54 protein-coding genes and 1 other RNA gene (1 of these 55 cut by a window edge) are annotated in these 56,359 nt (G+C 58.4%); 16 read left to right on the top strand and 39 right to left on the bottom strand.

Going from position 1 to position 56,359, the window contains the following annotated elements; translation table 11 throughout:
• The 7 genes from hppD to BN1117_RS11330 form a co-directional block, all read right to left on the bottom strand.
• Positions 1-945, bottom strand: the 5' portion of a protein-coding gene (hppD, locus tag BN1117_RS11360) for a 4-hydroxyphenylpyruvate dioxygenase (RefSeq protein ID WP_040097662.1). 207 nt of this gene lie to the left of the window's left edge; the window shows 945 of its 1,152 coding nt (coding positions 1-945); its start codon is at positions 943-945; its stop codon lies off the left edge, out of view.
• 224 nt (positions 946-1,169) lie between these two features.
• Entirely contained in the window at positions 1,170-1,880 is a 711-nt protein-coding gene (locus BN1117_RS11355; protein WP_052441502.1) for an HAD family hydrolase, read from the bottom strand.
• On the bottom strand, positions 1,880-2,539 hold the full coding sequence (locus tag BN1117_RS11350) for a TIGR01621 family pseudouridine synthase (RefSeq protein WP_040097464.1): 660 nt from the start codon (positions 2,537-2,539) through the stop codon (positions 1,880-1,882). Before BN1117_RS11350 ends, BN1117_RS11355 begins: the two co-directional genes overlap by 1 nt.
• A gap of 175 nt (positions 2,540-2,714) precedes the next feature.
• Positions 2,715-3,407 (bottom strand): ABC transporter permease, encoded by a 693-nt coding sequence (locus tag BN1117_RS11345; RefSeq protein WP_040097462.1) that lies wholly within the window; start codon positions 3,405-3,407, stop codon positions 2,715-2,717.
• A gap of 3 nt (positions 3,408-3,410) precedes the next feature.
• Positions 3,411-4,151: an ABC transporter permease gene (locus BN1117_RS11340; protein ID WP_040097460.1), complete on the bottom strand. Its 741-nt coding sequence runs from the start codon at positions 4,149-4,151 to the stop codon at positions 3,411-3,413.
• Between the two features lie 254 nt (positions 4,152-4,405).
• On the bottom strand, positions 4,406-5,179 hold the full coding sequence (locus tag BN1117_RS11335) for an ABC transporter substrate-binding protein (protein WP_040097459.1): 774 nt from the start codon (positions 5,177-5,179) through the stop codon (positions 4,406-4,408).
• Positions 5,180-5,228: 49 nt separating this feature from the next.
• The gene (locus BN1117_RS11330; RefSeq protein ID WP_040097457.1) at positions 5,229-5,999 is read right to left on the bottom strand and encodes an ABC transporter ATP-binding protein; all 771 of its coding nucleotides are present in this window, start codon (positions 5,997-5,999) and stop codon (positions 5,229-5,231) included.
• 533 nt (positions 6,000-6,532) lie between these two features.
• Between BN1117_RS11330 and BN1117_RS11325 the strand changes: the two genes are divergently transcribed.
• Both BN1117_RS11325 and BN1117_RS11320 read left to right on the top strand, forming a co-directional pair.
• The gene (locus BN1117_RS11325) at positions 6,533-7,435 is read left to right on the top strand and encodes a LysO family transporter (RefSeq protein ID WP_040097658.1); all 903 of its coding nucleotides are present in this window, start codon (positions 6,533-6,535) and stop codon (positions 7,433-7,435) included.
• Positions 7,436-7,455: 20 nt separating this feature from the next.
• Positions 7,456-8,064, top strand: a complete 609-nt coding sequence (locus BN1117_RS11320; RefSeq protein WP_040097455.1) for an acyl carrier protein phosphodiesterase — start codon at positions 7,456-7,458, stop codon at positions 8,062-8,064.
• Between the two features lie 54 nt (positions 8,065-8,118).
• On the opposite strand, the gene BN1117_RS11315 is transcribed toward BN1117_RS11320, so the two are convergent.
• Together BN1117_RS11315 and arsC (BN1117_RS11310) are read right to left on the bottom strand one after the other, a co-directional pair.
• The gene (locus BN1117_RS11315; RefSeq protein ID WP_040097453.1) at positions 8,119-8,502 is read right to left on the bottom strand and encodes a DUF2069 domain-containing protein; all 384 of its coding nucleotides are present in this window, start codon (positions 8,500-8,502) and stop codon (positions 8,119-8,121) included.
• The gene (arsC, locus tag BN1117_RS11310) at positions 8,499-8,849 is read right to left on the bottom strand and encodes an arsenate reductase (glutaredoxin) (RefSeq protein ID WP_040097449.1); all 351 of its coding nucleotides are present in this window, start codon (positions 8,847-8,849) and stop codon (positions 8,499-8,501) included. The genes BN1117_RS11315 and arsC (BN1117_RS11310) overlap by 4 nt, the downstream gene beginning before the upstream one ends.
• 60 nt (positions 8,850-8,909) lie before the next feature.
• Between arsC (BN1117_RS11310) and BN1117_RS11305 the strand changes: the two genes are divergently transcribed.
• Positions 8,910-9,437: a TlpA family protein disulfide reductase gene (locus BN1117_RS11305; protein WP_052441500.1), complete on the top strand. Its 528-nt coding sequence runs from the start codon at positions 8,910-8,912 to the stop codon at positions 9,435-9,437.
• A gap of 55 nt (positions 9,438-9,492) precedes the next feature.
• On the opposite strand, the gene bepA is transcribed toward BN1117_RS11305, so the two are convergent.
• Complete coding sequence (gene bepA, locus BN1117_RS11300; RefSeq protein WP_425283265.1) at positions 9,493-10,947, bottom strand: beta-barrel assembly-enhancing protease; 1,455 nt, start codon at positions 10,945-10,947, stop codon at positions 9,493-9,495.
• Between the two features lie 121 nt (positions 10,948-11,068).
• On the opposite strand from bepA, the gene BN1117_RS11295 reads away from it, so the two are divergent.
• On the top strand, positions 11,069-11,302 hold the full coding sequence (locus BN1117_RS11295; protein ID WP_040097447.1) for a sulfurtransferase TusA family protein: 234 nt from the start codon (positions 11,069-11,071) through the stop codon (positions 11,300-11,302).
• Between the two features lie 25 nt (positions 11,303-11,327).
• The gene (locus BN1117_RS11290; protein WP_040097445.1) at positions 11,328-12,398 is read left to right on the top strand and encodes an AI-2E family transporter; all 1,071 of its coding nucleotides are present in this window, start codon (positions 11,328-11,330) and stop codon (positions 12,396-12,398) included.
• Between the two features lie 91 nt (positions 12,399-12,489).
• Here BN1117_RS11290 and BN1117_RS11285 read toward each other — a convergent pair whose 3' ends face one another.
• The gene (locus tag BN1117_RS11285; RefSeq protein WP_040097442.1) at positions 12,490-13,290 is read right to left on the bottom strand and encodes an alpha/beta fold hydrolase; all 801 of its coding nucleotides are present in this window, start codon (positions 13,288-13,290) and stop codon (positions 12,490-12,492) included.
• A gap of 128 nt (positions 13,291-13,418) precedes the next feature.
• Between BN1117_RS11285 and ppk2 the strand changes: the two genes are divergently transcribed.
• The gene (gene ppk2, locus BN1117_RS11280; protein WP_040097440.1) at positions 13,419-14,234 is read left to right on the top strand and encodes a polyphosphate kinase 2; all 816 of its coding nucleotides are present in this window, start codon (positions 13,419-13,421) and stop codon (positions 14,232-14,234) included.
• 111 nt (positions 14,235-14,345) lie between these two features.
• On the opposite strand, the gene BN1117_RS11275 is transcribed toward ppk2, so the two are convergent.
• The 5 genes from BN1117_RS11275 to yejK all read right to left on the bottom strand — a co-directional run bounded on the left by BN1117_RS11275 (position 14,346) and on the right by yejK (position 20,926).
• On the bottom strand, positions 14,346-15,482 hold the full coding sequence (locus tag BN1117_RS11275) for an ABC transporter ATP-binding protein (RefSeq protein WP_040097439.1): 1,137 nt from the start codon (positions 15,480-15,482) through the stop codon (positions 14,346-14,348).
• Between the two features lie 161 nt (positions 15,483-15,643).
• On the bottom strand, positions 15,644-16,534 hold the full coding sequence (malG, locus tag BN1117_RS11270) for a maltose ABC transporter permease MalG (RefSeq protein ID WP_040097437.1): 891 nt from the start codon (positions 16,532-16,534) through the stop codon (positions 15,644-15,646).
• Positions 16,535-16,546: 12 nt separating this feature from the next.
• Positions 16,547-18,199, bottom strand: coding sequence for a maltose ABC transporter permease MalF (malF, locus tag BN1117_RS11265; protein WP_040097433.1), 1,653 nt, complete (start codon positions 18,197-18,199; stop codon positions 16,547-16,549).
• A gap of 75 nt (positions 18,200-18,274) precedes the next feature.
• Entirely contained in the window at positions 18,275-19,456 is a 1,182-nt protein-coding gene (gene malE, locus BN1117_RS11260; protein WP_040097431.1) for a maltose/maltodextrin ABC transporter substrate-binding protein MalE, read from the bottom strand.
• A 408-nt stretch (positions 19,457-19,864) separates the two neighbouring features.
• Positions 19,865-20,926, bottom strand: coding sequence for a nucleoid-associated protein YejK (yejK, locus tag BN1117_RS11255; protein ID WP_040097430.1), 1,062 nt, complete (start codon positions 20,924-20,926; stop codon positions 19,865-19,867).
• A 73-nt stretch (positions 20,927-20,999) separates the two neighbouring features.
• On the opposite strand from yejK, the gene BN1117_RS11250 reads away from it, so the two are divergent.
• The gene (locus BN1117_RS11250) at positions 21,000-21,227 is read left to right on the top strand and encodes a YejL family protein (RefSeq protein ID WP_005333874.1); all 228 of its coding nucleotides are present in this window, start codon (positions 21,000-21,002) and stop codon (positions 21,225-21,227) included.
• 47 nt (positions 21,228-21,274) lie between these two features.
• Positions 21,275-23,125, top strand: coding sequence for a DUF3413 domain-containing protein (locus tag BN1117_RS11245; RefSeq protein ID WP_040097429.1), 1,851 nt, complete (start codon positions 21,275-21,277; stop codon positions 23,123-23,125).
• Between the two features lie 91 nt (positions 23,126-23,216).
• On the opposite strand, the gene BN1117_RS11240 is transcribed toward BN1117_RS11245, so the two are convergent.
• Complete coding sequence (locus BN1117_RS11240) at positions 23,217-24,002, bottom strand: MetQ/NlpA family ABC transporter substrate-binding protein (RefSeq protein WP_052441505.1); 786 nt, start codon at positions 24,000-24,002, stop codon at positions 23,217-23,219.
• Between the two features lie 615 nt (positions 24,003-24,617).
• Between BN1117_RS11240 and asp the strand changes: the two genes are divergently transcribed.
• Positions 24,618-26,495: a serine protease Asp gene (gene asp, locus BN1117_RS11235; RefSeq protein WP_040097428.1), complete on the top strand. Its 1,878-nt coding sequence runs from the start codon at positions 24,618-24,620 to the stop codon at positions 26,493-26,495.
• Positions 26,496-26,513: 18 nt separating this feature from the next.
• Positions 26,514-26,972, top strand: coding sequence for a serine protease chaperone (locus BN1117_RS11230; RefSeq protein WP_040097427.1), 459 nt, complete (start codon positions 26,514-26,516; stop codon positions 26,970-26,972).
• Between the two features lie 67 nt (positions 26,973-27,039).
• On the opposite strand, the gene ppsA is transcribed toward BN1117_RS11230, so the two are convergent.
• Positions 27,040-29,424 carry a phosphoenolpyruvate synthase gene (gene ppsA / locus BN1117_RS11225; protein WP_040097424.1) on the bottom strand — a complete coding sequence of 795 codons (2,385 nt, stop codon included), beginning with the start codon at positions 29,422-29,424 and terminating at the stop codon, positions 27,040-27,042.
• A gap of 347 nt (positions 29,425-29,771) precedes the next feature.
• Between ppsA and ppsR the strand changes: the two genes are divergently transcribed.
• Positions 29,772-30,584: a posphoenolpyruvate synthetase regulatory kinase/phosphorylase PpsR gene (gene ppsR, locus BN1117_RS11220; RefSeq protein WP_040097423.1), complete on the top strand. Its 813-nt coding sequence runs from the start codon at positions 29,772-29,774 to the stop codon at positions 30,582-30,584.
• A 251-nt stretch (positions 30,585-30,835) separates the two neighbouring features.
• Here ppsR and BN1117_RS11215 read toward each other — a convergent pair whose 3' ends face one another.
• Positions 30,836-31,132, bottom strand: coding sequence for a hypothetical protein (locus BN1117_RS11215; RefSeq protein WP_244463541.1), 297 nt, complete (start codon positions 31,130-31,132; stop codon positions 30,836-30,838).
• 390 nt (positions 31,133-31,522) lie between these two features.
• On the opposite strand from BN1117_RS11215, the gene BN1117_RS11210 reads away from it, so the two are divergent.
• Complete coding sequence (locus tag BN1117_RS11210) at positions 31,523-32,905, top strand: amino acid permease (protein ID WP_040097421.1); 1,383 nt, start codon at positions 31,523-31,525, stop codon at positions 32,903-32,905.
• A gap of 110 nt (positions 32,906-33,015) precedes the next feature.
• Here BN1117_RS11210 and arsC (BN1117_RS11205) read toward each other — a convergent pair whose 3' ends face one another.
• The 10 genes from arsC (BN1117_RS11205) to BN1117_RS11160 all read right to left on the bottom strand — a co-directional run bounded on the left by arsC (BN1117_RS11205) (position 33,016) and on the right by BN1117_RS11160 (position 40,868).
• The gene (arsC, locus tag BN1117_RS11205; protein ID WP_040097419.1) at positions 33,016-33,447 is read right to left on the bottom strand and encodes a glutaredoxin-dependent arsenate reductase; all 432 of its coding nucleotides are present in this window, start codon (positions 33,445-33,447) and stop codon (positions 33,016-33,018) included.
• On the bottom strand, positions 33,444-34,520 hold the full coding sequence (arsB, locus tag BN1117_RS11200) for an ACR3 family arsenite efflux transporter (RefSeq protein WP_040097417.1): 1,077 nt from the start codon (positions 34,518-34,520) through the stop codon (positions 33,444-33,446). The genes arsC (BN1117_RS11205) and arsB overlap by 4 nt, the downstream gene beginning before the upstream one ends.
• Positions 34,520-35,761, bottom strand: a complete 1,242-nt coding sequence (gene arsJ / locus BN1117_RS11195) for an organoarsenical effux MFS transporter ArsJ (RefSeq protein WP_040097415.1) — start codon at positions 35,759-35,761, stop codon at positions 34,520-34,522. Before arsJ ends, arsB begins: the two co-directional genes overlap by 1 nt.
• A gap of 7 nt (positions 35,762-35,768) precedes the next feature.
• Positions 35,769-36,785, bottom strand: coding sequence for an ArsJ-associated glyceraldehyde-3-phosphate dehydrogenase (locus tag BN1117_RS11190; RefSeq protein WP_040097413.1), 1,017 nt, complete (start codon positions 36,783-36,785; stop codon positions 35,769-35,771).
• Between the two features lie 10 nt (positions 36,786-36,795).
• On the bottom strand, positions 36,796-37,293 hold the full coding sequence (locus BN1117_RS11185; RefSeq protein ID WP_244463540.1) for a phosphatase domain-containing protein: 498 nt from the start codon (positions 37,291-37,293) through the stop codon (positions 36,796-36,798).
• A gap of 33 nt (positions 37,294-37,326) precedes the next feature.
• Entirely contained in the window at positions 37,327-37,827 is a 501-nt protein-coding gene (locus BN1117_RS11180) for an arsenate reductase ArsC (protein ID WP_040097409.1), read from the bottom strand.
• 1 nt (position 37,828) lies between these two features.
• Positions 37,829-39,616: an arsenical pump-driving ATPase gene (gene arsA / locus BN1117_RS11175; protein ID WP_040097407.1), complete on the bottom strand. Its 1,788-nt coding sequence runs from the start codon at positions 39,614-39,616 to the stop codon at positions 37,829-37,831.
• Positions 39,617-39,684: 68 nt separating this feature from the next.
• Positions 39,685-40,113, bottom strand: a complete 429-nt coding sequence (arsD, locus tag BN1117_RS11170; RefSeq protein ID WP_040097406.1) for an arsenite efflux transporter metallochaperone ArsD — start codon at positions 40,111-40,113, stop codon at positions 39,685-39,687.
• Positions 40,114-40,116: 3 nt separating this feature from the next.
• Positions 40,117-40,485 carry an ArsR/SmtB family transcription factor gene (locus BN1117_RS11165; protein WP_040097404.1) on the bottom strand — a complete coding sequence of 123 codons (369 nt, stop codon included), beginning with the start codon at positions 40,483-40,485 and terminating at the stop codon, positions 40,117-40,119.
• Positions 40,486-40,571: 86 nt separating this feature from the next.
• Positions 40,572-40,868 (bottom strand): ArsR/SmtB family transcription factor, encoded by a 297-nt coding sequence (locus BN1117_RS11160; RefSeq protein ID WP_040097402.1) that lies wholly within the window; start codon positions 40,866-40,868, stop codon positions 40,572-40,574.
• Positions 40,869-40,974: 106 nt separating this feature from the next.
• On the opposite strand from BN1117_RS11160, the gene BN1117_RS11155 reads away from it, so the two are divergent.
• Positions 40,975-42,045 (top strand): permease, encoded by a 1,071-nt coding sequence (locus tag BN1117_RS11155; RefSeq protein WP_040097400.1) that lies wholly within the window; start codon positions 40,975-40,977, stop codon positions 42,043-42,045.
• 87 nt (positions 42,046-42,132) lie between these two features.
• On the opposite strand, the gene BN1117_RS11150 is transcribed toward BN1117_RS11155, so the two are convergent.
• The 7 genes from BN1117_RS11150 to BN1117_RS11120 all read right to left on the bottom strand — a co-directional run bounded on the left by BN1117_RS11150 (position 42,133) and on the right by BN1117_RS11120 (position 51,537).
• A complete protein-coding gene (locus BN1117_RS11150) occupies positions 42,133-42,801 on the bottom strand; it encodes a PIN domain-containing protein (RefSeq protein ID WP_040097399.1) in 669 nt (222 codons plus the stop codon).
• 195 nt (positions 42,802-42,996) lie between these two features.
• Positions 42,997-45,873 carry an aminomethyl-transferring glycine dehydrogenase gene (gene gcvP / locus BN1117_RS11145; RefSeq protein ID WP_040097398.1) on the bottom strand — a complete coding sequence of 959 codons (2,877 nt, stop codon included), beginning with the start codon at positions 45,871-45,873 and terminating at the stop codon, positions 42,997-42,999.
• A gap of 295 nt (positions 45,874-46,168) precedes the next feature.
• On the bottom strand, positions 46,169-46,558 hold the full coding sequence (gene gcvH / locus BN1117_RS11140; RefSeq protein WP_040097396.1) for a glycine cleavage system protein GcvH: 390 nt from the start codon (positions 46,556-46,558) through the stop codon (positions 46,169-46,171).
• A gap of 85 nt (positions 46,559-46,643) precedes the next feature.
• Positions 46,644-47,741 carry a glycine cleavage system aminomethyltransferase GcvT gene (gcvT, locus tag BN1117_RS11135; protein ID WP_040097394.1) on the bottom strand — a complete coding sequence of 366 codons (1,098 nt, stop codon included), beginning with the start codon at positions 47,739-47,741 and terminating at the stop codon, positions 46,644-46,646.
• A gap of 422 nt (positions 47,742-48,163) precedes the next feature.
• A complete protein-coding gene (locus BN1117_RS11130) occupies positions 48,164-49,432 on the bottom strand; it encodes an FAD-dependent 2-octaprenylphenol hydroxylase (protein ID WP_040097392.1) in 1,269 nt (422 codons plus the stop codon).
• 136 nt (positions 49,433-49,568) lie between these two features.
• A complete protein-coding gene (gene ubiH, locus BN1117_RS11125) occupies positions 49,569-50,792 on the bottom strand; it encodes a 2-octaprenyl-6-methoxyphenyl hydroxylase (RefSeq protein ID WP_040097391.1) in 1,224 nt (407 codons plus the stop codon).
• Between the two features lie 175 nt (positions 50,793-50,967).
• The gene (locus BN1117_RS11120) at positions 50,968-51,537 is read right to left on the bottom strand and encodes a UPF0149 family protein (RefSeq protein ID WP_040097389.1); all 570 of its coding nucleotides are present in this window, start codon (positions 51,535-51,537) and stop codon (positions 50,968-50,970) included.
• Positions 51,538-51,710: 173 nt separating this feature from the next.
• Here BN1117_RS11120 and zapA point away from each other — a divergent pair, with 173 nt between their 5' ends.
• Both zapA and ssrS read left to right on the top strand, forming a co-directional pair.
• Positions 51,711-52,043, top strand: a complete 333-nt coding sequence (gene zapA, locus BN1117_RS11115; protein ID WP_005333910.1) for a cell division protein ZapA — start codon at positions 51,711-51,713, stop codon at positions 52,041-52,043.
• Between the two features lie 16 nt (positions 52,044-52,059).
• Positions 52,060-52,241, top strand: a non-coding RNA gene (gene ssrS, locus BN1117_RS19070) — 6S RNA.
• Positions 52,242-52,417: 176 nt separating this feature from the next.
• Here ssrS and emrD read toward each other — a convergent pair.
• The 3 genes from emrD to BN1117_RS11100 all read right to left on the bottom strand — a co-directional run bounded on the left by emrD (position 52,418) and on the right by BN1117_RS11100 (position 55,164).
• Complete coding sequence (gene emrD / locus BN1117_RS11110) at positions 52,418-53,614, bottom strand: multidrug efflux MFS transporter EmrD (protein WP_040097387.1); 1,197 nt, start codon at positions 53,612-53,614, stop codon at positions 52,418-52,420.
• A gap of 263 nt (positions 53,615-53,877) precedes the next feature.
• Positions 53,878-54,540, bottom strand: a complete 663-nt coding sequence (locus tag BN1117_RS11105; RefSeq protein ID WP_040097385.1) for a glutathione S-transferase family protein — start codon at positions 54,538-54,540, stop codon at positions 53,878-53,880.
• A 168-nt stretch (positions 54,541-54,708) separates the two neighbouring features.
• A complete protein-coding gene (locus BN1117_RS11100; protein ID WP_040097383.1) occupies positions 54,709-55,164 on the bottom strand; it encodes a hypothetical protein in 456 nt (151 codons plus the stop codon).
• A 199-nt stretch (positions 55,165-55,363) separates the two neighbouring features.
• On the opposite strand from BN1117_RS11100, the gene suhB reads away from it, so the two are divergent.
• Positions 55,364-56,167 carry an inositol-1-monophosphatase gene (suhB, locus tag BN1117_RS11095; protein WP_040097382.1) on the top strand — a complete coding sequence of 268 codons (804 nt, stop codon included), beginning with the start codon at positions 55,364-55,366 and terminating at the stop codon, positions 56,165-56,167.
• Positions 56,168-56,359 lie beyond the last annotated feature (192 nt).

The following is a 56,359-nucleotide window of genomic DNA, read 5'->3' as shown; positions in this document are numbered from 1 at the left end:
CTTGGTGGGGGAGCCGTCGATGAGGATGCGCAGCTCTTTGAGGGCTGCCAGATCCTCCTGATGCCCCTCGACCCGACTGTTCACCTTCTCATAGTAGGTATCGGGCGTCGGCATAAAACCGGTGCCGCGGCTGCGCAGGGTGCGGATGGTGTGGTAGATATCGCTGGAGGCCATGGCGATGTGCTGGATCCCCTCCCCCTTGTACTGACGCAGGTACTCCTCGATCTGGGACTTGTCATCCGCCGACTCGTTGATGGGGATGCGGATCTTGCCGCAGGGAGCGGTCATGGCACGAGAGTGCAGCCCGGTCAGTTTGCCTTCGATATCGAAGTAGCGAATTTCGCGGAAGTTGCCGATCCGCTCGTAGAAGCTGGACCAGACATCCATATTGCCGCGATGGACGTTGTGGGTCAGGTGATCGATCTCGTAGAGCCCCGCATCCACCTCTGCCATCCGGGCCTGCCAGTCGGGGTAGAAGACAAAATCCACGTCATAGATGGAACCCTTGTCGCCATAGCGGTCGACAAAGGAGAGGGTGCTCTCGCCGATACCATAGATGGCCGGAATATTGAGCTCCATGGGGCCAATCTTGCCGATAAAGGGCTTGGCCCCCTTGGCGATGGCGAACTGCTGGGCCTTGCCCGCATCGCTCACTCGAAACGCCATGCCGCAGACGCTCGGCCCGTGCAGGCTGGCAAACTGCTCCGCCTGGGAGTGAGGCTCGGCATTGACCACGAAGTTGATATCCCCCTGCCGGTAGAGCCAGCACTGCTTGTGTTTGTGCTTGGCGACCTCGGCAAACCCGAGCGACACAAACAGGCTCTTGAGGGCGGCAATCCCCTTGGCATCGGGGGCCGTGTATTCGACAAACTCGAAACCGTCCGTCCCTAACGGATTAGAGCTCAGCGGATTGATGGTATGGGTGGCGGAAGAGGTGGCATTCATCGGGCGGTCCTTGCTCTTGATCAGGTTAAAACGGATTGCAGCACCCAGCGGCGCGGCAAGTGTTAACAACTTGTTTCATTAGAAGCAGGACGTAGCAGGAAGAGAAGAGGCGGGTTGCAGATAGTTTTTCGCAGCTGGCCGCAAAAGATGTAAATGAAATGTGACAACAAAGCCACAACCTTGCGGATCAAACGGTGACGACCCGCATGGCTGTCAGCTTTGCCTTACAGTTGCCAGTTTTTGACCATCAGATGGGGCAAGCGGGTCCGGGCTTTTTGCAGTCGCGTGGGCGTTGGATTGATCAACCACGCCTCTTTCCCCAACCCCAGCAGCGGCAGATCGTGCAGGCTGTCGCTAAGCGCCAGCTCGGCATCGAGGGCGCAGATCTCCGGCAACAGCTTGTGCTGGCCGTGGCAGTAAAAGCGCGGCATCAGGCCGCCAAAACGGTAGTGCATCTGCGAGCCAATGATCCGGTGGGGCAACTGGCCGGGCAGTTGCTGATAGAGCTGGGCCCGCACCAGCGCGCAGGGACTGGCGGAGATCACCCAGCAGCGCGCTCCCTCGCTTTGCAGCAGATCGCGAGCCTGACGATACAGCCCCGGCCTGGTGCGGCAATAGGCGCGCACCAGCTTGCGCCAGCCCAAAGGGGAAAGCCCCAACGAGATGGCCCACCAGATAAGGGAGATACCGCGGCGCCGCTGGCTGGCTAGCAGCTGACTTGGCAACAAATAGACCAAACCACCCAGCGCAATCACCGGCAACAGCAGCAGCGGCCAGATCCGGCGGCGCAGGATATAGCGCAGCAGACCGGCGTGACTGTCGCCGGGGGCCAGGGTGTCGTCAAAGTCGGCCAGGATCCAGCGCGATGCACGTCCGTCAGGATCACACTCTTTCGCTGAATGGATAATGGTGTCAGACGCTGGGCGCATCAGCATCAGGGCGCAAGGGCTGCGATGGCGGCCGTGAGCTCGGGGGTGACAAATTCACTTCCCACCTCGGGCGGACAGACAAAGTCGAACGGCTCGCCCGCCAGCGTAAAACTCAGTCGCCAGGCATGCAGATAGCCACGATCGGCTGACGTACCGCCATAGCGCGCATCCCCGAGAATGGGGGCGCCGATGCTTTTGAGGGCAACCCGGATCTGGTGGGTCTTGCCGGTCTGGGGCTTGATGCGATAGAGCCGCAGCCCCTCGCGCACCGACACCGAATCGAACCAGCTGATGGCAGGATTATCCAGCGTGCGCGCCAGCATCCAGCTGCCGCCGCGCCCCTTTTGCATATCCCCCTTCACCCAGCCCTGCTTCTTCTTCGGTTTGCGATCGGAGAGCGCCAGATACTGCTTGCTCACCTCGCGGGCTGCAAAGGCCATGCTCAGCTCGCGATTCGCCTCCGTGGTGCGGGCCAGCAACACCAGACCGGAGGTCATCTTGTCGAGCCGGTGCACCGGATAGAGGGTGAGACCGGTATCGGCCTTCACCCGATTGACCAGCCCCGGATTGACCGTCTCATCGTCCCCCTTCTCGTCATGCATGCCGATGCCGGGCTGCTTGTCGATAACCAGAAAAGCGGGATGCTCAAACAATATCCGGTACATAAAACCTCGGGAGCTGGGGGATAGGACGCGCAGCCAACGGCAGGCTGCGCTCGGAGTGCTGCATTCTCCCTGCTCCGCTGTCATTTGGCAAACCGGGTGGGCTGACGATGAAGATGAAAAATGGCCCCGCCTGCAACAGGCGGGGCCATTTTCAGTCAACTTGGCAGATCACCCCTTACACACTGCGCGGGCGCAGGTGGGCGTGCCAGCGCGCTTCCCACTTCTTGAACAGCCAGACGATGACGAAAGTGAGCAGCATATAGAGCAGCCCGGCGGTCAAAAACGCCTCGAACGGGCTGTAGTAACGAGAGTTGATGATCCGCGCCGCGCCGGTCAGATCAACGATGGTGATGATGCCCGCCACCGCCGAGCCCTGCAGCATAAAGATCACCTCGTTGCTGTAAGCGGGCAGTGCCCGACGAAACGAGTTGGGCAAAATGATCCGGGTCAGGGTCTGCCAGCGGGTCATGCCAAAGGCGTTGGCTGCCTCAATCTGGCCGCGCGGCATATTGTGCACCGCCCCGCGCACTATCTCGGCGGTATAGGCGGCGGTATTGAGGGTGAAGGCCAGCAGGGCGCAGAACCAGGCCTCGGAGAAGAGCGACCAGGCGGCACTGTTTTTCAGCCACTCCCACTGGGCGGCGCCGTAGTAGATGATAAAGAGCTGCACCAGCAAGGGGGTCCCGCGAAAGAAGTAGATATAGGCCCAGATCGGCCCCTTGATCAGCCAGTTGCGGCTATTGCGCAGGATGCCCATGGGCACCGCCAGCATCAACCCGAGGATCAGAGAGAGGGCCACCAGCCAGACGGTGGTATAGAGCCCCTCCCAGTAGGTGGGCCACTCTTTGAGAATGATTGAAAAATCCATGGCTTACCTCGTCTTTATCGCATAGTGGCGCTCGGCCCACTTGAGCGCCGAGGTGGAGACTGCGGTGAAGATCAGGAAGATCAACGCCACCGCCATGTAGAAGGTGAAGGGTTGCTGAGTCGAGCCCGCCGCCAGCGAGGCTTTGCGCACCATGTCATCCAGCCCGATGATGGAGACCAGCGCGGTGGTTTTCAGCAGCACCAGCCAGTTGTTGCCAACCCCCGGCAGGGCGTGGCGCATCATCTGGGGAAACAAGATGCGACGAAACACCTGGGTTGCCCGCATGCCAAAGGCGCGGGCGGCCTCCAGCTCGCCTTTGTCTACTGCCAAAATGGCGCCACGAAAGGTCTCGGTCATGTAGGCGCCGAAGATAAAGCCGATGGTCGCGACCCCAGCCACAAAGGGGCTGATGTCGATATAGTCCGGCAGCAGGGAGATCCACTCCTGATTGGGATTGCTCGCCAGCAGGTGGTTGTTATAAGCCTCATTGACCCAGGTGCAGATGCCGTTGATCAGCACCTGGCCGCCAAAGAAGAGCAGCATCATCAGCACCAAATCGGGGATGCCGCGAATGATGGTGGTGTAGCCGGTGGCGATGGCCCGGGCCCACTTGTAGGGAGAGAGTTTGGCCAGCGCCCCCAGCATGCCCAATAACAGCGCCAGCAACAGAGACGCCAGTGCCACTTCCAGGGTGACCCAGGCTCCCTCTAGCAGCGAGGCTTCGTATCCTTTCAAATCAAACATATGCAGCTCCATTGCAACTTATCGAGTGGGTTGATGCCGTTAGAACCCACAACCATTGCAGACAGCCAGATGCAGCGCTCTTGCAATTAATAGGGCCCATCACTCTAAAAGGAGAAACGGGCCCCATGACCAGTGGCGAGGTGAGTCGATCTGCCTATTACTTGTCGTTGAGCAAAACCTCACACATCCCCTCGCCCTACCCTCTCCCAAAGGGAGAGGGAACTGCCTTTACTCGCCGTACACGTCCTCTGGTTTTATTCGCCGTATACGTCGAACTCGAAGTACTTGTCGTTGATTTCCTTGTACTTGCCGTTGGCACGCAGCGCCAGAATAGCGGCGTTGAATTTCTCTTTCAGAGCTTTGTCAGCCTTGCGCACCGCGATACCGGCGCCCTCGCCAAACCACTTGGGATCGGTCAGTTTCGGGCCGACGAATTCAAAGGCATCCCCCCCCTCTTTCTTCAACAGACCGTCGGTGATGGCGGCAGAGTCGGCCAGCACATAGTCCACACGACCGGATTTCAGATCGAGATAGGCTTCATCGGCGGTGCCGTAACGCTTGATGGTGGCGTTGGGGAAGTTATCGGTGATGTAGGTATCCATGGAGGTGGCACGCTGTACCGCCACGGTTTTTCCTTTCATAAATGCTTTGTCGAGCTGGACATCAGTCCCTTTCTTGGCAGCAAAGCGGGCCGGAATGTGCTGGTACTTCTGGCTGAAGTCCACCTTCTTCTTGCGCTCTTCGGTGATGTCCATGGTGGCGATGATGGCGTCAAACTTGCGTGACAAGAGCGCCGGAATGATGCCGTCCCAATCTTGCTTGACCAGGGTGCACTTCACTTTCATCTCTTCACACAAGGCATTGGCCATGTCGATGTCAAAACCCTTCACCTCGCCACTGGGCTCGGTCCAGGAGAAAGGGGGGTAGGCGCCTTCAACCCCAATTCGTACCTCCTTCCACTCCTTGGCCATCAGGCTACCGGACCCGAGGACAGTCACTACGGCAGTCGCCAGCATCAGCTTGTTCATATATCTCTCCTTGATAAAACAGTTGATTGGGTAACCAGGCATTCCGCCATCAATAGATGGAGGAGATAAATTGCTTGAACCGCTCGGATTTGGGATGGGCGAAGATCTCCTTGGGGTTGCCCTCCTCCTCCACTCGCCCCTGATGCAGAAACATCACCTTGTTCGATACATCCCGGGCAAACGACATCTCGTGGGTCACCACCAGCATGGTGCGCCCCTCTTCGGCCAGCTCGCGCATCAGGCCGAGCACCTCCCCCACCAGCTCGGGATCGAGGGCCGAGGTAGGCTCGTCAAACAACATCACTTCAGGATCCACCGCCAGCGCCCGGGCAATAGCGGCCCGCTGCTGCTGACCACCGGAAAGGTGGCCGGGATAATAGTCGCGCCGCTCCCACAATCCCACCCGGTTGAGCAGATGCTCGGCCTTGGCGATGGCCTCGGCGCGAGGCACCTTAAGCACCTGGATCGGTACTTCAATGATGTTCTGCATGATGGTCATGTGGGACCAGAGATTGAAACTTTGAAACACCATCGCCAGTCGGCTGCGGATCCGCTCCACCTGACGCATATCTTGTGGCTGCCGCTCACCGGTCCGGCTGGTTTTCATCCGGATCAGCTCGCCATGGAGCGATACCGTACCGGATGAGGGGGTTTCCAGCAGATTGATACAGCGAAGAAAGGTCGACTTCCCCGAGCCGGAGGAGCCGATAAGGGAGATCACATCCCCTTTGTGGGCGGTCATGTCGATGCCCTTGAGCACTTCGTGGGTGCCAAAATATTTGTGCAGATCACGTACTTCCAGTGCGGCAACGTCGCTCATCCATTACAACCTTGTCTGTCCCTAGACGCCGCAGGGGCGTGACTGAACCATTGCTTATTTAACAAATAGTTAACCAATGGCAACCTTCAGCGAAAATATCACCCGGATAGTGAAAAAACAATACAGAACGAGGGCCTTCAGGCTGGCTGCTCTATTTTTATCCGCCACTTTCGTATTTTACAGCACTTTGTTTGCATAAACAGCCGTCTCAACAGCCGTATCGACACCGCCTTTTTATACCCCAATCATCATCAGTAGCAAGAGGAAACCATGATAAATGCCAAACTGGCAGTAAAATGACTTTATGCACCCTTATGCAGAGTAAAATCAGCCCCCGCCATACCGAACAACTTGATTTCATTGGTTCCTTCTGACTCGCACAGCCCCTTCGCACACTGGTGCCTTGTGGCAAAAAAGTAACAATCCGCTCTCAATGGCACTGTTTTCGGCCACAAAAGCGAGAGATATGTGACACAGAGCCAATAAGTAATGATAAGGTGGTGTTTTTATCAGTTTTTGTGATCGAGGCCTCGATGCTGCTCAATGTGTTGCTGATCCTGTTGCCACTGGCAATCGGCTATCTGGTCCCCCTCTCCTCTGCCCGGTTGATCAAGCTAGTCAACCAGAGCCTGGGCAAAATGGTCTACCTCATCCTGTTTTTGATGGGGCTTGGCCTCGCCTATGTGGAGAACCTGGGCAGCAATCTGGCGGTGATCTTCAAGGTGGCCGGGGTGATGCTGACCGCGATCACTGTCTGTAACCTGCTGGCTCTCTGGTGGCTCGACAAGCGCACACCGCCGACCCACGAGGCGAGCGATGCCAAGATGCCGGGCAAGCTACACCTGCTGTGGGAGTCCCTGCAGCTCTGCTTTGTGGTGCTCGGCGGCGTGCTGCTCGGGTTGCTGGTGGATCTGCGCGCCCTGCCCATCGACAAGTGGAGCGAATGGGCCCTGATGCTGCTGCTGTTTCTCATCGGGGTGCAGATGCGCAACTCCGGCATGCGACTGCGCCAGATCCTGCTCAACCCCTGGGGGATGAAGATCGCCGCCACCGTCATCCTCAGCAGCTGGCTGGGCAGCCTGCTGGCGGCCCAATTGCTGGGCATGCCCTTTGCCCATGGTCTGGCGATGAGCTCCAGCTTCGGCTGGTATTCGCTCTCCGGCATTCTGGTGGCCGACAAATTGGGGCCGGTGCTCGGCTCGGCTGCTTTTATCAACGATCTTGGCCGGGAGCTGATCGCCATTCTGATGATCCCGGTGCTGATGCGTCGCCACCCCTCGGCGGCCATCGGTTACGGCGGCGCCACGGCGCTGGACTTCACCCTGCCGGTTATCCAGAAATCAGGGGGCATCCAGGTGGTGCCGGTGGCCATTGTCTCCGGCTTTATCCTGAGCCTGCTCGGCCCCATCCTGATTTTGGGCTTCCTGGCGATCTAAGTGCGATCCATTGAGCCCCTATGAATTTTCTGGCACACCTGCATCTGGCAGCCCACACCCAAAGCTCCCTCACCGGCAATCTGCTGGGGGATTTTATCAAGGGGCCGCTGCCCACGGGGCTTGCCGCCCACTTCGATGAGGGGATCTGGCTGCACCGCAAGATCGATGCCTTCACCGACAGCCACCCCGAGCACAAGGCGGCCGTTGCCTGTTTCGAGGCCCCCTGGCGCCGCTTTGGCGGCATTGTGGTGGATATGATCTACGACCACTGGCTGAGCCAGCATTGGGGTCGGTTCAGCACCAAGCCCCTGCCCGACTTTTTATCGCAGAGCTACCGCCAACTATTGGCGGATCACCCACGCCTGCCGGACGGACTACCACTCCCCCTCAAGCGGATGGCTGAGCAGAACTGGATCGCCTCCTATCGCCACAAGGAGGGGCTGGGGCAAGCGCTAAATGGCATCGGCCGCCGACTGCGCCGCCCGGTACAACTGGGAGAGGCGCTGCTGACCCTCGATGAGTCGCAGTGGCAAACATGCGAGGCGGGATTTCTGCGCTTCTATCCCGCGCTGATGGCCTTTAGCCAGCAGCAACTGGCCCAATATCGGGCAGCGCAAGGGGCCCGGTGATCCTGACGTGCCACCCCTTCGCCATAAAAAACGCCCCTTGCGGGGCGTTTGCCATCAATTGGCTTTCTCTTTCTTCTTGCGAATGCTAAGGCCCAGCTCCCGACCACGCAGTCGGGCGTAATAGATGGTGCCGATAAAGGCGAGAGTGGTGAAGACCAGCTCCACCACCGCCAGCCACCGCTCCCCCTCATCCGTGGTGATCAGGGTGAGGGCATGGAGGAAATAGGGCATCAACACGAAGTTGCCCCAGGCGTGGGTGTAGGGGTTGCCCTGCACTATCCCCTTGAGCGGAAACAGCAGCGGCACCGTCCAAATCACCGGCAGCAGCCAGGGATTGAGGTCCGGATGAGGTGACAACCACAGATGCCAGAGGATGACCCAGCCCAGCAGACCAAAAAAGCCCACCAGTGTCAGCGAACGTGCAAAGCGGGTGCTCACTTGAGGATCTCCAGTACCAGCTCGGGCGGGCGGCCGATGCGGGCCTGACCATTTTTGATGACGATGGGGCGCTCAATCAGCTTGGGATGCTGGTGCATGGCACGGATGAGGGCATCACCGCTAACATCGGCCAATCCCAGCTCCTTGTAGAGATCTTCCTTGGTGCGCATCAGCTGGCGGGGATCGTTAAAGCCGAGCAGAGAGAGCAGGTTGCGGATCTCATCTTCGCTCGGGGCCTGCTCCAGATAGAGCACCACATCAGGGGCGATCCCGTGCTGTTCCAGCAGGGCCAGGGTTTCGCGACTCTTGGAGCAGCGCGGATTGTGGTAAATTTGGGTCTCGCTCATGGTAACTCCCTGATTAATCGCAAGATGGGACTAGAAACGGCGCTATTGTAGGGGAAAGTGATGGTCAGGGTAAGCGGCAGTGGAAAGGAATTGAAACGAATTTGTTGGCTGATTGTGGCTGGCCTGCTGGGCGCCTGTACGCCCGCCCACGAATTTACCGATGCCACAGGGCAGTCGATCAGCCTGCGCCACTTTGCCGGCAAGCCGCTCTTGGTCAACTACTTCGCCCCCTGGTGCGCCCCCTGCCTGCGGGAGATGCCGCACCTCAACACGCTGGCGGCAGAGGGAAAGATAGCCGTGGTCGCCATCAACTACGACCCGACCACCCCGGCAGAGCTGGACAAGCTGGCTGCGCGGTACCACATCAAGGTGCCCCTCCTTATTGCCAATGATGATGCCAAACTCCCCTTCCCTCACCCAAGTGGTCTGCCCACCAGCTATCTGCTCGATAGCGAGGGCAAACTCAAGCAAACGCTGGTCGGCGAGCTCGACCGGCAGCAGATCGAGATGCTCAAGGCGACCGCCAGCAGCCTGAGTCACTCACACGTCGCACTATCAATGCAACCCACATCAACATCATCGCTATAAACAACAAGGGCGCACCGTGGTGCACCCTTGTTTGATAGGCCAATGCCAGGTTTCGTTAGCCCTTGAGGCTGTCGAGATCCTTCTTGGCTCGCTCCAGCTCGGTGATACGCGCCTCCAACCTGGCCAGGGTCATCCGGTCGCTGGTGGTGCCGCGCGCCACGATCAGCTCGTCAATGGCCGCCTGATAATCCCCGCGCAGCGCGAGCATCTCGGCCCGCGCCATATGCAGGTCAGTCATCCGGCCCGCCTTGCGATAGGCATCAGCCAGCAGGTTCCAGGCCAGATTGTTCTCCTCATTAGCCCGGGCATAGGGGTCGAGGATGGCGATGGACTTCTTGTAGTTGCCGCTCTCGAGGTAGGCGTTACCGAGGTTGACCACCACCACTTCGTTATCCGGCATTCTGCTGCGAAACTTCTCCAGACGCGCGATAGCCTGGGCACTGCGCCCCTTGGCCAAATCGATATCGGTCATGGCATCGAGCACGAACAGATCTTCCGGGTGGCGGGTCGCCAGCGCCTGCATCAGGGCATCGGCTTCATCGGTACGCTTGAGCTGCAACAGCGCCAGCGCTTTGCCATAGATGGCGGCATCCTTGAGTGGATAATCCCCTTTCTGGATCCGGGTATCGAAGTAACTCAGCAATCCCTGTGGCGTGTCGGTGCCAAAACGAACCTGAATACGCACCTTGGCCAGCCAGAAGTCGAGGCTGGGTGGCAGAGTGCGATGGCCATAACTGCCCGCTCTGGCACGGGCCTCGCTGATCCGGGTCTCCGGCAGCGGGTGAGTGAGCAGCATCTCCGGCGGTTTGCTGGCATAACGATACTCGGCAGCCAGTTTCTGGAAGAAGTTGGCCATCCCCATAGGGTCGAAACCGGCATCATAGAGGGTCTTCATGCCGATGCGATCCGCTTCATATTCGTTGTCGCGGGTGTAGTTGATGGCCGATTGCATGGAGAGGCCGAGCGTGGTCTGCAACGCAGCGATACCCGCGGTCGGGTTGATCACCGCCAGCGCGATAGATCCCACCAGACCGGCCAGGGTCACTGCCGAGCTGCTCGCCTGCGCCTCCATATAACGGGCGATATGACGCTGGGTCACGTGGGTGATTTCGTGGGCCAATACCGAGGCCAGCTCGCTCTCGCTGTCGGCGTAGAGAAACAGGCCGGTGTGTACCTTGACCCGCCCGCCAAGGAAGGCTGCCGCGTTGATGGAGGGATCATTGATGAGGAAGAAGGTAAACGGGAAACGCACCCCATCTGCGTTGGTCAGCAGGCGCTGGCCCAGATCGTCGATGTACTGGCTCAGCACAGGATCATCAATGATCGGCAGGCCCGCACGGGCAAAGCGCATAAAGGCGTTGCCGTAACGCACCTCCTGCTCGATGGGCAGCGCCGAGACACCTGCAGTGCCGATGTCGGGAAGCTGATTGTTGGCATTCGCATGAAACGTGGCGCCCATCAGGGAAGCCAGCAGGGGGAGCGATGCCATCAGGGGGGAAAAGCGGGCCACGTTATCTCTATCTCCATCATAAAGGGCTTCGGCAGAATACCTTTGCCTATCAAGGGCTACAAGCGTTGTTTCATGCTCTCATCACGGCCATAATAGCGACTACCTGCCTGATGGAGTCCCTATGGAAGTGCTCGACCTGACCCCCTGGCGTTGTCCCGAGCCGCTGATCCGGCTCAAGCTCTGGTTAAGGGAGGCCAAAAATGGCCAAACCGTCACCATACGGCTGGCTGATGCGGGCTCAAGGCAGGATATTCCGGCCTATCTTCACCGTCAGGGCCATCATGTCGCGCTGCGCCAAGAACCGGACAATACCCTCTCTTTACAGTTGGTTGTCGGGGCGAAACAGCCATCTTGAGCCCCAGTGATGTAAGGATGCACTCATGTTAGAAGTATTGAAGCGTTGGTATCAGACTCGTTTTTCCGATCCCGATGCCGTTACCCTGTTCCTGTTACTGACGTTCGGCTTCGCCGTGCTCTGGCTGTTTGGCAATTTACTTGCTCCTATTCTGGTGGCCATCGTCATGGCCTATCTGCTGGAATGGCCGGTCGCCCGCCTGCAACGTGCTGGGCTATCGCGCTCCATGGCGACCAGCGTCATCCTGATCCTTTTTATCGCAGTGGCGGTTGCCTCCTTGCTGGGTCTTATCCCGACCCTGGTCAATCAGGGGATCAACCTGGCCAAAGAAGCACCGGCCATGCTGACCCATGCCCAAGACTATGTCCGCACCCTGCCCGACCGCTACCCTGAGCTGATTGATGTCAGTCTGGTGGAGACCGTCATCGACAATATACGTCAGCGTATCCTCAGGGGGGGCGAACACCTGGTTAGCGCCTCACTCAGCTCGCTGGTCAACGTGGTGGCCATCCTGATCTACCTCATTCTGGTCCCCCTGATGGTCTTCTTTATGCTCAAGGACAAGCAGGAGCTGCTAAACGGGCTGGCTCGCTTCATGCCGCGTAACCGGGCACTGGTCAACCGGGTATGGACCGAGATGAACGGCCAGATCATCAATTATGTGCGGGGCAAGGTGATCGAGATCCTGATCGTGGGTATCGCAACCTATATTGCCTTCGCCCTGATGGGACTGCGCTACTCTGCGCTGCTGGCGGTGGCGGTCGGCTTCTCGGTACTTATTCCCTATATAGGGGCTGCGGCCGTCACTGTTCCTGTCGCCATGGTGGCCCTGTTTCAATGGGGATTTTCCAGCGAGTTCGCCTGGCTGATGGTGGCATATCTGGTCATTCAAGCACTCGATGGCAACCTGCTGGTTCCCCTGCTCTTCTCGGAAGCGGTGAACTTGCACCCCGTGGCCATTATCATCGCCGTGCTGGTGTTTGGCGGCTTGTGGGGATTCTGGGGGGTCTTTTTCGCCATCCCCCTCGCCACCCTGGTCAAGGCGGTGCTCAACGCCTGGCCCCAGCGGGAAGAGGCGGCCAACAGCGCAAGCTGATACCGCGCCATGATGCAAGCACTATCAAAACGGGAGCCATTGGCTCCCGTTTTGGGTGGGTCACATCGCGCCAATATGGCACCACACTGGGTTACAGGGCGGCCAGAAACGCGCTCAACTGCGCATTGACGAAAGTGGGATTCTCCAGCGTCGAGATATGCCCGGCTGCCGGGATCTCCTTGAACGGGCAACCGAGCACCTCGGCCATCAGATAGCCCTCCAGCACCGGACGGGCCTTGTCTTCGCAGCCGGTCATCACCAGTGCGGGAGTGGTGATCTCCTCCAGCCACTCGATACGATCTTCGCGGGTCACAAAGCTGCGGCCCACCGCCACCATGGCGGCAATCTTCTCGTTTGGCCAAGCGGCCAGACGCGCCTTGAAGCCACTCATCAGCGCCTCATCAGGCTGATTCGCAAAAAAGAGTGGCGCAACCTGTGCAACGATGGGCGCCGGCACGGAGCCCTGCTGTTCGATCATCGTCAACATGCCAAGGTAGCGCTCACAGGTGATCTGGGGCTCAAGGCCAACAAAGCTGTCCATCAGCACCAGTCCCTTGAGGCGGTTTGGCACCATGCGCGCCAGCTCCACCCCCCACATACCGCCGATGGAGAGGCCCACCAACACGAACTCGTCAACCCCGAGGGCATCGAGCAGCGCCAGCTGATCCCGCGCCAGAGTCGCCAGGGTGCAGCCACCATCGGGGAGCAGGTCGGAATCACCGTGGCCCCACAGCTCGGGGACGATGCAGCGATAGCTGCCCTTGAGCGCCTCGATTTGCGGCGCCCACATGGCGCTGTCCCACAGATAGCTGTGACCAAACAGCAGCACCGGCCCTTGCCCTTCGTCCAGATAGGCCATCCGGCGGCCTGCTATCTCCATAAAATGCTTCATGTTATCTCCTGTTGCCAGCGATGGGCGGGCAGTGTATCACGTCCCCCTTGGCAGGTGACGCCTCCCTGGTGCAAGCTGAAAGTGACTCAGGGAAGTCACCCATGAAAGGATGCCAAAAGGAGAAGCCCATGGCGAAGGAGAAAAGCAAGAAGCGGCCGCGTCTGGACAAGCAGTGCTACGAGCACCACCTTGCCCATCTGCAGGAGGAGCTGGTCAAGCTGCAGGAGTGGGTCAAGCAGGAGGGGCTCAAGGTGGTGGTACTGTTCGAGGGACGGGACGCCGCCGGCAAGGGGGGAGTCATCAAGGCGATCACCGAGCCGCTAAACCCCCGGGTCTGCCGGGTCACGGCGCTGCCCGCCCCCTCCGATCGTGAGCGCTCTCAGTGGTACTTTCAGCGTTATGTGGCTCACCTGCCCGCCGCTGGTGAGATGGTGTTGTTTGACCGCTCCTGGTACAACCGGGCCGGGGTCGAGCGGGTAATGGGATTTTGCAGCGATGCCGAGTATCGCGAGTTTCTGCGCGCCTGCCCCGAGTTTGAGCGGATGCTGATCCGCTCCGGCATCACGGTGATCAAATACTGGTTCTCGGTCAGTGACGAGGAGCAGGAGAAGCGCTTCAAAGAGCGGATAAATACGCCTATCAAGCGTTGGAAGTTCAGCCCGATGGATTTGCAGTCCCGCTCACGCTGGGTGGAGTACTCCCGTGCCAAGGATGACATGTTCACCTACACCGACACCGAGGATTGTCCCTGGTTCGTGGTGGAGGCGGACGACAAGCGCCGTGCCCGCCTCAACTGCATCGCACATCTGCTTGGCAAGGTGCCCTACGAGGCGATCCACTACGAGCCCATCAAGCTCCCCCCCATCAAGACCGAAGGGTATGAGCGCCCGCCCCTGACCAACCAGACCTTTGTGCCCGATATTACCGCCGAACTCGAGGCTTGAACCGGGTTACCCTGCCTATCTGCATGTTCACATCGCAGGCAATAAAAAGCCGGTCTGACGACCGGCAAAAAGGCATTGATTATTAAGAAAGGAAAACCGGCACAACAAAAATCAGGTACGGATATATTTGGCGGTACGGGGGAACGCCTGCTCCTTGGCATCAAACAGGTAGCAGGCTTCGGCCGGGATACCCACGCTGTAAGTCTGACCGGTCGCCACATCCACATCCGAGGTGGCCTTGACGGTAAAGTCGTGACCATCCACATCCATATAAACGAAGGACTCGGCACCCAGGTGCTCGGCCACCTGCACTGTTCCGCTCACCTTGCTGTGTGCATGGGGGTGATCCAGTGGCATCAGATGCTCGGGGCGAATACCCAGCTCCACCTTGTCACCCACAGCGCCACTGCGGGCATCGACCCGGGCACGCACGGTATCGCCAGAAGTCAGCTTGACCAGGCACTCCTGCTCGCCAATCTCCAGCAACTCGCCCGCCAGGAAGTTCATCTTGGGAGAGCCGATAAAGCCCGCCACGAATTTGTTGTCCGGATTGTGGTAGAGATCCAGCGGAGAACCGAACTGCTCCAGGTTGGTGGCCGCCTCGCCCTTGAGCGGGCTCAGCACCACAATCTTGTCGGCCAGGGTCATCGCTTCCACCTGATCGTGGGTCACGTAGATGATGGTGGAGTTGAGCTCCTTGTGCAGCTTGGCGATCTCGATCCGCATCTTGACCCGCAGGGCGGCATCCAGGTTGGAGAGCGGCTCGTCAAACAGGAACACCTGCGGCTGCTGCACGATGGAGCGACCGATGGCGACACGCTGACGCTGACCACCGGAGAGGGCCTTGGGTTTTCTGTCCAGCAGCGGCTCGAGACCCAGGATCTCGGCGGCGCGCATCACCCGCTTGTGGATGTTCTCCTTGTCCATCTTCTTGAGCTTGAGGCCAAAGGCCATGTTCTCGTAGATGTTCATGTGCGGATACAGGGCGTAGGACTGGAACACCATGCCGACGTTGCGCTCTACCGGCGGCACGTCATTCATGTAACGACCACCGATGGTCAGCTCACCACTGGTGATGTCTTCCAGACCCGCGATCATCCGCAGCAGGGTGGATTTACCGCAGCCGGACGGGCCGACGAAGACGATGAACTCCCCCTCCTTGATGGAGAGGTTGATATTGCGCAGGGTGTCCTTGTGAACAGCCGGATCGTAATTTTTGCGAACGTTGTTGAGTACTACTTCAGCCATGACGAGCTCCGCTCTTGAATCTTTGCAAATCGTGATAGCGGGGGGAGTTAACTCCCCCGGCCATAAACTTAACCTTTCACACCGCCAGTGGTGAGGCCACCGACTAACCCGCCCTGAGATAGACCAGCAGGAACACCTCGGTGCAGGCCGCGTGGCGCCACTTAACCTTTCACACCACCAGCAGTCAGACCGCCCACCAACCAGCGCTGTGCCAACAGGAAGACCACAGTGATGGGGAAACCGGAGAGCACTGCGGCCGCCGCGAAATCACCCCACAGATAGTTCTGCGGATAGAGGTACTGCTGGGCCCCGACCGCCAGGGTCAGATTGTTCACATCCTGCAGCAGGATAGAGGCCATGGGCACCTCGGTAATGGAACCGATAAAGGCCAGAATAAACACTACCGCCAGGATGGGCACCGACAGGGGCAACAGGATCAGGCGAAATGCCTGCCACGGGGTCGCTCCGTCGATGGCCGCCGCCTCCTCCAGGGAGGAGTCGATGGTCTCGAAGTAGCCCTTGATGGTCCAGACGTGCAGGGCAATCCCCCCCATGTAGGCGAGGATCAGGCCACCGTGGGTGTTGAGACCCAACCAGGGGATGTAGTCACCAATCTTGTTAAAGAGCGCATAAATGGCCACCAGCGCCAACACTGCCGGAAACATCTGGAAAATCAGCATGCCCTGCAGGATGGTGGACTTGCCACGAAACCGCAGACGGGCAAAGGCGTAGGCACAGGTAGTGGAGAGCACCACGATCATCAGGGCGGTGATGCCGGCGATCTTGATGGAGTTCCAGAGCCAGGTCAGTACCGGGAACGGCGGTGGCGTGATGCTGCCATCGGCGTTGGTCACTGTCATGCCCAGCGCCAGCCTCCAGTGATCCAGGGTCGGATTGGAGGGGATGATCTCCCCTACCGCAAAGTTACCGCTACGGAACGAGATGGCGATAACCATGATCAACGGGAAGATGATCAGCGCCAGGAAGCCCCACATGACCAGGTGGGTTGCCCACACCCGGTATTTGACTGATTTGGGTTGTACGATTGCCATGTTGAAGCCTCCTTACAGCTGCTTGTCGGCTTTGGACAATTTCAGGTTGAGCAGCGCCAGCGCACCCACGATGAGGAAGATGGCGGTAGCGATGGCACTGGCCAGACCGTAGTCCTGACCACCCGATCCCTGGAATGCAATCCGGTAGGTATAACTCACCAGCAAGTCGGTGGTACCGGCCGGGGTGCTGGCGCCGATGATGTCGGGCGCACCGTTGGTCAACAACTGGATAAGCACGAAGTTGTTGAAGTTGAAGGCAAACGAGGCAATCAACAGGGGTGTCAGCGGCTTCATCAGCAGCGGCACGGTGATCTTGAAGAAGTTCTGTACCGGGCCGGCACCGTCCATGGCGGACGCTTCATAGAGATCTTCCGGAATGGCTTTGAGCAGGCCCATGCAGAGGATCATCATGTAGGGGTAGCCGAGCCAGGTGTTGACGATCAGGATCATCACCTTGGCCAGGAAGGGGTTGGTGTACCAGTCCGGTTTGATACCAAAGGCCGCTTCCAGGAACATGTTGATCTCACCGAAGTTCTGGTTGAACAACCCCTTGAACACCAGGATGGAGATAAACGCCGGGATCGCATAGGGCAGGATCAGCATGACCCGATAGAAACCGCGCCCCTTGAGCTCTTCCCACTGCACCAGTGAGGCCAGCACCATGCCAATGGCCAGGGTGAAGGCGACTGAACAGGTAGAGAAGATCACGGTCCAGACAAAGATCTGCAGGAAGGGCGACTGGATGCCCGGATCGGTGACGATGCGTGCGAAGTTCTTCCAACCCACGCTCACCACGAAGCCCGGGGCAATGCCCTTGCCGACAAACTGACCCTGCTGGTCGATATACTGATAGAAGCCGGTCTCGCCGTTGGGCAGCATCAGCTCGCCATTCTGGGTATCACGCAGCAGGTTGCTGTCTTTGATCACCACCCCTGACTTGAGCACGGCACCATCCATCAGGCGAGTGTAGTGCTGCTTCTGGGCGGCAAACTTGCGCAGGCTGCTCAGGGTGAGGTGGGTGCCGCCATCCGGCAATACCAGATCAAGCTCACTCAGGTGAGTACGATGCTCAACGATGGCACGGATAGGCGCCGCTTCTAGCGCAACCTCACCAGTAATGGGTTGCAACTCAACGACTTGCACAGACTCAGATGAGCGACCTTCACGGATCGCCCGAGCACGGGCCTTGTTGTTTAACAGAGAAAGCGGTTGGCTGATAAAGGATTGATCATCCTGTGTCAGCAGCAGCTGGAACTGACCGTTGTCGCCACCCAGCAGAGTAAAGTCGAATTCACCGCCCGCTACCTTGTAGGTTTTCTTCAGATGATAGTCCCGCGCCTGCTCCACAGAGAGCAAGTTGGACCCCGAGTAGTTGGTGAAGGCGATGCCGATCGTGTAGGCAAGAGGGAAGATGATAAAAACAACCATGCCAGCCACACCGGGGAAGATATAGCGGTGGGCATAGGTCTTCTTGTTCATGAAGACATACAGACCGACGGAGACCACCACCAGGTCCAGCAGAGCGAATACCCACTCGCCGCTGGCATACATCATCACGGCTGCATAACCGTTGAGGATGGCAACCAGAGCTGCGATGGTCCACTTAAGCCAGGTGTGCTTATCCTTCGGACCGGCATAGGATTCAATAGAAGGTACTACTTCCATGCCAATTAACCTTTATAACGCCAAGAGAGATTTGAGAGAGCGGGAGGCCGTGACAGCCTCCCGGGTGATGCGAGCTTACTGAACGATACGCTTGGCAGCGGTATCCAGCGCTTCGTCAACACTTTGACGACCGGAGGTCACGTTTTTGAGTGCAGTTTCAAAGGAGGACCAGAAACGGCTCATCTCGGGCACGGATGGCATCGGCTCGCCAGCCTGGGCATTTTGCATGGTGGCCTTGATGTTCGCATCGGACTCCAGGGTCTTCTGGAAGGATTTCAGCGCAACGGCACCCAGCGGCTTGTCGGCGTTAACCGGCGCCAGACCGGCATCGGTCAACAGGTAGTTTTCCAGGAACTCGATGGCCAGATCCTTGTTCGGGCTGGCGGCGTTGATGGTGGCACCCAGTACGCCAACGAAAGCCTTGGCCGGTTGACCATTGAGGGTCGGCAGCGGCGCTACGCCATACTTGATGCCGCTCTTGTCCAGGTTGCTCCAGGCCCAGGGACCGTTGATCATCATGGCCACTTCGCCCTTGTTGAACTTGGCGTCCATCACACCGTAGTCGATGCCTTTTTCCAGGTGACCGGACTTGATCATCTCGGAGATGTAGCCCACGCCCATCTTGGCACCTGCGTTGTTCACGCCGGTATCTTTGACGTCATAACCGGTAGCGGTTTTCTTGAAGGCGTAACCACCGTTGGCAGCCACCAACGGATAGCTGAAGTAGGGGGTGTCATAAGCCCACATGATGGCGCGCTTGCCATTTTTCTTCAGCGTCTCGTCAATCTTGGCGATCTCTTCGAAAGTTTTCGGCGGCTCGGGCAGCAGGTCTTTGTTATAGATCAGGCTGACCGCTTCCATGGCAACCGGGTAGCCATAGGTTTTGCCATCAACAGTCATGGCATCCCATGCCAGCTGTTCAAATTTGCCTTTGGTGGCAGCGTTCGGCGTGACCGGAACCAGCAAACCGGCTTTGACCCACTCACCGTAACGGTCGTGAGCCCAGAAGAAGATGTCCGGGCCGTTGCCAGTGGCGGCGGCTTGCTGGAATTTCACTTCAACCTGATCCGGGTGAGCCACAGTAACCTTGATGCCGGTTTCTGCTTCAAACTTCTTACCCACTTCAGCCAGACCGTTGTATCCCTTGTCACCGTTGATCCAGATGGTCAGCTGGCCTTCATCGATGGCAGCAGTAGCAGAGCAAGCGACGCCAAGAGTGGCCAGACCGATCAGGGATGACAGCAATTTCTTTTTCATGAGCCTTTCCTTGTATTAGTTCCGCGCTGTAAGAGCATTGTGTGCGAGATGAATATTATCCCAAGCGGCAAACGGCTCACATGACGCAACTCGCATTTTTGAAATGCAATTACGTATTTCCTTCCAGAAAGTTTTGAAAACATTTTCTTATTTCAGGGAATTACGGCCATTTATCGGCTTAATTCCAGACAACCACAGAATAATAATTACTGAAATGAAATAAAATTTCACAAATGAAAGGGTTTTCACCCCAATGAAAACCCTTTCAGGTGGTTTATTTTGTTTGATTTGTTAACAAAGTACCGCGCCAGTTTCGAGGTCTGCCCTGGCGCGATAAAAAAAGAGACCCCGCCGGGGCGGAGTCTCTTTTTGCCAGAAATGACGACTTGATCACACTCGGGAGCATGACTACGACTGGCGCAGCAGCTGATCCTTGAGATTAGGCGGCACCCCCTTGATGGTCAGGGTGTCGGTCTGGGGATCGTAGAAAATCCGGCTGTTGAGCAGCTTCTGCTCAAAGCTCAGAGTCAAGCCGCCGCCTGAGCCGACAAACTTGGTCAACCCGCGCAGGGTAGAGCGATCCGCCGGGAAGCGATCTTCCAGCTCATACTCCTGACCGATAAAGCTGTAAAAATCGAGATCGCCTTCGCCTGCTTCTTTTGAAGAGAGCTCAGCAGACAGCTCTTTAATTTCGATCTCTTCACCGGCACTGGCCTGTTCGGTGCAATATTTGAAGACCTGCTTTTTATAGTCATTGCGCTCGGTCGGTTCGAGCTGACGACTGTCGCAATAATCTTCGACTGCCTGCAGCAAGCCTTTATTTTGTACCTTGGCATCCATGCCCTCACGGGCACCCAGCAGATCCATAAAGAAGTCGCCCAGTTTGCGACCAATGCGCCCCTTGCTGAAGGTGATATAGCGGCGCGAATCGGCCTGCGTTTTCCATTCGGTCAAATCAATGCGGGCCACCAGATTGAGTTTGCCGATATCCAGATACTGGATATGGCGCAATTCCAGCGCTTCGCTGACAGTGACGCTCTCCTTGCCCTCCAGCAGGGCGATCAGCAGATAATCGACCCCGACGTAGTTATATTTGGCAAACAGCAGCACCCCTTGTTCATCGAGGGCGTGCTCCACCAGCTGCTTGACCAGCATCTGGGTCACGGTGACCGAGAAGGGAACGAATTCGGTCTGCTCGTCGAGCAGCTGTTCGAGGGCGATACGAAATGCGGGTGAAGGCTGCTTGGGAGCCTCTTCACCGTCGGCCAGCTCAGCGACGGCGGCCTCGGGGTCGGCAAAGAAGCCAAAGCCCTTGCCGCCCTTGCCGTTATAGATCCGATGCAGTTCCGCCATCAGCCCTTGTACCGCCTCATCAGGGGGCAGGATCTGGCTGCGGGTATCGGCGTGGGGTTGACCATCGCCGCCCTGGCGCAAGGAGTGAAGAATGATCTTGTCGATATCGAGACTCATGTCACAAAGCCATAGTGTTAGCCGAAAGGGTGAAGTATTATAAGGCGCTTTGAACCGAGATGAACTGAAGATTATGCCTATCGTATCAAAGTACAATAACGAGCAATTTGACGCTCTGATGAACGACCTGATCACCGCGCTGGAAAAGCATAAGGCGCCGGTGGATCTCAGCCTTATGGTGCTTGGCAATCTGACCACCAATATCATCAACGGTATGGCACCGGCCCAGCGCCAGGCCATCACTGAAAAGTTTGTCCAGGCCCTGACCGCATCGGTCGATAATCGCCACGACGCACACTGAGTCGCGGACTCTGTTGATTTGACGTTTCTCAACGCAGATGGATCACTATGGTCGAAACCGGTAACCCCTATCGTGATAATGTCTCTCGCCTGATCACCTGGGGGCATTGGTTCTCCTTCTTCAACATTATTCTGGCCATGCTGATTGCCACCCGTTATCTGGGTGCCATCAGCTGGCCATCGACCACGCTTGGCGTGATCTATCTCGTTGTAAGCTGGATTGGCCACTTCTCGTTTCTGAGTTTTGTCACCTACCTGTTGACCATCTTCCCGCTCAGCTTCGTGCTACCCAGGGAGAAGTCGTTGCGGTTTATCGCGGCCATCATCGCTACTCTGGCGCTGGTGGTGCTGCTGATCGACACCCAGGTATTCCGGCTGTTCAAGTTCCACCTCAACAGTCAGGTCTGGCAGTTGCTGCTTGATCAGGCACAAACCGAAGAGGGCTCAATCTGGAGCATCATCTTCGTGGCGGTGCCCACCATCTTCCTGCTGCAACTGCTGCTGTCGGCCTATGTATGGCGCAAGATCAACAAGCGCAAACGCCGCCAGTACGGCAATCAGGTCGGGCTGGCCCTGCTGATCTGCTTTATTCTGACCCATGTGGTCAACAGCTGGGCGGACGCGACCCTCTATCAGCCCATCACCATGCAGCGCGCCAACTTCCCCCTCTCCTACCCCATGACGGCCCGCTCCTTCCTGGCCAAACATGGCTGGCTGGATCTGGAACAGTACGAGAAGCAGGCAGCCTCCCAGGGTGATAACAGCGACAGCCGGATGCACTATCCGCTACGCCCGCTCAACGTCAACGCGCCCCTGACCCACAACAATCTGCTGATTGTGGTGGTCGACTCCCTGCGTTTTGACATGCTCAATAACATCAACATGCCCAATCTGCAGCGCTATGCGGATCAGCATCTGACGTTCCGCAATCACCTGAGTGGCGGTAACGACGATCTGATGGGGATGTTCAGCCTCTTCTACGGGCTGCCCGGCCACTACTACAAAGAGATCAGCAGCGACAAACGTCCGCCGGTGCTGTTCGACGAAATGCTGCGTCAGGATTACCAGTTCGGGCTGTTTGGCGCGATGAAAGATGCCCAGCAGTATCGCCAGAGCATCCTCGCAGGTCTGCGCAAACAGGTGTTTGTCTCCGAACAGAGTGACGATGGCAAACTGCTGACGGACTGGCAGCAGTGGCTGGAGACGCGCCCCCCCGAGCGTCCCTGGTTCTCGCTGGTCTATCTTTCAGGTCCAGGGGACTACCAGTTGCCCGCCACCATGAAGGGGCCGTTCCAGCCGGAGCTTGCCAACTTCAATCCGGCGACCGCCTATCGGCCGGAGAACCTGCAAAAGCTGGAGAATCGCTACAAGAACGCGGTCTTCTATACCGACCAGTTACTCGAGCAGATGCTGACCAAATTGCAGGCGCAAGGGATGGATAGCAACACCATTGTGGTGATCACCGCCAACCACGGTCAGGAGTTCAACGATACCCGTGGCAACAGCTGGGGCGCAGGCAGCAACTACTCCCCCTATCAGGTGCAGGTACCGCTGGTACTGGCCTGGCCGGGGCGCAGCAGTAACGTTCGGGAACAACCGAGCAGTCATTTCGATCTGGCACCGACCCTGATGCAGGGGATGCTGGGGGTGCGCAATCCGGCGCGGGATTACAGCATTGGTCGCTCACTGTTTGATACCAGCCCGCGCAACTGGCTGCTGGCCGGGGATCAGAACGACTTCGCCATCTATGAGGGTGATACCATCACCCACTTCAACAAGCAGGGTGACTTCGAACTACTGGAGCGCAACAGCTATCGCCCGATCAAGCACGGTACCCCTGATATGGGCGCCATGATCCAGGTGATGAACGAGCTGAATCGCTTCTATCGCAACCAGTGAAGCCCGCCCTGATGGCTTGATACCATAAAAACGCCCCGAATTCGGGGCGTTTTTTTATGCAACTACCGAATAGTTCCACCCTGACGGAGCGTTAGCCCTGCCACCCTTGCGGGTACTTGTAGCCGACGAAACGCTTGGCTGCATAGGCTTTGAAAGCCGCCGAGTTGTAGGCTGCCGCCACATCTTTGGCAAACGGCTGCTCCGCATCTGCACTTTTCACCACCACCCAGTTGATGAAGTCGTAGCTGCGCTCCAGAAACAGTCCTTCACTGAACGGGATACCGCTGGAGGCAGCAAAATTACCGTTGATCACCGAGAAGTCCACATCCTCTCGCGAGCGGGGCAGTTGCGCCGCCTCCAGCTGCACCAGTTTGAGATTACGCGGATTGTTCACCACATCAAATTCGCTCGCCTTGAGCGGGTTTATCCCCTCCTTAAGCGTGAGCCAACCGAGATCCTGCAGCATCAACAGCGCCCGCGCCTGATTGGTGGGGTCGTTAGGGATAGCAACTGTGCTTCCCTCTTTCACCTTGTCGAGTGCCGCCAGCTTGCCGGAATAGAGCCCCATCGGACCGGTTGGCACCTGAGTAATGGGCGCCAGCGACAAGCCGCGATCTTTGGCAAAACTCTCCAGATAAGGTTTGTGCTGGAAGCAGTTCACATCCAGTGATCCGTCAGCCAGCGCAATATTGGGGGTCACATAGTCGGTGAACTCCACCAGCTTGACCTTGTACCCCTTGGCCTCCAGCTGCGGCTTGATGGAGTCGGTCACCATGTCGGCAAAATCCCCCACCGTAGTACCAATCACAATCTCCTGTTTGGTCGGCAAGGGCACATCGGCGGCAACCACGGAAAAAGAGAGGCTCCCGACCGCCATCGCGGCAATAAAGGTGCTGGCGCCAGCAGTGGCGCGCAAGGAAGCAGTAAAAGGAAAAGATAAGAAAGATAAGAAGGAACGAAACGGCATAGGGACTCCCTGTCAGGTACGCATCAAGCTATGGGACTGCGGCGGGATGGCTCTCAGAGATTAGGTCCCTCAAATCGCAGCAATCTAGCCATCCAAACGGCTATTTTGGTTACCATAACAGAGCCATCCACCGCCGCCAAGCAATAAACCGCTGGCCCACCACCACTTCATCACCCTTGCTGTCATACCCCCACACATACCTACACTCAGGTTGGCACACAGCCACATGTCGTTCAGGTTCAAGAGCGCACGCCCTCCCCTCGGGATGGCCCCGAATCGGGATGGTTGCTGCGAAGGAGAGTCACGAGAGAGCGAATTACAGATAAAAAGATCAGTAACAAAAAATGAGAGCAATTCTCAATAGAGCACATAACCAGCGTCATTGGAATACCTACCACAAACCGGATCAAATTTCTTTGAAGCTGGTCGTGCTTTTTGAAAATGGCTCTTTTTGAACCCCTACCACCCGTGTATAGATTTCCATCGCACCCAGGAAGGTGCCTTATAAGATGGAGTTTAAAAATAATGAAGCAAACATCGTTAGCACTGGCGATCACAGCACTGCTGTCGACCCTGCCCAGTGCGCTGGTTCAGGCAAATGAAGGTTGTGCGCCGCTCACCGGCAAGGAGAGCGGCGTTGATATCGGCCGCAGCAGCACCGAGCGCTGCCTGCCCGGCACCAATCCCCTGCAGGATCAGCAGTGGTATCTGCTCAACAGCGGCCAGGATGGTTTCAGTGCCAAGCCAGGGGTAGCAGGTAATGATCTCAACCTCTGGTGGGCTCATCGCACCGGCGTGTTGGGTCAGGATATCAATGTCGCCGTGGTGGATGATGGGCTGGCCATTGCCCATCCGGATCTGGCAGACAATGTGCGTCCGGGTTCGAAAAACGTGGTGACCGGCAGCGATGATCCGACCCCGACTGATCCGGATGCGGCCCATGGCACCTCGGTCGCCGGTATCATAGCCGCCGTGGACAATGCCATCGGCACCAAGGGGATCGCCCCGCGGGCCCGGTTGCAGGGATTCAACCTGCTGGATAACGAGAGTGAGCAGTTACAAAAGGATTGGCTCTACGCTCTTGGAGACAGCACCGCCAGCCGCGATAACAGGGTGTTCAACCAGAGCTATGGCATGAGCCTGGTCAATCCCCGTCCAGCTAACGATCTCGATCAGGTGCAGCTCGATCGCCTCTTTGAGCAGCAAACCCTCAAAGCGCAAGGGGCGGCCTATATCAAGGCAGCCGGCAACGGCTTCAACAGAATTGCGGCAGGTCGCTATGTGCTGAGCCGCAGCGGTAACGGCCCCAAATTGCCATTTGAAAACAGCAACCTCGATCCTTCCAACAGCAACTTCTGGAACCTGGTGGTGAGTGCCCTCAACGCCGACGGGGTCAGATCCTCCTATTCCAGCGTCGGCAGCAACGTCTTCCTGAGCGCCACCGGCGGCGAGTACGGAACTAACTCCCCCGCCATGGTGACCACGGATCTGCCCGGCTGCGACATGGGTTATAACCGAACCGATGATCCCAGCACCAACCGGCTGCACGGCAATCCGCAACTGGATGCCAGCTGCGATTATAACGGCGTGATGAACGGCACCTCTTCCGCCACCCCAAGCACCTCCGGCGCCATGGCACTGCTGATGTCCGCCTACCCGGATCTGTCAGTACGCGATTTTCGGGATCTGCTGGCGCGCAGCGCGACCCGGGTCGATGCCGCCCATCCCCCTGTCATGGTCAGCTACACCAGCAGCACAGGCAGACTCCGTGACGTCAAGGGACTGGAAGGGTGGGAGCGTAATGCCGCCGGCATGTGGTTCAGCCCCACTTACGGCTTTGGTCTGATCGACGTCAACAAGGCCCTTGAGCTGGCAGCCACTCACCAGCCCCTGCCCCCGCTGGTCCAGCTGCCATGGCAGAAGGTGACACCGGTGGACAAGCCATCTGCCGCCATTGCCGATATCGGCAACAGCCCGACCACCTCGACAACCCCCATCGCGACACCACTGACAGTGGAAGCGGTTCAGGTGATGGTGAGTCTGGATCATCAGCGCCTGCCCGACCTCTTGATCGAGCTGGTCTCCCCCAGCGGTACCCGCAGCATACTGCTCAATCCGTTGAACAGTCTGGTGGGCCAATCCCTCGACCAGCAGCAACTGGGTTTTGTGCGTACCAAGGGGCTGCGCGACATGCGCATGCTCTCCCACAAGTTCTACGGTGAATCGGCCGAGGGCCAGTGGCGACTGGAGGTAACCGACGTTGCCAACGATACCCGCCAGGTATCGCTGCTCAATCGCCAAACCCGTGAGCGCACTACTCTGACCGAGCGCAACAATCGCCAACCGGGCAAACTGATCTCATGGTCCCTGCGGGTCCTGGGTCACGATGCCACCCGCAGCTAACACGCTAGGAGTATTACCATGAACAAACCTGTTACCTTGCTTCTGGCAACCCTGCTGGCCCCCCTCTCGGGACAGCTCTGCGCCCAGGAGTCCGTCACCATGGATGGCAAGCAGTACAGCACCATAGAGGTGAACGGCCAGACCTACCTCATTCCCGACAACGGCAGCAAGAAGCGGGTCGCCCGCTCTCTTGACGGCAAGGCGCCACAGCAGACTCTGCGTCGCGGCGATGTGTTGATGCAAGGGGCAGCCAGCCCGGAGCTGACTGTAAGCGGCACCCTGCTGGTGGAAGCGGACGATGCCAGCGCCAGAACACTAGCGACTCGCCACGGCCTGATTTTCAAACAGAGCAGTGGCGGTATCGCCCTGTTGGAGGCCAAACCGGGCACCGACCTCAACGCCATCGCCACCAAGCTCAAGAGCGAAGGGGTGAATGTGCAGATCGAGCTGTCGGGGGCCGAACAGCAGCCGAAATAGGCCGCGACAGACAAATAACAAAGGGGGCCATTATGGCCCCCTTTCTGCTGCTCATTTTGATAGTGACTTACTTGGCACCATGCTGCTCCGCCAGATAGAGCCAGGTATCGACCACCGTATCGGGATTGAGCGACACCGAATCGATCCCCTGCTCCACCAGCCAGGCGGCGAAGTCCGGATGATCGGATGGGCCCTGACCGCAGATCCCCACATACTTGCCCGCCTTGCGCGCAGCGGCAATGGCCATCGCCAGCAACGCCTTGACCGCCTCGTTGCGCTCGTCGAACAGATGGGCGATGAGCCCGGAATCCCGATCCAGCCCAAGGGTGAGCTGGGTCATGTCGTTGGAGCCGATGGAGAAGCCATCCACGTGCTCGAGGAACTTGTCTGCCAACAGGGCGTTGCTCGGGATCTCGCACATCATGATCACCTTGAGCCCCCGCTCGCCACGGCGCAGACCGTTCTCGGCCAGGATGTCGATCACCTGCTCCGCCTCGCCCACGGTGCGCACGAAGGGGATCATCACCTCGACGTTGGTCAGCCCCATCACATCGCGCACCCGCTTGATCGCCTCGCACTCGAGGGCAAAGCAGGGTCGGAAGCTGTCGGCGATGTAGCGGGATGCGCCACGAAAACCGATCATCGGGTTCTCTTCATGAGGCTCGTAGCCACGGCCGCCCACCAGATTGGCGTACTCGTTGGACTTGAAGTCCGACATCCGCACGATCACCCGCTCCGGCCAGAACGCAGCGCCCAGAGTGGCGATCCCCTCGGTCAGCTTGGCCACGTAGAACTCCCGCGGGCTGTCGTAACCGGCGATCATCTTGCCGATGGTGGCCTGCAGCTCTGGCGTTTGCTGGTCAAACTCCAGCAAGGCCTTGGGGTGCACCCCGATCATCCGGTTGATGATGAACTCAAGACGCGCCAGCCCTACGCCAGCATTGGGCAGTTGGGCAAAGTCGAAAGCGCGGTCCGGGTTGCCGACGTTCATCATGATCTTGATGGGCAGGCGCGGCATATTGCCCACCTCGGTCACCGCCACGTCGAAGTCCAGCTCGCCGTCATAGATAAAACCGGTATCCCCTTCCGCGCAGGAGACGGTGATCCGCTGACCCGGCTCAATATGATCCGTAGCGTTGCCACAGCCCACCACCGCCGGAATGCCCAGCTCGCGAGCGATAATGGCGGCGTGACAGGTGCGGCCGCCCCGGTTGGTGACGATGGCGGAGGCCCGCTTCATGATGGGCTCCCAGTCCGGGTCGGTCATGTCGGTGACCAGCACGTCGCCGGGTTGCACCTCGTCCATCTGGCTGATGGAGGAGATAACTCGCGCCGGGCCCGCACCAATCTTGTGGCCGATGGCTCGTCCCTCAATCAGCACCTTGCCCGCTTGCTTGAGGGCAAAACGCTCGAGGGTGTTGGCCTCCTGACGGCTGCGCACGGTTTCCGGGCGTGCCTGCACGATATAGAGCTGGCCATCCTGACCATCCTTGGCCCACTCGATATCCATCGGGCGGCCATAGTGCTGCTCGATGATAAGGGCCTGCTTGGCCAGCGCCATCACCTCCTCATCGCTGATGCAGAAGCGGCTGCGCTCAGCCTCATCGGTATCGACAATCTTCACCTGACGGCCGTGACCGGCATCGTCCGAGTAGGTCATCTTGATAAGCTTGGAGCCCAGGGTCTTGCGCACCACCGCCGGGCGGCCCCCCTTGAGGGTCGGCTTGTGCACGTAGAACTCGTCCGGGTTGACCGCCCCCTGCACCACCATCTCGCCAAGACCATGGGCGCCGGTGATAAAGACCACGTCGTTGAAGCCGGACTCGGTATCCAGGGTAAACATGACGCCGGAGGCGGCGAGATCGGAACGCACCATCCGCTGTACCCCGGCCGAGAGGGCAACGCCCTTGTGGTCATAGCCCTGATGCACCCGATAGGAGATGGCGCGATCGTTGAACAGGGAAGCAAACACATGCTTGACCGCCGTCATGACGGCATCGATGCCACGTACGTTGAGGAAGGTCTCCTGCTGGCCGGCAAAGGAGGCGTCCGGCATATCCTCGGCGGTGGCGGAGGAGCGCACCGCAAACGAGGCACTCATGCCATCACCCAAACCGGCACTCAACTTTTCATAGGCAACCCGGATCGCCTGCTCCAGCTCGGGCTGAAACGGGGCGTCGATCACCCAGTCGCGGATCTGCTGACCGGCCCGGTTAAGGGCGGCGATATCGTCCACGTCGAGATTGTCGAGCAGATGGTGGATCTTGCCGTTGAGGCCGCTTGACTCCAGAAACTCGTTAAACGCAAAGGCGGTGGTGGCAAAGCCCCCCGGCACGGATACGCCGGCGCCAGAGAGGTTGCTGATCATCTCGCCAAGGGATGCGTTCTTGCCGCCAACGCGTTCTACGTCCTGCATTCCGAGTTGTTCGTACCAGAGCACGTACTGTTGCACTTGGATGTCTCCAGGTTGGTGGGCACCGATGCCATCGCACCTCGTGCGCCCGATTTAATCGATGAGGTTATGGGTAAGTCAGGTGCGTTATTGTCTGTTTCTTTTGTTGCCAACGACCATGAAAACGTTTTCTACTGGTTTTCAAAAAAATCCCCGAGCAAGCGTTGGGGATGGTCGAATGACCGGAACATTCTACAATGGCGACACAAAAAGATAACGATTCAGGTTTGCAAGCCACTTCACAACTTGGGCACAGCAGACCGGTTGACAAAACTGGTATGGTTTCGGGAGATACTTCTCACCCCTTACCCCATGCGACCCCACCCGCGGTATCACAGGAGCCCTACGTGCACACCGTATTTTATGTTTCAGACGGCACCGCCATCACCGCCGAAGTGTTCGGCCACGCAGTACTGAGCCAGTTTCCGCTGGCCTTCGAGCAGATCACTATCCCCTTTGTGGAGACACAGGAGAAAGCCCGTCAGGTACGGATGCGCATCGACGAGCAGTTTCGCCAGACCGGGGTACGCCCCATTCTGTTTCACACCATCGTCGACCCGCAGGTACGGGAAGAGGTACTGAAATCGGAGGCGTGCGGCCACGACTTTCTCAATACCTTCGTCAGCCCGCTGGAGCAGGAGCTGGGGGTAAAAGCCGAGCCCCGCCTCCACCGCACCCACGGTATGGAGAACCGCAAGCTCTATGACGATCGCATCGAGGCGGTCAACTTCGCGCTGGCCAACGACGATGGCATCACCACCAGGGAGTACGATGAGGCGGACATCATCCTGATCGGGGTCTCCCGCTGCGGCAAGACCCCCACCAGCCTCTATCTGGCGCTGCAGTTCGGCATTCGCGCCGCCAACTACCCCTTTATCGAGCAGGACATGGGGATGCTGGCGCTGCCCGCCCCCCTCAAGGCCAACCGTCACAAGCTGTTTGGCCTCACCATAGCGCCGCAGCGGCTGCACGAGATCCGCAACCAGCGCCGTGCCAACAGCCGCTACTCCTCCATCGAACAGTGCGAGCAGGAGCTGGCCTGCGTGGAGCGGCTGTTTCGCCAGGAGGCGATCCGCTTCCTCGATACCAGCTCCCACTCGGTGGAGGAGATCAGCGCCAAGGTCCTCGAGGCGACCGGTCTGCGCCGCCAGCTCTGTTAAGCCAGCTTGACAGCTATTTGCATCGACAAAAGATAAGAATCACATATCAGTTGTAAAAGCCAGGCGCTATGAACTGTCGTTTTAATGAATGACAGTGGAAAGCGTGGATAAAAAAGGGATAAGCACCACAAATGCTTATCCCTCTGCTTGTCGACCTTGGCGTATGACCTTGGCGTATGCCCTTGTCACCTGCCGCCAGCTAGCCGCTGTTTGATTTCGCTCTGCTGCGCTCGGCAAACAGCCAGCGTTAACTAACGATTGAGCTCAGGGTTGTTCATCAACCGGGCATAGAAGGCCAGCAAACCGTGGCGCAGGCGAACCCGCTCCGCCAGCCAGCCGCCAACGAGCGCCCCCGTTACCCCACCCACCAGCAACAGCGACTGCCAGTAGTGCAGCAACGCCTGATCACCGAGTAACAGCCACCCCAGCAGCAGGGTGGCGGCCACCAGCAACAGCAGCGGACTGGCGGCAATCCCCAACCAGAGCGTCACCTGCACTCCCCGGGCAACCCCTTGTTGCAGCACGCTTTCGCGCTCTCTGAACTCCAACTCCCTGTACTCTTCCCTGCACGCTCGCTTGCTTGGCATCATCTGCATCCATCTGTAGCCCAGCACAACAAAAAGCCCACTAAAACCAACAGATGTCAACAAAACAAAATTCAACCGCACAAATATCAAGCAAGAACTACCAAAAAGCCTCTGCAGACCATAAAAACGCTACCGCCGGTACAAAGTACAGCCATTAGAGATGGAAAACAGGTGCATTTATGGCGGATTATCACTATTCTGCTTCGGTTGCCAGCCAACACTAAAAATTGAAAATGGCACAGCGTAACGAAACAAATACAACTTTCGTCAGGTTTTGGCTACGCACTGCGGCCTGCTCAGGATGAGCCCAACACCGACCAGAGACAACAGAGATAGGTAAAGGACAGATCCATGGATTTGAAACAAGACGGTGAGGAGCTGAAGCGCGGCCTTAAAAACCGCCACATTCAGTTGATTGCGTTGGGCGGTGCCATCGGTACCGGCCTCTTTCTGGGCATTGCCCAAACCATCAAGATGGCAGGCCCCTCGGTGCTGCTGGGGTATGCCATCGGCGGTTTTATCGCCTTCCTGATCATGCGCCAGCTCGGTGAGATGGTGGTGGAAGAGCCAGTAGCCGGTTCATTCAGCCACTTTGCCAACAAATACTGGGGTGAGTTTGCCGGTTTTGCCTCCGGCTGGAACTACTGGGTGCTCTACGTGCTGGTGAGCATGGCCGAGCTGACTGCGGTGGGCATCTATGTCCAGTACTGGTGGCCCGAGATCCCGACCTGGATGTCGGCAGCTTTCTTTTTCGTGCTGATCAACGCCATCAACCTCTCCAACGTCAAAGCATTTGGCGAGACGGAGTTCTGGTTCGCCATCATCAAGGTGGTCGCCATCATCGGTATGATTGGCTTTGGCGGCTATCTGCTCATCTCCGGTGCCGGCGGTCCCGAGGCGAGCGTCACTAACCTGTGGGCGCAAGGGGGCTTCTTCCCCAACGGCATCACTGGTCTGGTGATGGCGATGGCGGTGATCATGTTCTCCTTCGGCGGTCTGGAGCTGGTGGGCATTACCGCCGCCGAAGCGGACAACCCCGAGAAGAGCATTCCCAAGGCCACCAACCAGGTGATCTACCGCATCCTCATCTTCTACATCGGCGCGCTGGCTATCCTGATGTCCCTCTACCCCTGGGGTAAAGTGGTGGAAGGCGGCAGCCCATTCGTGATGATCTTCCACGCTCTGGACAGCAATCTGGTCGCCACCGTACTCAACATCGTGGTGCTGACGGCGGCACTGTCGGTCTACAACAGCTGCGTCTACTGCAACAGCCGGATGCTGTTCGGGCTGGCCAAACAGGGCAACGGTCCGAAAGCCCTGCTCAAGACCAACAAGAGCGGCGTGCCGCTGGTTGCCCTCTCGGTCTCGGCCATCGCCACCCTGCTCTGCGTGCTGATCAACTACCTGATGCCGGGCCAGGCCTTCGGTCTGCTGATGGCGCTGGTGGTCTCCGCGCTGGTGATCAACTGGGCAATGATCAGCCTCGCGCACCTCAAGTTCCGCAAGGCCAAGGTCGCAGAAGGTGTCCAGCCCAAGTTCAAGGCGTTCTGGTACCCCTTCGGCAACTACCTCTGCCTCGCCTTTATGGCTGGCATTCTGGTGATCATGTATATGACCCCGGACTTCCGGATCTCGGTCGAACTGATCCCCGTCTGGCTGGTGGTACTGGGCATTGGCTTTGTCATCAAGCGCAAAGGACGAGCCCAAGCCAAGGTCGCCGCCAATCTGGGTTAATGCCCGCAGCTGAGACGAACAATGCAAAACGCCGATCGGATGATCGGCGTTTTTTATCTGGCTACTTCAGCAGCTCTTGCCATCACTCATAAACCACACGGTAGTCCAGATCACTTGATCCGTTTTCCTTGTGCATCCACTACCAGCTCCCCATCTTCTTTGCTGAAGGCACCTTGCTGAGGACTCGGCAAAATATCCAGCACCACCTCTGACGGACGACACAGCTTGGTGCCAAGGGACGTCACCACGATGGGACGGTTGATCAGAATGGGGTGCGCCAGCATGGCATCGACAAGTTCATCGTCACTGAAGCTCTCCTCGGCCAGCCCAAGCACCTCATAGGGGGGCACGTTTTTGCGCAGCAAGTCACGTACTGGTATTCCCATTGCTGCAATAAGCGCGACCAGGATCTCACGGCTCGGCGGTCTCTCCAGATAGTGGATGACAGTCGGTTCAACCCCTGCGTTGCGGATAAGTGCCAGGGTATTACGGGAGGTGCCACAGGCCGGGTTGTGGTAAATGGTGATAACAGTGTCACTCATACTTGCGCCTCCGCTTTGCCATAGTTGCGCTTCATGCGCAGGGCGACATTGACCAGGGCGATGAGCACAGGCACCTCCACCAGCGGGCCGATGACACCGGCGAAGGCCTGATCCGAGCTCAAACCAAACACGGCAATGGAGACCGCGATGGCCAGCTCGAAGTTGTTGCCGGTGGCGGTAAAGGCGATGGAAGCGTTCTTGTCATAGGGAATGCCCAGCTTCTTGCCAACCAGGAAGCTGGTGAAGAACATCAGCACGAAATAGACCACCAGAGGCACAGCCACCCGCAGCACATCCATGGGCAACTCGACGATCATCTCGCCCTTGAGGCTGAACATCAGCACGATAGTGGCCAGCAAGGCGATCAGCGTGATGGGCGAAATGGCGGGGATAAAACGCTCGTTATACCACTGCTCACCCTTGGCCTTGACCAGATAGTGACGGCTCAGAAAACCTGCCAGGAAGGGAATGCCAAGATAGATCAGTACGCTTTGTGCGATATCCAGCATGGTGATATCCACCGCGAAACCCTGCAAACCGAACAGCGGCGGCAGTACGGTAATAAACAACCAGGCCATGAAGCTGTAGGTGAGGATCTGAAAACCGCTGTTGAGCGCCACCAGGCCAGCACCGTACTCCTTGCTGCCACCGCCGAGATCGTTCCACACCAGCACCATGGCGATGCAGCGCGCCAGGCCGATCAGGATGAGACCCACCATGTAACCCGGCTCGTCATGCAAAAACACCAGGGCAATCACGAACATCAATATGGGGCCCACCAACCAGTTCATTACCAATGAGAGGGTAATGGCCTGCCGGTCACGGGTCATCGCCCCCATGGTGGCGTAGTTCACCTTGGCGAGCGGCGGATACATCATCAGGATAAGACCGATGGCGAGCGGCACATTGGTGGTGCCGACCGACATTGCCTCATTCCACTGGGCTACTTGCGGGAACAGGTAACCAATCCCCACCCCGATGGCCATGGCGACAAAGATCCAGAGGGTAAGGTTGCGGTCGAGAAAGCTCATCTTTTTGCTGACGGGCAGATCGCAGCAGGCTGTATTACTCATCAAGAGACTCCATGAGAGTGGGATGAAACGGGCGGTTGATGGCGCGGCAAACCGAGGGAGATGAGCGCCGCTAGCAGAATAAAGAGGGTGGAGATCCAGAGGCAGGCCTCCAGACCATAGAGCTGGAACACCAGCCCGGAGAGCAGGGTGCCGAGCAGGCGCCCCAGGGCATTGGCCATGTAATAGAAGCCCACATCAAGCGATACCCCATCTGCACCGGCATAGCTGACGATGAGGTAGCTGTGCAGAGAAGAGTTGATGGCAAACAGAGCGCCAAACACCATCAGACCGCCCACCAGGCTGATGGCCGGATGCACCTCATAGTGGAGTGCAAGGGCAATCAGGGCCGGGGTCAGTGCCAACACCAGCGCCCAACCCATCGCAGCCTTGCCATCGGGTACACGACCCTCTCCCTTGCCGGTAAAGCGGGGCGCCTGGGTCTGAACCACGCCATAAGCAATGATCCAGAGCGCCAGGAATCCCCCCACATACCAGTGTTCCCAGCCAAAGCTGGAGGCGAGGTAGACAGGCAACGCCACCACAAACCAGACATCGCGGGCACCGAACAGGAAGAGGCGGGCCGCCGACAGATAATTGATGGCGCGGCTCTTGGAGAAGATTTCGCTGAACTTGGGCTTGTTTTTGGCTTTGCCGAGATCCCGTTTCAGGGTCAGCACGCTGACGCACCACACCAGCGCCAACGCAAGTGCCATGACCAGCACAGCCCCCTGAAACCCGAGCAGGGTCAGCAGGGCGCCACCGAGGAAAAAGCCCATCCCTTTCAGGGCATTCTTCGAGCCGGTGAGGAGTGCCACCCACTTGTAGAGCTGACCCTGCGCCTCTCCCGGCACCAGCAACTTGATGGCGCTTTTGGCGCTCATCTTGTTGAGGTCTTTGGCTATCCCCGAAAGCGCCTGCGCCCCCATCACCCAGGGCACCGTCAGCCAGAGCGGCGGCACCAGTAGCATGCCCAGTGCCAGCACCTGGAGGGCCAGCCCTATGTTCATGGTGCGGTTGAGCCCGAGACGAGCGCCGAGCCAGCCCCCCACCAGATTGGTCACCACCCCGAAGATCTCGTAAAAGAGAAACAGGGAGGCGATGGCCAGCGGGCTGTAACCCAGCCCATGGAAGTAGAGCACCACCAACATGCGCAGCGCGCCGTCGGTGAGGGTGAAGGCCCAGTAGTTGCCGGTCACCAGCAGATACTGGCGGATCTCGGGGGAGAGTCGGGTCCGTTCCATGGTCAGGTTATCCTTGCACCTTGTCCATTTGACCGACCATGCGCATCAGCTCGGCGGTGCGGTTGGCATAGCCCCACTCGTTGTCATACCACGCGTAGATCTTCACCTGGGTGTCATTGACCACCATGGTGGAGAGTGCATCTATGGTGCAGGAGCGCGGATCCGTCTTGTAATCCACCGACACCAGCGGGCGCTCTTCATAGCCCATGATCCCCTTGAGCTCACTCATGGCAGCGGCCTTGAGCAAGCCATTGACCTCGGCTTCGGTGGTGGGACGGCACACCTCGAACACGCAGTCGGTGAGGGAGGCGTTGGCCAGCGGCACCCGCACCGCATGACCGTTCAGCTTGCCCTTGAGCTCGGGGAAGATATGGGTGATGGCGGTGGCAGACCCCGTGGTGGTGGGGATGAGGCTCAGGCCGCAGGCGCGGGCACGGCGCAGGTCAGCATGGGGGGCATCCAGAATGGTCTGGGTGTTGGTGATGTCATGAATGGTGGTCATGGAGCCGTGCTTGATGCCGAGCTGCTCGTGGATCACCTTCACCACGGGCGCCAGGCAGTTGGTGGTACAGGAGGCCGCCGTCACGATAGGGTGCTGCGCCTTGTCGTAGAGGTGGTGGTTGACCCCCATCACAACGTTCAGGACACCTTCTTCCTTGACCGGAGCGGTCACCACAACGCGCTTCACCCCTTGCGCCAGATAGGCATTGAGCAGGGCCTTGGTTTTCATCTTGCCAGAGGCCTCGATCACCACATCACAACCAGACCAGTCTGTCTGACCGATCTCTTTGTTACGAGTGCAGAGGATGCGATGGTTACCGATCACCATCTCGTCCCCATCGCTGCTGGCTTCATGATGCCAGCGGCCATGGACTGAATCGAAGGTGATGAGGTGTGCCAGCGAGGCGGCATCGCCAGCCGGGTCATTGATGCGCACAAACTCCACATCCGCCCAGTCGAAGGCGGCGCGAAATGAGAGACGGCCCATGCGGCCAAAACCGTTGATACCAACTTTGATAGTCATGCTGTTTTCCTTAACCGGCGAATGCGTAGTGGGTATTGAGGTAGTGAACGTGGGGCGCCAGGGTCAGCGCCTTGGGACGCAGCCCTTGCACCAGCGACTTGACCTGTGTGGGGGCGTAGCCCGCCTCCAGCAGCAAGATGGCTGCCATCAGTCCGGTACGACCCGAGCCGCCACGGCAATGAATGGCCAGGGTCTGACCCGCTGCCAGACGCGCCAGCAGCTCCGCCTTGTGGTTGGCAAAGGCAGCGGCAAAGGGCGCTTCGGGGGCACAATCGTCCTCTACCGGCAGCTGGCACCAGGCCAGCCCTAACGCGGCGCACTCTGCGGGCAAGCTATCGGCCTTGAATTCGCTAAGCTCGGCATCGGGCATCATGGTGACCACCGCCTCTGCCCCTGCGGCTTGCAGGGTCTTGAGGGCCGCTTGCAAAGAAGCCTCCTTGGTGCCAGGGCAGGGGGTGAAGATAAGGCGGGCGCCATTATCCAGGTTCAGGATGTCAAACGGGTGCATGATAAACAGCGACTCCATGTCTCATTGAGAACGTTAGGTGGGTGAAGATAGGTTGATGGTACGCATCGCTTGTTGCAGCGAGATGCGATCCAGTTTGTTCAGTGGCAGGCTCAGGAAGATCCGCAGTCGGTTGCCGATTTCGTGATAAGCCTTGTTGAACGCCGCCCATTGCGCCGCATCACTCTCTGTCACGGCAGCCGGGTCGCTAAAGCCCCAGTGGCCGGTGATGGGCTGCCCCGGCCATGCCGGGCACTGCTCTCCTGCCTCCTGGTCACATACCGTCAGGATAAAATCCATCTTGGGGGCATCTGGGTGGGCAAACTCTTCCCAACCCTTGCTGCGCAGCGTGCTGGTGTCCAGATTGTGTTGCGCCAGCAATTCAAGGGTCAGCGGGTGTATCTCCCCTTTCGGGGAGACGCCAGCACTAAACGCCTTGAAGTTGCCCTGACCGAGCCGGTTGAGTAGCGCCTCAGCCATGATGCTGCGGGCCGAATTGCCGGTGCAAAGGAAGAGCACATTGAACGGACGTTGCATCTCACATCTCCTTGTCGATGGGGTGACATAAATCTTGCAGCGCTTTCACGCCCACCGGCTCGACAGCTTGCAAGGGCAGCACGGCATAACGCTTGGCATGCTCCTGCTTGACCGCTTCGATATGGGGCTGCTGGCGATACGCTCGCTGGGCCAGCAGTGGCGAGGTGACGCTTGCCGGGGCCAACATGTGATTGACTACCCAGGCCCAGGGCTCGATACCGGCACGGCGCAGATCGGCTTGCAGGTTGGCCGCCTCCTGTACCGGTGTGGGTTCGGGCAGGGTGACGATCATTACCTTGGTCTGTTTCGGGTCTTGCAACTGCATCATGGGAGTGGTGAAGTGCATCCCTTTGCCACCCATCTGACGGGCGATCTCTCGGTGATAGGCACCAGTCGCATCGAGCAGCAGCAGGGTGTGGCCGGTGGGCGCGGTATCCATCACCACGAAGCGCTTGCCTGCCTCGCGAATGATCCGCGAGAAGGCCTGAAACACGGCAATCTCTTCGGTACAGGGGGAACGCAAATCTTCTTCCAGCAGAGCGCGGCCCTGGGCATCCAGACTCGCCCCCTTGGTGGCCAGCACCTGAGTGCGATAACGCTCTGTCTCGGCGTGGGGATCGATGCGACTGACCTCCAGGCTGGGCAGTGCCCCAGCCAGGGTCTCTCCCAGATGGGCTGCGGGATCTGAGGTGGTCAGGTGAACCGGCAGGCCCCGGCTGGCGAGCTCTACCGCCACTGCCGCAGCCAGGGTCGTTTTACCCACACCGCCCTTGCCCATCAGCATGATGAGCCCGTGGCCATCGCGGGCCAGCTCATCGACCAGTTGATGCAATCCGGGGTGTGGTTCAGTGGTTGCGCTCTCAACCTCATCAGTTCCAGTGACAGGCGCTGCCCCCAGTAACTGGCGCAGGCTCTCCACCCCAACCAGATTGGTCGCTAACAGCGGCACTCTGTCTTGTGGCAAACTTGCCAGCAGCGCTGGCATATCAGCCATCGCCTGCTGCTCACGTTGCCATACGGCTGTTGCCAAGGGATCATCAACCAGCTCGCTTTGCGGGAAGATGCCATTGATAACCAGTTGCTGATTGGCAAGACCGATGGTCGCCAGTTCGTCATGGGTACGTGCCACTTCCCGCAGGGTCGAGGCTTGCGCACGGGCGACCAGGATCAGCCGTGTTTTCCCGGCATCAGAGAGTGCTGCAACGGCCTCAGTATATTGGCTGCGCTGCTTTTCCAGTCCTGCCAATGGCCCCAGACAGGAAGCATCGCCTTTGCCCTGCTCCAAAAACTCGCTCCATGCCCCTGGCAATTGCAATAGACGGATAGTGTGGCCGGTCGGTGCCGTATCGAACACGATGTGGTCGTATTCCCCCACCAGGCTGCTGTCGGTCAAGAGAGCAGTGAACTCGTCAAAGGCGGCGATCTCTGTGGTGCAGGCACCGGAGAGCTGTTCTTCAATGCTGCGTACCACGCTTTCGGGCAGCTTGCCGCGCACTGGGCCAACGATACGTTCGCGATAGGCTTGCGCGGCGGCTTGCGGGTCAATCTCCAGTGCTGATAACCCCTCGATTTGCAGGATCTTGGTGATCTGGTTGCCTATCTGGGTGTCGAACACCTGACCTACGTTTGAAGCCGGATCCGTGCTGACCAGCAGTACCCGTTTGCCACTGTCACACAAGGCAACCGCACTGGCGCAGGCCAGCGATGTTTTACCCACCCCGCCCTTGCCGGTGAAGAAGAGAAACGGCGGCGCATCATTGAGAAACGAGTAGTTCAGAAACGGGGACATGAGAGACTCCTATCAGGAAGAACGAGGCCATTGACCAAACAGAGATCTTGCCAGCCAGGCGATGTCGCTTAGCAGCAACCACTGTCATCGGAGCAGCATCCACTCTTGACGATCCCTTTGATGGCACCGGCTTTGCTGGACTCTGCTTCTGGCTGTTCAACGTCGGCGCCATCGCTTTCTGGTGCTTTTGGCAACGCCAGCCCTGCATAGCGGATCAGTTCAGCACGGCTGGGATAGCGACCGGTGAGAACCACCTGACCATCAACCAGCGTCACCGGTAATCCTTCTTCCCCAGTCAGTTCTAGAAAGGAAGCCACTGCTTGGGTTTCGGCGAAGACCAGGGGCTGTTGTGCCAGGTTGAATCGGTATAGCGAGCCGCCCTGTTGCTTGAGCCACTCGGCATCACCGGCAAAGGTGACCAGTGCCTGATCAACCTCTGCGCCACATACACCGCTGGAGCAGCACAGGGCCGGGTCAAAAACTTGTATCTCTCTCATGCTCTACTCCTTATTGCAGCATGGCTGTGCAGGCAATAGATGGGGCGAGCAGCCGGATTCGGCCCTCATTACCCCGCAGGCTTCCGGATGACCGGCACAGCACTCCTCGGTGAGGTAGCCGATAAGACTCAGCATCAGGGGAATGTTGGCGCGATATCGCAAGAAACGCCCCTCCTGCTCCACCGAGATCAGGTCCGCATGCAGCATGGCTTTCAGATGAAATGACAGCGTGTTCGGGGCGATATCCAGTTCACTGGCCAGCTGGCCAGCAACCTTACCTTCCAACCCGGCCTTGACCAGCAGCCGCCATACATCGAGACGTATCCCGGATGCGAGGGACTCGAATACTTTAGTGGCGATCTCTTTGTTCATCTAAACCTCGGTCTGTCACCCAATTAATTCGACTATACAAGAATAGTTGAAATGATCAACCCACCCAAACTTTGCTATTGATTTATTTAGGTACAGTGACTGTTTACACAGCACTCTTCACGGAAAAACGCAATGATCTCTTCCAGCACTTCGTATTGAGAGACGCACAGCAAGGTGCGGCTCTCCCGGTTCTGCTTGACCAGGCCAACCGAGACCAGCGCCGCAATATGGTGGCTCAGGGTCGAGCCGGGAATGGCCAACTGCTTTTGCAACTCTCCCACCGGAACCCCCTGCTCTCCCGCCTTGACCAGATGCTTGAAGATAAACAGCCGGGTCGGATGACCCAGCTCTTTCAGTGCCTTGGCGACCTCTTCCAGTTGCATCACTGCTCCCTCCACGAATTTGATATTTCGATAATACCAGAAATATCTTGACCCGCTATTTATTTCGATTATTTTGGAAATATAGAAACCAAGTGAGGATACGACAATGAATGAGTGGTTAACCATGCTGACCGATGCAGCGCAGATGTTCCTGTTTCTGGCTGTCGAGTTGTCGGTGCTGTTTCTGGTCATTAGCGCTGGGGTCAGCCTGATCCGCCAGAAGATCCCTGATGCAAAAATCCAGGCCATGCTTGGGGCACGTCATGGCAAAGGCTATCTGCTCTCTGCCCTGCTCGGCGCCGTCACCCCCTTTTGCAGTTGCTCCACCATCCCCATGCTGAGAGGGCTGCTCTCGGCCAAGGCTGGCTTTGGCCCCACCCTCACCTTCCTGTTTGTCTCGCCACTGCTCAATCCGATCATCGTTGGCTTGATGTGGGCCACCTTCGGCTGGAAAATGACCCTGCTCTACGCCGTGATCGCCGCCAGCGTCTCCGTCATGGCTAGCATGCTGCTCGACAGGCTCGGGTTCGAGCGCCATGTCATCGACCCCAAAGAGGACACCCCCTCTTGCAGCAGCGGCTGTGGCCCGTCGACCCACGCCACTACTCAGGCAAATTGCAATGACAGCCAACGCGGCGCCATTCACGCAATCAACCCCCTCAACGGAGCGGCGTGCTGCCCGACACCGCAACCAGAGATAGCAGAACAGTCAACCCTCTCCTGCTGCGGCGATGGCACGGCAGCCCTGACCCGTGCGCCACAGCTCCCCACCGCCTGGGTCAAAGCTCGCATTGATGCCTGGCAGCAGTTCAAAGCGGTATTGCCCTTCCTGCTGCTTGGGGTGCTTATCGGCTCGTTTATTTACGGTTTTATTCCAGCCGAGTGGATCGCCGCCCATGCTGGCGCCGACAACCCGCTGGCCATTCCCTTCAGCGCCATCGTCGGGATCCCGCTCTACATCCGTGCCGAGGCCGTGATCCCGCTGGCGTCGGTACTGCTGGGCAAAGGGATGGGGATAGGCGCCGTCATGGCGCTGATCATCGGCAGTGCCGGTGCCAGTCTGACCGAGGTGATCCTGCTCAAATCGATGTTCAGAACTCCGATGATTGCGGCCTTCCTTACCGTGATCCTCGGCATGGCGATACTGATGGGCTACCTGACGCAACTGCTGCTCTAAACCACGCCTTGCCCCCAATAGGCAAAACGCCGATCGAATAATCGGCGTTTTTTGTTACAGCCAGTGCAACTCAGAAAAAATAGACGTTCAAGTTTGACTATTTAATAGTGACAGCTCCAACATCTTTTTTTCATTATAAATTATTTTATCACCTTGTAACGATACAACGCCTGTTTTCTCCAATACCAGAAGAATGCTGCCTCCAATAGATGGCATCTCTTTAAATTTGCCATTAATACTATTTAACAAACTTCCTTTATTGGCCGGCCTGTTATTTTTATAGGTAAGTAGATGCGAGCAAATTTTCTTTAACGCCAAGGTGTCAACACCACTCGTGGCAGTTAGCCTACTCTCATCTTTTTTAGTGCCGATACGCTCTGCCACTCGACTTTGGTTGCGTAACAGGCTTACTACATGCTCGAGACCTGTGTCATTTGACATAATGACAAAGTGAGCATCTGCAGGGAGTTGCTGCATCAGCACACCAGCATAGAAACTGATGCCAAAATCAGCCGAGTTTTTCCCCGCATTAGCCATTTTAAATATTTTAAGTCGCCCTGAATTTATAATTTCATTGAGGGGCATCAACCAATCCAAAGGGATTTTGGCGCAGGTCTGCGCATAGCAAATAACAACCTGCGCATACTCATTTAATGTTTCATTCAGGACGTTTATCTGACTTGGACAGTTCTCCAAATCAATTAGTAATACTTTGCCATATTTAATGTTCGGTAAAAACTCAGTTTGAATATTCATAACTTCATCCATGGCTATCGATGCTTTATTCCATAGAACTGACAGTCTGTTTCTATTCCATCAGCAACAAACCAGCCCACAGCATACCTTCTTTCAGCACAAATGAGCACTGATCGATACCCATTATGCCGCGGGAGATCAAAAAAGGCCTTGTCCAAGACAAGGCCTTTGCTCATTGACGAAACATCAAGCCACTTACTTGGCGTAATCCTCGGTCGGAATGCAGGAGCAAAACAGGTTGCGATCGCCGTAGACATCGTCGATACGGTTGACCGACGGCCACAGCTTGCTGGCGCGCACGGCGTCTGACGGGAACACCGCCTCGGCGCGGCTGTAGCCACGATTCCACTCTGCATCCATCACGTCGTCCTGGGTGTGTGGCGCATGGACCAGCGGGTTGTCAGCGAGGCTCCACTGCCCCTCCTGCACCTTGGCAATCTCGGCGCGAATGGAGGTCATCGCTTCGACAAAGCGGTCCAGCTCGCGCTTGGATTCCGATTCGGTCGGTTCGACCATCAGGGTACCCGCGACCGGGAAGCTCATGGTCGGCGCGTGGAAGCCGTAGTCCATCAGCCGCTTGGCCACATCCATCTCGCTGATGCCACAGGCTTCTTTCAGTGGACGGATATCCAGGATGCACTCGTGGGCCACCCGACCGTTGCGCCCGGAATAGAGCACCGGGAAGGATTCACCCAGCTTCTTGGCCAGATAGTTGGCGTTGAGGATGGCTACCTGAGTGGATCTCTTCAGCCCCTCGTCTCCCAGCATGGCGATATACATCCAGCTGATGGGCAGGATGCTGGCCGAGCCGAACGGTGCCGCCGACACGGCGCCATTGTCACGGCTCTCCTTGTCGGTCTTGACCACGGCATGACCGGCCACGAACGGGGCCAGATGTTTCTTCACGCCGATGGGGCCCATGCCCGGGCCGCCACCGCCATGAGGAATGGCGAAGGTCTTGTGCAGGTTGAGGTGAGAGACATCCGCTCCGATAAAGCCCGGCGCCGTCAACCCGACTTGCGCGTTCATATTGGCGCCGTCCAGATAGACCTGACCACCATGCTGGTGAACGATGTCGCACACCTCCTTGATGGTCTCCTCATACACCCCGTGGGTGGAGGGGTAGGTTACCATCAGGCAGCTAAGCTTCTCCCCCGCCTCGGCCGCCTTGGCGCGCAGGTCGTCGAGATCCACGTTGCCGGACTTGTCACAGGCGGTGACGATCACCTTAAGCCCTGCCATCTGGGCAGAGGCCGGGTTGGTACCGTGGGCAGAAGCCGGAATGAGGCAGATATCGCGATGCCCCTCGCCACGGGATTCATGGTACTTCTTGATGGCGAGCAGACCTGCGTACTCGCCCTGGGCACCGGAGTTGGGCTGCATGCAAACCGCATCGTAACCGGTCACCTTCACCAGCCAGTTTTCGAGGTCGGCCAGCAGCAGCTGGTAGCCCTTGGCCTGCGCCAGTGGAGCGAACGGGTGCAGCTTGCCAAACTCGGGCCAGGTCACCGGGATCATCTCGGCGGTGGCGTTGAGCTTCATGGTGCAAGAACCCAGGGAAATCATGGCGTAGTTGAGCGCCAGATCCTTGGCTTCGAGACGGTGGATATAACGCAGCATCTCGGTTTCGGAGTGGTACTTGTTGAACACCTCGTGGGTCAGCACGGCATCGGTGCGCAGCAGATCCTGCGGGATGGCGTGATGTGCCTGCGCCGCCTTGTCGAGGGCCTCGATATCCAAGCCATGGCCTTGACCGAGGAAGAGATCGAACAGCTCGGCCACATCAGCGCGGGTGGTAGTTTCAGAGAGTGACACCCCTACCGCACCGTCGAGATCCGCACGCAGGTTGATGCCCAGCCCCTCGGCCTTGGCGATCAGCTCTGATTTGCCCGTGGTCAGCACGGTCAGGGTATCGAACCAACTGGCATGCTTGAGGGCAACGCCCTTGGCCTTGAGGCCAAGCGCCAGAATGGTAGTGAGACGGTGCACGCGGGAGGCGATGGTTTTCAGTCCCACCGGGCCGTGGTATACGGCGTAGAAGCTTGCCATGTTGGCCAGCAGCACCTGTGCGGTACAGATGTTGGAGTTGGCCTTCTCGCGGCGGATATGCTGCTCGCGGGTCTGCATCGCCATACGCAGCGCGGCCTTGCCACGGGCATCCTTGGAGACACCGATAATGCGGCCCGGCATGGAGCGCTTATAGGCATCGCGGGTGGCGAAGAAGGCAGCGTGGGGGCCACCGTAACCCATGGGCACGCCAAAGCGCTGGGCCGAACCCAACACCACATCGGCCCCCAGCTCGCCCGGGGATTTGAGTAGCAGCAGGGAGAGCAAATCGGCGCTGACGCAGGCCAGCCCTTTCTGGGCCTGTACCGCGGCGATGAGGGCCCGCAGATCTTTCACTTCCCCCGTGGTGGTGGGGTACTGGAACAGGGCACCGAACACCTCTTCGCTCACCGCGTCGCTCGCGGCGCCAATCGCCACGTCGAAACCGAAGTGAACCGCGCGCTCCTTGACCACGTCGATCACCTGCGGGTGCACATCATCGGCCACGAAGAAGAGGTTGGATTTGGACTTGGCCATCCGCTTGGCCAGCGCCATCGCCTCGGCGGCGGCAGTCGCTTCATCCAGCAGGGAGGCGCTTGCCAGATCCATGCCGGTGAGATCCAGCGTCAGCTGCTGGAAGTTGAGCAGGGCTTCGAGACGGCCCTGTGCCAGCTCGGGCTGGTAGGGGGTGTAGGCGGTATACCAACCCGGGTTTTCCAGCACGTTGCGCAAAATGACGTGGGGCACATGGGTATCGTGATACCCCATGCCGATATAGCTCTTGGCAATCTTGTTCTGGGCGGCATAGCCCCTTAGCTTGGCCAGTGCCTCCACTTCGGTCATGCCTGCGCCAATGCCGAGCGGGCCCGGCCGGCGAATGGCGGCAGGCACGGTCTGTTCAATCAGATCGTCCAGGCTTTCGGCCCCGACGGTCGCCAGCAGCTGGCGCTGCTCCTCCTCGCCCGAGCCGATATGGCGGCGAATAAAATCGTGTTTTTGCTCGAGTTCAAACAGTGACTGGGTCATTTCCCTATTCCTGAAAAAAGTCCTGGTACTACGTCCTGATAACCAAGACCTGATGTTCCTGATAGTCGGCGGATACCGACTCCACTCATGTTCTGGGTCACGCCGACAGGGGCGGTACCGGATGCTGCAGCAGCATCAAGAGGGGATCGCCTTGTTGCGGACCGGCCCGCTTGCCCCCCAGGCTCCTAGGCTGGCAAACGGCTGGCGCGGGCGACTTCACCCTTCCACCGGCCGGTGCTTGCCCGGCTGGCGGTCATACAAAGGGGCCCTGCTGTGTTGGCAGGGCCCGGGGGCATTACTCTTCGTCCACCACGTTCTGGTAGCCTTCGGCATCCAGCAGGTTGGCCAGCTCGCTCTCGTCATCGAGCTTGATGCGGAACAGCCAGCCAGCGCTGTAGGGGTCGGAGTTGACCAGCTCGGGGCTCCCTTCCAGCTCTTCGTTGACGGCAATGATCTCGCCGCTCACCGGGCTGTAGATGTCGGAGGCCGCCTTGACCGACTCGGCCACGGCGCAGTCGTCACCGGCACTGACCTGCTTGCCCACTTCCGGCAGCTCGACAAACACCATGTCACCCAGCAGCTCCTGGGCGTGTTCGGTGATACCGACCACGGCCTCGCCGTTGGCTTCAACAAGGATCCACTCGTGGGAGGTGGCATATTTCAGTTCGCTCGGGATATGGCTCATTTGTGCTTCCTTTGATCTTTGAGTCGCGTTTAAAAACGAATATGAAAAGGGATGGGGGGAGGCACTGCCCTCCCCCAAAACGGTATTAAACCAGCTTCTGGCCGTTACGGACGAAAGCGGGTTTGGTGACCTTCACGGTGACCAGCTTCTTGCGGATCTCCACCTCGGCCAGTTCACCGATATCACGGGGCACCCGCGCCAGGGCAATACTGTAGCCCAGGGTGGGGGAGAAAGAGCCGGAGGTGATCACACCTTCCCGCTTCTCACCGTTTGCCGCGATGAAGGTAACGGGCATACCGGCACGCAGCACCCCTTTCTCTTCCATCACCAGACCCACCAGCTTGGGCTGATTGCCCGCCGCTTTCTGTGCTTCCAGCACGTCGCGGCCGATAAAGTGGCGGTCGCTCGGCTCCCAGGCGATGGTCCAGGCCATATTGGCGGCGAGCGGAGAGATTGACTCATCCATATCCTGACCGTAGAGGTTCATCCCCGCTTCAAGGCGCAGAGTATCGCGGGCACCGAGGCCGCACGGGGCGACGCCGTTATCCAGCAGCGCTTGCCACAGCTCGCAGGCTTTCTCTTGCGGCACCACAATCTCGTAGCCATCCTCGCCGGTGTAGCCGGTAGTGGCGATAAAAAGGTCACCCGCCTGCACGCCGAAGAAGGGTTTCATCCCCACCACAGCGGTACGCTGGGCGGCACTCAGCACGGACGCGACCTTGAGCTTGGCGTTGGGGCCCTGCACCGCAATCATCGCAAGCTCGGGACGCTCGGTCACTGTGATGTCGAAATCGATGGCGTGATGGCGGATCCAGGCCAGATCCTTCTCGCGGGTAGCGGAGTTGACCACCAGCCGGTAAAACGTATCGCCAAGATAATAGGTGATGAGGTCATCGATGACGCCCCCTTCCGGATTGAGCATGCCGCTGTAGAGGGCCTTGCCGGGGGCAGTGAGTTTGGCCACGTCGTTGGCCAGCAGGTGTTGCAAAAAGGCTTTGACCCGTTCGCCGGTCAAATCGACGATGGTCATGTGGGAGACATCAAACATACCGGCATCGCTGCGCACCGCGTGGTGCTCTTCCAGCTGGGAGCCGTAGTTGATGGGCATCTCCCAACCGTGGAAGTCCACCATCTTGGCGCCGGCTTCCAGGTGTTTGGGATGCAGTACTGTAGTCTGGATCATCGCATTCTTTCCTTAGCAAAAAGCCTTTTCGCTTTGGCAACCCCCCTTGCGACCCACGCCACCGCTCTGACTGCACTGCGTGCTGCAAAAAGCGACCGGGTCTAAAAGTGGGCGCTCGCTCTTGCCCTTGCCCTTGCCAGGCAAGAGGAATTCCTTGAATGGAGCGGATTATATGACAAGCAGGCGAGCGCGCCGCTCAAAAAAAACTAATCCCCTCCCGTAAAACTGACTCAAGACACTAAGATAAATACCGTGATAAAAACAGCCATAAGCCGACTCAAGCGAGATTAAATTTTGATTTTTACCGTTTCGTCACAATTTACAGAAAAACGTTTCGCTCCAGAGCAAAATTAAAGGCTGACACCCAAAACGGATCATCAGCCTTGTCGGATTACTTTTGTTGCCAAAACCAGCGGGTAATATTAGTTTTTTTCACCCTTGGCCTGCATGACACTGCCCTTGGTCGCCGCAACGACCCAGTCAGGACGGGCCAATGCAGGCAACTCTCCCTCCAGCCCCATGGCGGCGCGGATCACCCCCTCCTTGAAGGGCGTCAGCAGATTGGCCGCGCGCAATCCCACGCCTCGCACCAGCTTCTTGAGCGGGTTGGCGCCACTGAACAGTCGCTTGAGCCCCTCCATCGCCGCCAGCATACGAGCCGCTTCGCTCTTGCGCCAGCGCTCGTAGCTGCGCAGGTTGGCGAGCAGGCCGATATCCTCGTCCGCAGCATGATTCTGCAAAATCTGCTCCGCCAGCGCGGCAGCATCCAGCAGGCCAAGGTTGACCCCCTGCCCCGCCAGCGGGTGGATGGTGTGGGCGGCATCTCCCACCAGCACCAGCCGCTCGCGGGCAAAGTCGCGGGCATAGCGGGCGGTGAGCGGAATGGCACTGCGCGGCCCCTCCACCTTGCACAGACCGAGCCGTGCATCGAAGGCGGCGGTAAGCTGGCGATTGAACTGCTCGTCATCGCAGGCGCAGAGCGCCTCGGCGCGGGCCGCAGGCAGCGACCAGACGATAGAGCAGAGGTTCTCTTGCCACAGGGGCAAAAAGGCGAGCGGGCCATCCGGGGTGAAGATCTGGCGAGCAACAGCTTCATGGGGTTCGGCGCAGCGCACCGTCGCCACCAGGGCGTGGTGGCCATAATCCCAGCTGGTGAGCGGGATATCGGCCTGACGGCGTACCCAGGAGTGAGCGCCATCGGCAGCCACCACCAGTTTGGCAGAGATGGCCTGACCATCTTCAAGGAGCAGCAGGGCGCCCGCCGGGCCGCTCTGCAGGCTCTTGGCTCTGGCGGGGGTCAGCAACTGGATATTGCTGGCGCCTTCAATCGCCTCAAGCAGCGCCAGCTGGATCACCCGATTCTCGACGATGTGGCCGAGGTTGGCCTGACGCAGGCTGGCGGCATCGAAGTCGATATGGCCGAAACTGTCCTGCTCCCACACCGCCATCTTGTCATAGGCCTGCAGGCGGCGCGCTTCAATGCCGTCCCAGGCACCAACATGGCGCAGGATCTGCTGGCTGGCCAGACTCAGGGCGCTGACCCGGTTATCGGCCACCTCCCCCAGCTGCGGATCGGGCAGTTGCCCCTCCACCACCAGCACCTTGAGGGCGCTATGTTTCAAGGCCGCCGCGAGCCCCAGCCCCACCATGCCGCCACCGACAATCACCACATCCACATTTTGCATCTGCATCATCTCATCCTTTCTAGGCTGACCGGCTGGCCAGCGAGGGGACGCCCGCAGGCATCACCTCTTTATTCAATAGGTTTTGCTCAACCAATGGCGGTCACCCTCTTCCGGTCAACCGGTTCCCCCCAACAATCGCCGGCTAGTTGCCGCACACATCGGCGACAAAGCCCAGGGTGCGCGAGGCGAGCGGCGCCTTAAGGCACGGGAATCGCCCCATCAGGGTGAGCGCCAGATTGCGCCCCGCCACCAGCGGATCGTGACCATTGGAGAAGAGCTGGGCCAGCGAAGAGGTGAGCCAGACGGTCTGCGCCTGATCGCGCTGACGCTGCTGCCAGTAACCGTTCAGCACCTTGAAGCTGCCGATATCCTCCCCCTCTGCCAACGCCTTGGCTACGGCGCCGGTAAGCAGGTCCAGATCCCGCATTCCGAGGTTGAAGCCCTGCCCGGCAATCGGGTGCAGGGCGTGGGCGGCATTACCGACCAGCACGGTGCGCTGGGCAAGCGGGTAGTCGCAGGCGGTCAGAATGAGCGGATAGACATTACGCACGCCACATCGCTCGAAGCGACCGAGCCGCCAGCCAAAGGCCTGCTGCAGACGGGCAAGAAACGCCACCTCATCGAGGGCAATCAGCTCATCCACCTCATGCTGCCCGACGCTCCATACCAGCGAGGAGAGCCCATCCTGCATTGGCAGCAGGGCCAGCGGCCCCCCTTCGGTAAAGCGCTCGAAGGCGCGTCCTGCAGGGTCTTGCGCCGTTTTGACGGTGGCGATGATGGCGTGCTGCTCAAAGTCGTGGCGGGTCACCGGCAACTTGAAGTGCTGACGCACAAAGGAGTTGCCGCCGTCCGCCGCCACCAGCAGGCGGGTCTCAATCTGTTCGCCGCTCTCGAGGGTGAGGGTCACCTTCTCCTCATCGGGCACAATCTCGCTCACCCGTGCCGGACAACAGACCCGGATATTGGGAGAGGCCGCCATCGCCCGCTGCAGTTCATGACCGGCAGCAGCAAGCTCGATCACCTGACCCAGCGCGGGCAGATCATATTCGGCTGCCGACAGGCGAGCCTGGCCGAAGTGGCCCCGATCCGAGACATGAATATGGGTAATGGGGGCGCAATGGGGGGCAAACAGCGACCAGAGTCCGCGCCGCAACAGCGCATCACAGGTACCGGCCGCGAGCGCAATGGCGCGGGCGTCAAACCCTGAATGGGTCTGCTGTTCGGGTACGCTTGCTTCCAGCAGCAGGATCTCGAGGGGGGAGCCATCGGCTCGGCGCAGGGCCGCCAGCGAGAGGGCCAGCACGGCACCGCTCATTCCACCGCCGACCAGGGTGACATCGACCTGTCGCACATCAGATTGAGACATAAGCAGAGAGGAAGAAGTGAAAAAGGTTGTCTCATGCTATCACAAAGCCGCTGGCCGAATGCGAGGTCAGCGGCAAAAAACCGGTTGCGCCTCACAGGGTTAGCCACAACAGCTCCATAAAAAAGAGCGCCATAAGGCGCTCTTCAGATCAGTCATGGCCGCGGTGACCCGCCTCTCAATGAAGGGTCGGCGGCGCGCTCGGGGTATCGGGGCGCTTGCCAAACTCTTCGAAGGCCATCATGACCCCCAGTTTGACGTGTTCGTAGAGCACCAGGAAGGAGGCTTCGTTCTCGTCATCTTCCTGATCGAACTCGGCGGAGACCTGAGTGATGCTGGCGATATCCTGGATCATCTCCTGCAGCTCTTCTGACGCGCGGGAGAGCTCCTGCTGCACCACGCCGAAACCGGCCAGAAATGCCTGCGACCAGTCCACCAGCGAATCGATGCGCTCATCAAGGGGGGCATCATCGCTGGGCAGCAGCAGCTCGACGCCTTTTTGCGCCATCAGGCTCTCGACCACATTGTGATAAAGGTCGGTCATCACCTGGCGCACCGGGGCCGGCAGGCCGAAACCATCGTTGATCAGATCGTTGAAATGGGGCACCCAACTCTTCTCATCCAGTGCCACACCGCCACATACCAGACCGCAGATCACACCATGGGCCTCTACTGCGCTGGCCATCAGTTCATGCTGTGCCATGATCTCGGCCACAGTCGCATATTTAGGGGGGGTTGTTTTACTCATCGAAGATCCGCTCAAAGTTCAGGCAAATATGCAGAATTTATGGACAGGATCCTAGCATTCTCCCTCTTCCAGAGCCAGCAAGGCCTTGAAACTTATGCATCTGCGCTATATAGTCCCGCCCAGTTGTCCACGTGGATAAAGGCGGAAATCAGCTCCGCCGTATTGAGGAAGGCATGAGCACAGAGGCCGTAGAAATCGTCATTTTGGGACGTCCCTACAAGGTATCCTGTCCCTTGGGACAGCAGGATGCCCTGCGCCAGGCCGCCGAGCAGCTGACCGACAAGTTGATCGACCTGCGTCAACGTTCCAAAGTCTCCAGCAATGAGCAATTGGCTATCATGGCGGCGCTCAATTTCTGTCATGAGCTCTGCCTTGAAAAAGAGAAGAACCACCAATACTCTGAGACCATGGACAAGCGGATCAAAATGCTGCAGCGCACCATCGAAGCGGCCCTGATCGAGCACGGACAATATGGTGATTCCAGCGAAGAGGGGCAGCAGCCCTAATCGCAAACCGTTTTAAAATTCCCTGGGATGTTTGTCAGCCGGTTCAAGTCCCCGAGCCGATATTCATACCAAACAGGGATTCTGCCTTCTGGCTATTGCGCATGCTCGGCACGACCGAGAAGCCTGCGGTCAGATCCGAATCCCGCCTTGAACCGACGGTTCAAGGGCCCAAACCGGCAACGGCATCTCGGGGTACCAACAGCAAAAGCCCGTCACCAGCGTGACGGGCTTTTTCTTTTTACCCGTTCAACATCCTGCGATGACACCACCGCGATCTCCACATCAAGGGAATGCGATCTATCTACCCGCTCTTCGGATAAAACAAAGCCCACCGCTGAGGGTGGGCTTGCGCCAGGTGCAAAAAGAGCGGCTGATCAGATGGCCATCTGCTCGTGCGGCGAGCCGTGGTGGCGCAGCCAGACAAAGCTCAGCGCCACGATCAGCACCATCAGGGTCATGATGGCCCCAAGTGTCACCTGACCTGTCATCGGGAAACCGGCGGCCAGCAGGGTCACCACGCCAGCCCCCAGATTTTGCATCCCGCCGAGAATGGCACCGGCTGTGCCCGCCTGACCCGGGAAGGGCTCGATGGCGCAAGAGGTGGCGGTCGGGTAGAGAATACCGCTCCCGATGAAGTAGACAGCAGCACCACCGACCAGCGAAGCGGCACTCACCACCCCGAACAACCCCGGCACCAGAATGATGAGGGAGCCGAGCGCCAGAAAAGCGATGCCAAGACGCATCAGTTTGCCCTGGCTCAGGCGAAAGCTCAGCTTGGCAGAGAGCCAGGCCCCGAACAGATAGCCGGGCAGCGGCAGCACGAACAGCACGCTCACGGTACGGGCGCTCAGTTTCAGCACATCGCCGAGCAGCACCCCGGCCGCCGCTTCAAACACCGCAAGTCCGGCAAAGGTCGCCATCAGGCAGAGCAGGTTGCCCTGAAACTTGGGATTGCCCAGCACGTGGCGATAGGCTGCACCGACGCGCAGCGGCTGACGGGCTGCGGCAGGCAGTGTTTCACCAAACCAGGCCATGATCGCCAGGGTGGCGACGGCACCAAAACCAAACAGGAACCAGTAACCGGCGCGCCAGTTGAACAGCTCGGTCAGCCAGCCACCCAGCACCGGCGCCAGCAGCGGGGAGAAGATCACCCCCATGCTCACCAGACTGTTGGCGCGGTTGAGCTCTGCGCCGCTGTAGCGATCGCGCATCACGGTGCGGCTCATGGCGCCACCGGCACCGGTCCCCAGCCCTTGAATAAAGCTGCCCACCAGCAAGGCAGTGAAGTGCGGAATAAGCTGAATAGTCAGAGTGCCCGCCAAAAACACCATCATGCCGATGATCAGTACCGGGCGGCGGCCGATACGATCCGACAGCGGCCCGTAGACAAACTGGGAGAGGCCATAGGGGATCAGGTAACAGGCCATCACCGCCTGCAACTGGCCCGAGGCCACATTGAAGTCCCCCGCCATCATGGGAATGGAGGGAACATAAAGGGTCTGGGTCATCTGGCCCACAGCGACCATCAGAATGGTCAATAAAAACAACGGATAAAAACTGTGCCGATCCATATCAGTCCCAAAAAATCGAAAAAATGCTGCCGCCCCCTCTGGCACAAAATAGCCCAGAGGAATCCGATCACAGATGCTGTGATGCAATCAAAAACAGTGTTGGAAACAGGAGGCGGGGAGCCCGCCAGACCACCGCACAGGACGCTTGGTGGTATGGGGGCATCATAGTGACTCAGCTCACAGAAAACGAACGAATCTTTATAATCGGCTTGCCTTAGTTTTTCTAATATTACGGGACATGGCGCCCCGTCAGCAGTTAAACATCAACGTGTTACCATCTGCTGCGCCTGCTTGATCAGCTCATCGGGCTGCGCCTTGCGCGGCGGTATGGTGATCCCCTTCTGGCAGGCAGGTTTCTCTGCCATGCGATCCATCCAGGCTTGCAGATGGGGCAATCCCTCGATGGAGATGCCGCTCCAGTCATAGATCCGCACCCAGGGCCAGGTGGCAATGTCGGCGATGCTGTATTCATCGGCCAGATACTCATGATGCGCCAGATGACCGTCCAGCACCTCGAACAGGCGGCGCCCCTCCTTCTGGTAGCGTTCGATGGCGGCGGGGATCTTCTCGGGGAAATAGCGATAGAAGACGTTGGCCTGCCCCATCATGGGGCCTACCCCGCCCATCTGGAACATCAACCACTGGATGGCCTGAGAGCGGCGTTTGGGATCAGCGGGCAGCAACTTGCCCGCCTTCTCCGCCAGATAGATAAGGATGGCCCCCGACTCGAACACGGCGAAATCATCGTTATCCCGATCGACGATAGCCGGAATGCGGCCATTGGGGTTGATGGCGAGAAACTCGGGCTTCTTTTGATCCAGCGCCGACAAATCGAGGGGAATGACCCGATAGGGCAAACCCAGCTCTTCAAGGGCTATTGCCACTTTGAAACCATTGGGGGTCGCGGCGGTGTAAAAGTCGATCATGATTCACTCCTTGTTGGTCATAGCCATATGGCACAGTGTTAGCAAGACGCAGCACCATAGCTGCCTCATTTTGCGACAAGTGACCGGCTCCAGACCATGAAAAAGCGGCGCACCGTAGGCCAAACAAGGCCACTGTGCGCCGCTGGTGCGCTCTGGCAGTGGTAAATGCTAGTTGATCATGGCGACCGGCTTGCGCTGACGCAGCATGATCAGACGGGAAAGCAGCGGGAAGTAAGACTCCAGCTTGCGCAGCAGCACCCGGCTGCAGGCGGGCTCTGCCAACTCTGACTCATCCAGCACGATGCCGTTTGAGACAAAGTAGAAACGGGGGTCACGCACATCCGGCCCGCAGACTGTCAGCTCCTTGTCTCCCTTGCGGATCAGCAGCGGCAAGACCGGCAAACCGATCGTCTCATCCTCTCCCCGGGAAAATCCGGCATCCTGCCAGGGCGCATCGCCGTCGATCAGCAAGATCGCCGCCTCCGTCTTGGCCGGTTGCCACTGGGCAAGGGGGGTCACGGTGATGTGGGTAAAGTGATCACCATACTCGGGTGATGACCGCAAGATGGCCAACAGTCCCTCGCTGGCCGCTGACACGTTCTGACTCACTAATGACAAATTCATGGTTCACATCCCTATGCTCATGACAGCCTGTATCCGGCTGCCGGGATAAGACTAGCGCAGATCTGGTCTGTATTGGAGCCGTCAAATCTGGCAGTGGTAATCAATTGGTCGTAGGGGGATAACAGTTGCCATCGCACAAAATACTGGTATCATACCGCGTCCTTTTATCCCCCGTTCTTTAACATCCAGTGGTGAACCTATGCATCCGATGCTGAATATCGCCGTGCGCGCTGCGCGCAACGCCGGTCAAGTTGTAGTAAAAGCCTTCTCCCAGCCCGAGAACATTGAGGCTATCCAAAAAGGCAGCAATGACTTCGTGACCAACGTTGACCGTGACGCCGAAGCGGCCATCATTCACACCATCAAAAAATCTTACCCGGAGCACAGCATTGTTGCTGAAGAGTCTGGTGAGATTGCCGGTACCAATCCGGACTACCAATGGATCATTGACCCACTGGATGGCACGACCAACCTTGTCAAAGGTATTCCGCACTTTGCCGTCTCCATCGCCCTGCGCGTGAAAGGCAAAACCGAACAAGCCGTTGTTTACGATCCCATCCGCGATGAACTGTTTACTGCTACCCGTGGTAGCGGCGCCCAGCTGAACGGCTACCGTATCCGTGTCGGCAAAGCCAAAGATCTGGCGGGCACCGTGCTGGCGACTGGCTTCCCGTTCAAGCAGAAGCACCACATCGAGCCGTACCTGAAGATGTTCCAGAGCATGTTCATCGAATGTGCGGACATCCGTCGCTGTGGCTCTGCCGCGCTGGATCTGGCCTATGTGGCTGCCGGTCGCATTGACGGTTTCTGGGAGATCGGCCTGAAACCCTGGGACACCGCTGCCGGTGAACTGCTGGCCAAAGAAGCTGGTGCCATCGTCACCGACTTCGTAGGTGGTCACAACTACGAAAACTCCGGCAACATCGTGGTTGCCAACCCGCGCGTCCTGAAAGAGATGCTGGGCAAAATTCGTGAAGAGCTGCCGGAATCCCTGGCCAAATAAGCCAGCTTCCCCGCAGTCACCAAGATAAAAAAACCGGCGCAAGCCGGTTTTTTTGTTTCTGGCTTCGAGTCTCAAAACCAACACCCAATCCTGATAAATAGAGGCTGACGCCCGGTACTGCCCTCGCCTAAGCGAGTCTCTTTGATTGCCAACGAGTTGTAGCAACCAGCCCCCCCCCGGTAATGCCCCTAA

It is taken from the genome of Aeromonas australiensis, from assembly GCF_000819725.1.
Classification (GTDB): Bacteria; Pseudomonadota; Gammaproteobacteria; order Enterobacterales; family Aeromonadaceae; genus Aeromonas; species Aeromonas australiensis.
This window is presented reverse-complemented; position numbering and strand designations above follow the sequence as displayed.

Coding starts and splice junctions, on each gene's coding strand:
- zapA (WP_005333910.1), top strand. CDS start 51,711: ATGAGCACAGAGGCCGTAGAAATCGTCATTTTGGGACGTCCCTACAAG.
- arsD (WP_040097406.1), bottom strand. CDS start 40,113: ATGAGAGAGATACAAGTTTTTGACCCGGCCCTGTGCTGCTCCAGCGGT.
- BN1117_RS11210 (WP_040097421.1), top strand. CDS start 31,523: ATGGATTTGAAACAAGACGGTGAGGAGCTGAAGCGCGGCCTTAAAAAC.
- ppk2 (WP_040097440.1), top strand. CDS start 13,419: ATGGCGAAGGAGAAAAGCAAGAAGCGGCCGCGTCTGGACAAGCAGTGC.
- BN1117_RS11290 (WP_040097445.1), top strand. CDS start 11,328: ATGTTAGAAGTATTGAAGCGTTGGTATCAGACTCGTTTTTCCGATCCC.
- BN1117_RS11150 (WP_040097399.1), bottom strand. CDS start 42,801: ATGAATATTCAAACTGAGTTTTTACCGAACATTAAATATGGCAAAGTA.
- BN1117_RS11230 (WP_040097427.1), top strand. CDS start 26,514: ATGAACAAACCTGTTACCTTGCTTCTGGCAACCCTGCTGGCCCCCCTC.
- BN1117_RS11305 (WP_052441500.1), top strand. CDS start 8,910: ATGGTCAGGGTAAGCGGCAGTGGAAAGGAATTGAAACGAATTTGTTGG.
- ubiH (WP_040097391.1), bottom strand. CDS start 50,792: ATGTCTCAATCTGATGTGCGACAGGTCGATGTCACCCTGGTCGGCGGT.
- BN1117_RS11240 (WP_052441505.1), bottom strand. CDS start 24,002: ATGGCGGTCGGGAGCCTCTCTTTTTCCGTGGTTGCCGCCGATGTGCCC.
- arsB (WP_040097417.1), bottom strand. CDS start 34,520: ATGAGTAATACAGCCTGCTGCGATCTGCCCGTCAGCAAAAAGATGAGC.
- BN1117_RS11330 (WP_040097457.1), bottom strand. CDS start 5,999: ATGAGCGACGTTGCCGCACTGGAAGTACGTGATCTGCACAAATATTTT.
- arsC (WP_040097419.1), bottom strand. CDS start 33,447: ATGAGTGACACTGTTATCACCATTTACCACAACCCGGCCTGTGGCACC.
- BN1117_RS11350 (WP_040097464.1), bottom strand. CDS start 2,539: ATGTACCGGATATTGTTTGAGCATCCCGCTTTTCTGGTTATCGACAAG.
- BN1117_RS11320 (WP_040097455.1), top strand. CDS start 7,456: ATGAATTTTCTGGCACACCTGCATCTGGCAGCCCACACCCAAAGCTCC.
- BN1117_RS11275 (WP_040097439.1), bottom strand. CDS start 15,482: ATGGCTGAAGTAGTACTCAACAACGTTCGCAAAAATTACGATCCGGCT.
- BN1117_RS11160 (WP_040097402.1), bottom strand. CDS start 40,868: ATGCAACTGGAAGAGGTCGCCAAGGCACTGAAAGAGCTGGGTCATCCG.
- BN1117_RS11155 (WP_040097400.1), top strand. CDS start 40,975: ATGAATGAGTGGTTAACCATGCTGACCGATGCAGCGCAGATGTTCCTG.
- BN1117_RS11105 (WP_040097385.1), bottom strand. CDS start 54,540: ATGATCGACTTTTACACCGCCGCGACCCCCAATGGTTTCAAAGTGGCA.
- arsA (WP_040097407.1), bottom strand. CDS start 39,616: ATGTCCCCGTTTCTGAACTACTCGTTTCTCAATGATGCGCCGCCGTTT.
- gcvT (WP_040097394.1), bottom strand. CDS start 47,741: ATGATCCAGACTACAGTACTGCATCCCAAACACCTGGAAGCCGGCGCC.
- BN1117_RS11340 (WP_040097460.1), bottom strand. CDS start 4,151: ATGTTTGATTTGAAAGGATACGAAGCCTCGCTGCTAGAGGGAGCCTGG.
- suhB (WP_040097382.1), top strand. CDS start 55,364: ATGCATCCGATGCTGAATATCGCCGTGCGCGCTGCGCGCAACGCCGGT.
- emrD (WP_040097387.1), bottom strand. CDS start 53,614: ATGGATCGGCACAGTTTTTATCCGTTGTTTTTATTGACCATTCTGATG.
- malF (WP_040097433.1), bottom strand. CDS start 18,199: ATGGAAGTAGTACCTTCTATTGAATCCTATGCCGGTCCGAAGGATAAG.
- BN1117_RS11245 (WP_040097429.1), top strand. CDS start 21,275: ATGGTCGAAACCGGTAACCCCTATCGTGATAATGTCTCTCGCCTGATC.
- gcvP (WP_040097398.1), bottom strand. CDS start 45,873: ATGACCCAGTCACTGTTTGAACTCGAGCAAAAACACGATTTTATTCGC.
- BN1117_RS11180 (WP_040097409.1), bottom strand. CDS start 37,827: ATGCAACGTCCGTTCAATGTGCTCTTCCTTTGCACCGGCAATTCGGCC.
- gcvH (WP_040097396.1), bottom strand. CDS start 46,558: ATGAGCCATATCCCGAGCGAACTGAAATATGCCACCTCCCACGAGTGG.
- BN1117_RS11190 (WP_040097413.1), bottom strand. CDS start 36,785: ATGACTATCAAAGTTGGTATCAACGGTTTTGGCCGCATGGGCCGTCTC.
- BN1117_RS11130 (WP_040097392.1), bottom strand. CDS start 49,432: ATGCAGATGCAAAATGTGGATGTGGTGATTGTCGGTGGCGGCATGGTG.
- BN1117_RS11295 (WP_040097447.1), top strand. CDS start 11,069: ATGGAAGTGCTCGACCTGACCCCCTGGCGTTGTCCCGAGCCGCTGATC.
- asp (WP_040097428.1), top strand. CDS start 24,618: ATGAAGCAAACATCGTTAGCACTGGCGATCACAGCACTGCTGTCGACC.
- malG (WP_040097437.1), bottom strand. CDS start 16,534: ATGGCAATCGTACAACCCAAATCAGTCAAATACCGGGTGTGGGCAACC.
- yejK (WP_040097430.1), bottom strand. CDS start 20,926: ATGAGTCTCGATATCGACAAGATCATTCTTCACTCCTTGCGCCAGGGC.
- BN1117_RS11100 (WP_040097383.1), bottom strand. CDS start 55,164: ATGAATTTGTCATTAGTGAGTCAGAACGTGTCAGCGGCCAGCGAGGGA.
- arsC (WP_040097449.1), bottom strand. CDS start 8,849: ATGAGCGAGACCCAAATTTACCACAATCCGCGCTGCTCCAAGAGTCGC.
- BN1117_RS11185 (WP_244463540.1), bottom strand. CDS start 37,293: ATGCACCCGTTTGACATCCTGAACCTGGATAATGGCGCCCGCCTTATC.
- BN1117_RS11285 (WP_040097442.1), bottom strand. CDS start 13,290: ATGAAGCATTTTATGGAGATAGCAGGCCGCCGGATGGCCTATCTGGAC.
- BN1117_RS11335 (WP_040097459.1), bottom strand. CDS start 5,179: ATGAACAAGCTGATGCTGGCGACTGCCGTAGTGACTGTCCTCGGGTCC.
- BN1117_RS11165 (WP_040097404.1), bottom strand. CDS start 40,485: ATGAACAAAGAGATCGCCACTAAAGTATTCGAGTCCCTCGCATCCGGG.
- arsJ (WP_040097415.1), bottom strand. CDS start 35,761: ATGGAACGGACCCGACTCTCCCCCGAGATCCGCCAGTATCTGCTGGTG.
- malE (WP_040097431.1), bottom strand. CDS start 19,456: ATGAAAAAGAAATTGCTGTCATCCCTGATCGGTCTGGCCACTCTTGGC.
- BN1117_RS11120 (WP_040097389.1), bottom strand. CDS start 51,537: ATGAGTAAAACAACCCCCCCTAAATATGCGACTGTGGCCGAGATCATG.
- BN1117_RS11345 (WP_040097462.1), bottom strand. CDS start 3,407: ATGGATTTTTCAATCATTCTCAAAGAGTGGCCCACCTACTGGGAGGGG.
- BN1117_RS11250 (WP_005333874.1), top strand. CDS start 21,000: ATGCCTATCGTATCAAAGTACAATAACGAGCAATTTGACGCTCTGATG.
- BN1117_RS11355 (WP_052441502.1), bottom strand. CDS start 1,880: ATGCTGATGCGCCCAGCGTCTGACACCATTATCCATTCAGCGAAAGAG.
- BN1117_RS11325 (WP_040097658.1), top strand. CDS start 6,533: ATGCTGCTCAATGTGTTGCTGATCCTGTTGCCACTGGCAATCGGCTAT.